Annotated in this window: 51 protein-coding genes (2 of these 51 only partly in view); 27 read left to right on the top strand and 24 right to left on the bottom strand. The window is 68.0% G+C overall.

What is annotated here, in order from left to right:
• Window positions 1-2,840, bottom strand: partial view of an RHS repeat-associated core domain-containing protein gene (locus AB0P21_RS08565; protein ID WP_363694910.1) — the 5' portion only. It extends 2,968 nt beyond the left edge of the window; 2,840 of the gene's 5,808 nt are visible here — the first part of the coding sequence; it begins with the start codon at window positions 2,838-2,840; its stop codon lies beyond the left edge, outside the window.
• 186 nt (window positions 2,841-3,026) lie between these two features.
• Between AB0P21_RS08565 and AB0P21_RS08560 the strand changes: the two genes are divergently transcribed.
• Window positions 3,027-3,779, top strand: a complete 753-nt coding sequence (locus tag AB0P21_RS08560; protein WP_363694908.1) for an SDR family oxidoreductase — start codon at window positions 3,027-3,029, stop codon at window positions 3,777-3,779.
• Window positions 3,779-4,504 (top strand): PIG-L family deacetylase, encoded by a 726-nt coding sequence (locus AB0P21_RS08555; RefSeq protein ID WP_363694907.1) that lies wholly within the window; start codon window positions 3,779-3,781, stop codon window positions 4,502-4,504. The genes AB0P21_RS08560 and AB0P21_RS08555 overlap by 1 nt, the downstream gene beginning before the upstream one ends.
• Here the strand turns inward: AB0P21_RS08555 and AB0P21_RS08550 are convergent.
• The 6 genes from AB0P21_RS08550 to AB0P21_RS08525 all read right to left on the bottom strand — a co-directional run bounded on the left by AB0P21_RS08550 (window position 4,497) and on the right by AB0P21_RS08525 (window position 12,057).
• A complete protein-coding gene (locus tag AB0P21_RS08550; RefSeq protein WP_363694905.1) occupies window positions 4,497-5,645 on the bottom strand; it encodes a mandelate racemase/muconate lactonizing enzyme family protein in 1,149 nt (382 codons plus the stop codon). The two genes, AB0P21_RS08555 and AB0P21_RS08550, sit on opposite strands and share 8 nt — an antisense overlap.
• A 16-nt stretch (window positions 5,646-5,661) precedes the next feature.
• On the bottom strand, window positions 5,662-8,385 hold the full coding sequence (locus AB0P21_RS08545; protein WP_363694904.1) for a DUF4082 domain-containing protein: 2,724 nt from the start codon (window positions 8,383-8,385) through the stop codon (window positions 5,662-5,664).
• Window positions 8,386-8,413: 28 nt separating this feature from the next.
• Window positions 8,414-9,364, bottom strand: coding sequence for a dihydrodipicolinate synthase family protein (locus AB0P21_RS08540; RefSeq protein WP_363694902.1), 951 nt, complete (start codon window positions 9,362-9,364; stop codon window positions 8,414-8,416).
• Between the two features lie 45 nt (window positions 9,365-9,409).
• Complete coding sequence (locus AB0P21_RS08535; RefSeq protein ID WP_363694901.1) at window positions 9,410-10,285, bottom strand: amidohydrolase family protein; 876 nt, start codon at window positions 10,283-10,285, stop codon at window positions 9,410-9,412.
• Window positions 10,286-10,374: 89 nt separating this feature from the next.
• The gene (locus tag AB0P21_RS08530) at window positions 10,375-11,187 is read right to left on the bottom strand and encodes an IclR family transcriptional regulator (protein WP_363694900.1); all 813 of its coding nucleotides are present in this window, start codon (window positions 11,185-11,187) and stop codon (window positions 10,375-10,377) included.
• Window positions 11,188-11,268: 81 nt separating this feature from the next.
• Window positions 11,269-12,057 (bottom strand): inositol monophosphatase family protein, encoded by a 789-nt coding sequence (locus tag AB0P21_RS08525; RefSeq protein ID WP_363694899.1) that lies wholly within the window; start codon window positions 12,055-12,057, stop codon window positions 11,269-11,271.
• A gap of 66 nt (window positions 12,058-12,123) precedes the next feature.
• On the opposite strand from AB0P21_RS08525, the gene AB0P21_RS08520 reads away from it, so the two are divergent.
• Together AB0P21_RS08520 and AB0P21_RS08515 are read left to right on the top strand one after the other, a co-directional pair.
• The gene (locus tag AB0P21_RS08520) at window positions 12,124-13,017 is read left to right on the top strand and encodes a LysR family transcriptional regulator (protein ID WP_363694898.1); all 894 of its coding nucleotides are present in this window, start codon (window positions 12,124-12,126) and stop codon (window positions 13,015-13,017) included.
• A gap of 48 nt (window positions 13,018-13,065) precedes the next feature.
• The gene (locus AB0P21_RS08515; protein WP_363694896.1) at window positions 13,066-14,280 is read left to right on the top strand and encodes a zeta toxin family protein; all 1,215 of its coding nucleotides are present in this window, start codon (window positions 13,066-13,068) and stop codon (window positions 14,278-14,280) included.
• A gap of 69 nt (window positions 14,281-14,349) precedes the next feature.
• Here the strand turns inward: AB0P21_RS08515 and AB0P21_RS08510 are convergent, their stop codons facing one another.
• Both AB0P21_RS08510 and AB0P21_RS08505 read right to left on the bottom strand, forming a co-directional pair.
• The gene (locus AB0P21_RS08510) at window positions 14,350-14,538 is read right to left on the bottom strand and encodes a hypothetical protein (RefSeq protein WP_363694895.1); all 189 of its coding nucleotides are present in this window, start codon (window positions 14,536-14,538) and stop codon (window positions 14,350-14,352) included.
• 70 nt (window positions 14,539-14,608) lie between these two features.
• Window positions 14,609-15,514: a MurR/RpiR family transcriptional regulator gene (locus AB0P21_RS08505; protein WP_363694894.1), complete on the bottom strand. Its 906-nt coding sequence runs from the start codon at window positions 15,512-15,514 to the stop codon at window positions 14,609-14,611.
• Window positions 15,515-15,709: 195 nt separating this feature from the next.
• On the opposite strand from AB0P21_RS08505, the gene AB0P21_RS08500 reads away from it, so the two are divergent.
• From AB0P21_RS08500 to AB0P21_RS08490, 3 genes are all read left to right on the top strand, one after another.
• Entirely contained in the window at window positions 15,710-16,915 is a 1,206-nt protein-coding gene (locus tag AB0P21_RS08500) for a carbohydrate-binding protein (RefSeq protein WP_363694892.1), read from the top strand.
• Window positions 16,916-17,033: 118 nt separating this feature from the next.
• The gene (locus AB0P21_RS08495; RefSeq protein WP_363694890.1) at window positions 17,034-17,981 is read left to right on the top strand and encodes a hypothetical protein; all 948 of its coding nucleotides are present in this window, start codon (window positions 17,034-17,036) and stop codon (window positions 17,979-17,981) included.
• A complete protein-coding gene (locus tag AB0P21_RS08490; protein ID WP_363694889.1) occupies window positions 17,978-19,759 on the top strand; it encodes a Dyp-type peroxidase in 1,782 nt (593 codons plus the stop codon). Before AB0P21_RS08495 ends, AB0P21_RS08490 begins: the two co-directional genes overlap by 4 nt.
• A 178-nt stretch (window positions 19,760-19,937) precedes the next feature.
• Here AB0P21_RS08490 and AB0P21_RS08485 read toward each other — a convergent pair whose 3' ends face one another.
• Window positions 19,938-20,354 carry an STAS domain-containing protein gene (locus tag AB0P21_RS08485; protein WP_363694888.1) on the bottom strand — a complete coding sequence of 139 codons (417 nt, stop codon included), beginning with the start codon at window positions 20,352-20,354 and terminating at the stop codon, window positions 19,938-19,940.
• A 909-nt stretch (window positions 20,355-21,263) separates the two neighbouring features.
• Complete coding sequence (locus AB0P21_RS08480; RefSeq protein WP_363694886.1) at window positions 21,264-21,833, bottom strand: helix-turn-helix domain-containing protein; 570 nt, start codon at window positions 21,831-21,833, stop codon at window positions 21,264-21,266.
• Window positions 21,834-21,926: 93 nt separating this feature from the next.
• Between AB0P21_RS08480 and AB0P21_RS08475 the strand changes: the two genes are divergently transcribed.
• From AB0P21_RS08475 to AB0P21_RS08450, 6 genes are all read left to right on the top strand, one after another.
• A complete protein-coding gene (locus AB0P21_RS08475; protein ID WP_363694885.1) occupies window positions 21,927-22,646 on the top strand; it encodes an alpha/beta hydrolase in 720 nt (239 codons plus the stop codon).
• Between the two features lie 92 nt (window positions 22,647-22,738).
• Window positions 22,739-23,281, top strand: coding sequence for a hypothetical protein (locus AB0P21_RS08470; RefSeq protein WP_363694884.1), 543 nt, complete (start codon window positions 22,739-22,741; stop codon window positions 23,279-23,281).
• A gap of 108 nt (window positions 23,282-23,389) precedes the next feature.
• Complete coding sequence (locus AB0P21_RS08465) at window positions 23,390-24,367, top strand: hypothetical protein (protein WP_363694883.1); 978 nt, start codon at window positions 23,390-23,392, stop codon at window positions 24,365-24,367.
• A gap of 10 nt (window positions 24,368-24,377) precedes the next feature.
• The gene (locus tag AB0P21_RS08460) at window positions 24,378-25,328 is read left to right on the top strand and encodes a hypothetical protein (RefSeq protein WP_363694881.1); all 951 of its coding nucleotides are present in this window, start codon (window positions 24,378-24,380) and stop codon (window positions 25,326-25,328) included.
• 108 nt (window positions 25,329-25,436) lie between these two features.
• A complete protein-coding gene (locus AB0P21_RS08455) occupies window positions 25,437-26,432 on the top strand; it encodes a Gfo/Idh/MocA family oxidoreductase (protein ID WP_363694879.1) in 996 nt (331 codons plus the stop codon).
• A complete protein-coding gene (locus AB0P21_RS08450) occupies window positions 26,432-27,424 on the top strand; it encodes a Gfo/Idh/MocA family oxidoreductase (RefSeq protein WP_363694877.1) in 993 nt (330 codons plus the stop codon). The genes AB0P21_RS08455 and AB0P21_RS08450 overlap by 1 nt, the downstream gene beginning before the upstream one ends.
• Here AB0P21_RS08450 and AB0P21_RS08445 read toward each other — a convergent pair.
• The 3 genes from AB0P21_RS08445 to AB0P21_RS08435 are packed head-to-tail and all read right to left on the bottom strand — an operon-like array spanning window position 27,417 to window position 29,781.
• On the bottom strand, window positions 27,417-27,815 hold the full coding sequence (locus tag AB0P21_RS08445) for an MAPEG family protein (RefSeq protein ID WP_363694875.1): 399 nt from the start codon (window positions 27,813-27,815) through the stop codon (window positions 27,417-27,419). The genes AB0P21_RS08450 and AB0P21_RS08445 overlap by 8 nt on opposite strands.
• Window positions 27,812-28,831, bottom strand: a complete 1,020-nt coding sequence (locus AB0P21_RS08440) for a glutathione synthase (protein WP_363694873.1) — start codon at window positions 28,829-28,831, stop codon at window positions 27,812-27,814. Before AB0P21_RS08440 ends, AB0P21_RS08445 begins: the two co-directional genes overlap by 4 nt.
• On the bottom strand, window positions 28,828-29,781 hold the full coding sequence (locus AB0P21_RS08435) for a glutamate-cysteine ligase family protein (RefSeq protein ID WP_363694871.1): 954 nt from the start codon (window positions 29,779-29,781) through the stop codon (window positions 28,828-28,830). Before AB0P21_RS08435 ends, AB0P21_RS08440 begins: the two co-directional genes overlap by 4 nt.
• A gap of 56 nt (window positions 29,782-29,837) precedes the next feature.
• Here AB0P21_RS08435 and AB0P21_RS08430 point away from each other — a divergent pair, with 56 nt between their 5' ends.
• The 3 genes from AB0P21_RS08430 (at window position 29,838) to AB0P21_RS08420 (ending at window position 32,298) form a co-directional block, all read left to right on the top strand.
• A complete protein-coding gene (locus tag AB0P21_RS08430; protein ID WP_363694870.1) occupies window positions 29,838-30,314 on the top strand; it encodes a MarR family winged helix-turn-helix transcriptional regulator in 477 nt (158 codons plus the stop codon).
• Between the two features lie 90 nt (window positions 30,315-30,404).
• On the top strand, window positions 30,405-30,992 hold the full coding sequence (locus AB0P21_RS08425; RefSeq protein WP_363694868.1) for an NAD-dependent epimerase/dehydratase family protein: 588 nt from the start codon (window positions 30,405-30,407) through the stop codon (window positions 30,990-30,992).
• 10 nt (window positions 30,993-31,002) lie between these two features.
• On the top strand, window positions 31,003-32,298 hold the full coding sequence (locus AB0P21_RS08420) for an MFS transporter (RefSeq protein ID WP_363694866.1): 1,296 nt from the start codon (window positions 31,003-31,005) through the stop codon (window positions 32,296-32,298).
• Here AB0P21_RS08420 and AB0P21_RS08415 read toward each other — a convergent pair.
• A complete protein-coding gene (locus AB0P21_RS08415; RefSeq protein WP_363694865.1) occupies window positions 32,193-33,014 on the bottom strand; it encodes a PHP domain-containing protein in 822 nt (273 codons plus the stop codon). The two genes, AB0P21_RS08420 and AB0P21_RS08415, sit on opposite strands and share 106 nt — an antisense overlap.
• Window positions 33,015-33,050: 36 nt before the next feature.
• Here AB0P21_RS08415 and AB0P21_RS08410 point away from each other — a divergent pair, with 36 nt between their 5' ends.
• The 5 genes from AB0P21_RS08410 to AB0P21_RS08390 are packed head-to-tail and all read left to right on the top strand — an operon-like array spanning window position 33,051 to window position 38,123.
• Complete coding sequence (locus AB0P21_RS08410) at window positions 33,051-33,953, top strand: aminoglycoside phosphotransferase family protein (protein ID WP_363694863.1); 903 nt, start codon at window positions 33,051-33,053, stop codon at window positions 33,951-33,953.
• Window positions 33,940-35,931: a GMC family oxidoreductase gene (locus AB0P21_RS08405; protein ID WP_363694861.1), complete on the top strand. Its 1,992-nt coding sequence runs from the start codon at window positions 33,940-33,942 to the stop codon at window positions 35,929-35,931. The genes AB0P21_RS08410 and AB0P21_RS08405 overlap by 14 nt, the downstream gene beginning before the upstream one ends.
• Window positions 35,932-35,946: 15 nt before the next feature.
• A complete protein-coding gene (locus tag AB0P21_RS08400; RefSeq protein WP_363694860.1) occupies window positions 35,947-36,828 on the top strand; it encodes an aminoglycoside phosphotransferase family protein in 882 nt (293 codons plus the stop codon).
• A gap of 17 nt (window positions 36,829-36,845) precedes the next feature.
• A complete protein-coding gene (locus tag AB0P21_RS08395; RefSeq protein WP_363694858.1) occupies window positions 36,846-37,478 on the top strand; it encodes a nitroreductase family protein in 633 nt (210 codons plus the stop codon).
• A 42-nt stretch (window positions 37,479-37,520) separates the two neighbouring features.
• Window positions 37,521-38,123 carry a helix-turn-helix transcriptional regulator gene (locus AB0P21_RS08390; RefSeq protein ID WP_363694857.1) on the top strand — a complete coding sequence of 201 codons (603 nt, stop codon included), beginning with the start codon at window positions 37,521-37,523 and terminating at the stop codon, window positions 38,121-38,123.
• Between the two features lie 286 nt (window positions 38,124-38,409).
• Here AB0P21_RS08390 and AB0P21_RS08385 read toward each other — a convergent pair whose 3' ends face one another.
• Window positions 38,410-40,425, bottom strand: a complete 2,016-nt coding sequence (locus AB0P21_RS08385) for an MDR family MFS transporter (RefSeq protein ID WP_363694855.1) — start codon at window positions 40,423-40,425, stop codon at window positions 38,410-38,412.
• Window positions 40,426-40,512: 87 nt separating this feature from the next.
• Between AB0P21_RS08385 and hemW the strand changes: the two genes are divergently transcribed.
• From hemW to AB0P21_RS08370, 3 genes are all read left to right on the top strand, one after another.
• On the top strand, window positions 40,513-41,724 hold the full coding sequence (gene hemW / locus AB0P21_RS08380; protein WP_363694853.1) for a radical SAM family heme chaperone HemW: 1,212 nt from the start codon (window positions 40,513-40,515) through the stop codon (window positions 41,722-41,724).
• A 217-nt stretch (window positions 41,725-41,941) separates the two neighbouring features.
• Window positions 41,942-43,267: an ABC transporter substrate-binding protein gene (locus tag AB0P21_RS08375; protein WP_363694851.1), complete on the top strand. Its 1,326-nt coding sequence runs from the start codon at window positions 41,942-41,944 to the stop codon at window positions 43,265-43,267.
• Between the two features lie 117 nt (window positions 43,268-43,384).
• Window positions 43,385-44,398: a LacI family DNA-binding transcriptional regulator gene (locus tag AB0P21_RS08370; RefSeq protein WP_363694850.1), complete on the top strand. Its 1,014-nt coding sequence runs from the start codon at window positions 43,385-43,387 to the stop codon at window positions 44,396-44,398.
• Here the strand turns inward: AB0P21_RS08370 and AB0P21_RS08365 are convergent.
• Together AB0P21_RS08365 and AB0P21_RS08360 are read right to left on the bottom strand one after the other, a co-directional pair.
• On the bottom strand, window positions 44,395-45,228 hold the full coding sequence (locus AB0P21_RS08365) for a hypothetical protein (RefSeq protein WP_363694849.1): 834 nt from the start codon (window positions 45,226-45,228) through the stop codon (window positions 44,395-44,397). The two genes, AB0P21_RS08370 and AB0P21_RS08365, sit on opposite strands and share 4 nt — an antisense overlap.
• Window positions 45,221-45,808 carry a hypothetical protein gene (locus tag AB0P21_RS08360; protein WP_363694847.1) on the bottom strand — a complete coding sequence of 196 codons (588 nt, stop codon included), beginning with the start codon at window positions 45,806-45,808 and terminating at the stop codon, window positions 45,221-45,223. The genes AB0P21_RS08365 and AB0P21_RS08360 overlap by 8 nt, the downstream gene beginning before the upstream one ends.
• A 119-nt stretch (window positions 45,809-45,927) precedes the next feature.
• On the opposite strand from AB0P21_RS08360, the gene AB0P21_RS08355 reads away from it, so the two are divergent.
• Window positions 45,928-48,549 carry a DUF3376 domain-containing protein gene (locus AB0P21_RS08355; protein WP_363694846.1) on the top strand — a complete coding sequence of 874 codons (2,622 nt, stop codon included), beginning with the start codon at window positions 45,928-45,930 and terminating at the stop codon, window positions 48,547-48,549.
• Here AB0P21_RS08355 and AB0P21_RS08350 read toward each other — a convergent pair.
• From AB0P21_RS08350 to AB0P21_RS08325, 6 genes are all read right to left on the bottom strand, one after another.
• Complete coding sequence (locus AB0P21_RS08350; protein ID WP_363694844.1) at window positions 48,524-49,348, bottom strand: DUF3097 domain-containing protein; 825 nt, start codon at window positions 49,346-49,348, stop codon at window positions 48,524-48,526. The two genes, AB0P21_RS08355 and AB0P21_RS08350, sit on opposite strands and share 26 nt — an antisense overlap.
• The gene (locus tag AB0P21_RS08345; protein ID WP_363694843.1) at window positions 49,341-50,957 is read right to left on the bottom strand and encodes a fatty acyl-AMP ligase; all 1,617 of its coding nucleotides are present in this window, start codon (window positions 50,955-50,957) and stop codon (window positions 49,341-49,343) included. The genes AB0P21_RS08350 and AB0P21_RS08345 overlap by 8 nt, the downstream gene beginning before the upstream one ends.
• On the bottom strand, window positions 50,954-52,717 hold the full coding sequence (locus AB0P21_RS08340; RefSeq protein WP_363694842.1) for an acyltransferase domain-containing protein: 1,764 nt from the start codon (window positions 52,715-52,717) through the stop codon (window positions 50,954-50,956). The genes AB0P21_RS08345 and AB0P21_RS08340 overlap by 4 nt, the downstream gene beginning before the upstream one ends.
• 54 nt (window positions 52,718-52,771) lie before the next feature.
• Window positions 52,772-54,322 (bottom strand): NCS1 family nucleobase:cation symporter-1, encoded by a 1,551-nt coding sequence (locus AB0P21_RS08335; RefSeq protein ID WP_363694841.1) that lies wholly within the window; start codon window positions 54,320-54,322, stop codon window positions 52,772-52,774.
• A gap of 105 nt (window positions 54,323-54,427) precedes the next feature.
• Window positions 54,428-55,216, bottom strand: coding sequence for an MBL fold metallo-hydrolase (locus AB0P21_RS08330; protein ID WP_363694839.1), 789 nt, complete (start codon window positions 55,214-55,216; stop codon window positions 54,428-54,430).
• Between the two features lie 34 nt (window positions 55,217-55,250).
• Window positions 55,251-55,649: an EF-Tu/IF-2/RF-3 family GTPase gene (locus tag AB0P21_RS08325; RefSeq protein WP_363694837.1), complete on the bottom strand. Its 399-nt coding sequence runs from the start codon at window positions 55,647-55,649 to the stop codon at window positions 55,251-55,253.
• A 116-nt stretch (window positions 55,650-55,765) separates the two neighbouring features.
• On the opposite strand from AB0P21_RS08325, the gene AB0P21_RS08320 reads away from it, so the two are divergent.
• Complete coding sequence (locus AB0P21_RS08320; RefSeq protein WP_363694835.1) at window positions 55,766-56,407, top strand: ThuA domain-containing protein; 642 nt, start codon at window positions 55,766-55,768, stop codon at window positions 56,405-56,407.
• A protein-coding gene (locus AB0P21_RS08315; protein WP_363694834.1) for a Gfo/Idh/MocA family oxidoreductase crosses the window boundary here: on the top strand, window positions 56,392-56,596 show its beginning. 899 nt of this gene lie beyond the right edge of the window; only the first 205 of its 1,104 coding nucleotides appear in the window; it begins with the start codon at window positions 56,392-56,394; its stop codon lies beyond the right edge, outside the window. The genes AB0P21_RS08320 and AB0P21_RS08315 overlap by 16 nt, the downstream gene beginning before the upstream one ends.

Below are 56,596 nucleotides of genomic sequence, written 5' to 3'. Positions count from 1 at the left end.
GCCCCGTCGTACCGGGTGCGCGTCTCGTTGAGCCGGGTGCCGCTCGCGCCGATTCCGGTCACGACTTTCTCGGCCGCGGGTTTGTTCACGATGTAGGCCGACGTGTTGGGTACGAAGGTTGTCAGCGTTGTGCGTTCGTCGCCGTTCCGGTCCTTGTCGCCGTGCTCGGCAAGGCTCACGACTTCGCCGTACGCGTTGTACTCCCGCGTCGTGTAGATCGTGCGCTGGCCGCCATCGGCGTACGTGGTCTCCAACTTGCCGGTCGGCAACACGATCCGCGGAACCGTGGTGCCGTTCGTCGTGTACTCCGTCACCGTCGAGTTCAGCAGTGCACCGTCGCCCGCGTGGACCTCGACCTTCTCCGGCTGGCCGATCGCCGCCAGGTCCTGCCGGAAGGTGGTGTCCGCGTAGGGACACTTGGCCTCACCGGTGGCGCAGGGCTTGGTGACCCGCTGGGTCCGGAACCCGAGGAACTTGCGGTCGGGGTGGTAGTACTGCCCGCCGGAGTAGCTGAACGACGTGGTCGCGGCGGCTCCGGGCCCGGAATCGTCGGTCACCTTCGACACGGTGCGGGTCAGTGGCGGGTTGTTCGTGTTCGCCCATGCCGACGACGGGGCGTAGGTGACGTTCGTGACCGCGCCCCACTCGTTGGTCCGCGAGGTCAGCACGTCGGTCGCGGCACCGCCCATGTACCAGACGTGCTGACCCTTGCTGAGGCCGAAGTTGGTCGAGTAGAGATGCATCATCTCGGTGCGCAGGTCGCCGTCGACGTCCACCGCCAGGAAGTCGGCGGTGCACTCACCGTCGGAGCAGCTGTAGCTCCCGATGGTGGGATCGCTGGCGCCGGCGGTGAACCCGGTCCCGGTCGAGAGCCAGATGTCCCGCCTGGTCTGGGTGCCGAGGAACCCCGGCGTGAGCGCGACCATGTCCATCCGCCGGTCGCCGTTGACGTCCATCACGAGCTGCTTCGACGCGGCGCTGCTCGTCAGGGCGTTGTCGGTGCCGCCGAGCACGTAGGAGTACCCGGTGGAGATCCAGGTCCGCCGGGTGTAGCTGGTGAACGACGGGGAGAGCTCGACCATGTCGGTCTTGTCGTCGTCGTTGACATCCATCATCAGCACCCTGCTGCCGGATCCGTCCGGGTCGGGCGTCACCCAGGTCAGACCGCCGTCGGTCGCACCCGAGACGAATCCGGTGCCGTTGGACAGCCAGATGTGCCGCTGGGCCGGCGTCAGGAAGACCGGCGGTGTCACCTCGACGAAGTCGTACTTCCCGTCGCCGTTGACATCGGCCGGGTAGAACTGCCGGGTGTCGCTGAAGCCGATACCGGTCGCGTCCGAGGCCTTGACCAGAGTGGTCCCGTTGGACAGCCAGGTGGCCCGGCAGTAGTTCACCGGGAAGATTCCGCACTGGTAGAGCTCGAGGACGTCGGTCCGGCCGTCCCCGTTGATGTCCATCGGGGTGAAGCGGGTGTTCACGTCGTTGCGCCCGGCCGACATCACGTCCGGCCCCTGGGTGAAGCTGGTGCCGTTCGAGATCCACAGGCGTTGCCGCATCCCCAGACCCCAGGCATGGATCTCCAGCAGGTCGCTCTTCCCGTCGCCGGTGAAGTCACCGGGCAGGAACCGCGTGTTCTCGGCGTTGGACATCGCCCCGTCGGTCGACACCAGCGCGAAGTCGGTGCCGTCGGAGAGCCACACCTTGCGCTGGTAGGACCCGAACACCGGCCACAGCTGCAGCATGTCGGTCTTGCCGTCGCCGTTGATGTCCATCGAGAAGTACTTCGTACCGGACCAGTTGCCGGAGAAGATCTTGTCCGGCCCGGAGACGAAGGCCGGCGCCCCGGCCTGGTACGTCGTCTTCACGGCAGGCATCGCCGTTCCGCCGGTCACCGTGCCGGTGGCGTCCAGGACGGCGTCCTTGCCGAACTGCTGCACCTCGGCGAGCAACGACCTCGCGGTGGCCGCGCTCGGGGTGTAGGTCAGCTTGTAGGCGCGGACCCGGTCGTCGCCGACCCGTACGTCGATGGTCTTGATCCGTCCGCGCACGGTCCGCAGGGCGCCGTTGCCCATCGCCTTGACGTCGGTGTCGGTGCGCTCGGCGTAGTGGAACTTGACCGTCGTGTTGTTGTAGGTGATCGAGTCGAGGTACTCCCAGCAACAGGCGTACAGGTTCGTCGCCCAGTTGTAGGTGACCGTATTGCCTTTGGTGTCGACGACCTGGACCACGCCCCAGCGGTACACGGAGTCGGTCGCGGTCGCCAGGACGGGTGCGTAGACCCACCTCGTGCCGTCCTTCGCGGTCACCGTCCAGCGGCTCGCTGCTCCCGTACCGGTGAGCGCGATCTTGGTGAACGTCTCGTTCTTGGCCGAGTGAGTGCCTCCCGACGTACAGCTGGGACTCACGCTGCCCTGGGCGCACGGCACCAGTTCCTGCTGGTCGAGGAAGAAGGCATCGGAGGCGTCGTAGCGGGGAGCACCGCTGCCGGGGCTTCCGCGCTCGATCTGGCTCGCTCCGCTCAGCGTCCAGCCGACACCCGCGAGCCCGTTGGCGGCCGCGGAGTCGTACGCGAGCGCGATCTTCGGAGTGATCTCATGGAACTGCGGGACCCGGATCGCGATCGAATCGGTGAACGCACCCGACCCGTCCACTCGCCAGGACGGATCCATCGCCTCCGACTCGGGGAAGTCCGCGACCGCGGCGAGCGGGGTGCGCTCGTCCTGGCCGGACGTGTTCCCGGTGGCGGCGTTCACCGCCCCCGGCGCGATCGCGACTCCGGCAACGAGCGCGATCACCACGGTGATCCAGCGCAGGGCAAGGGCAGGACGCTTCAGCTTCATGACAACTCCTAGCCGCGACGGACGAGGGGCGGAAGTGGGTGCCGTCGGAGGACGTGAGCCACTGTAGTAACTATCTGCCGCAATCAGATAGCGGTCACGTATAACCTTTTCGGAACTCAGGGTGAAGAGAGAGTGGCCCTCCGCAATCTTCTAGCAAGCCAGATACATCTCTGAAATGATGAAAATATGGCAGAGCTGGTCGCGGTGGTGTCCGGGGCAGGTGGCGGGATCGGCGGTGCTTGCGCGCGGGCGTTGGCCGACGGGTTCGGGAGCGTCGTCTGCGTCGATCGCGATGCTCAAGCCGCCGAGGGCACGGTCAGCGCGATCGAAGCGGCCGGAGGGCGAGCGTCCGTAGTACTGGCGGATGCGGGTGCGGAGGACTTCGGGCAGCAGGTGGCCGGCGCCATCGAGGGCGAGGTGGGCGTCGTGGTGCATGCCGTCGCGCACGAGGAACACATCTCCGCAGCCCAGCTGTCCAGAGAGTCGCTCCAGCGCAGTCTTGACCTCGGACCAGTCGCGGCGTTCGAGCTGTTCAGGGCCTGCCTGCCGCGGATGTCGGCCAGGGCTTCCTGCATCGCGATCGGATCGTTGCATGAGACAACGGCTTTCGCCGACTGCCTTGGCTACAACGCCGCCCACGGCGCCCTCGGCCAAGTAGTCAGGACGCTGGCGCACGAGTGGTCGGCCCAGCGAATCCGGGTGAACGCGGTCGTCCCCGGCTGGATCGCCACCCCAGGAGAGACAGCCCTGTACGGCGAGGAACACCTCGCCCGGGCAGGCGCGCTGCTCCCGTTCGGCCGATTCGGTACGCCGGACCAGGTCGCCGCCGCAGTCGCCTTCCTCGCATCGCCCGCCGCCGACTACATCTCCGGCGCATTCCTCAAGGTCGACGGCGCACTGTCCGCCTCGCTGGCGCGACTGCCTGGGGTAGAGCACTGATGCGGTACGTCGGCGTCTTCGCGCACCAGGACGACGAGATGAACTGTCTCGGCACGCTGCTCCGGCTGCGCGAGGGCGGGCACGAGGTTTCGTTCGTCACCGTGACGGATGGCGGGAAAGGCCTGCCCTACGATCCGGCGGCGACCCGGCAGGACGCTGCCGCGGTGCGGGCCGCGGAGATGCGCACGGTCGCCGAGGCCTTCGCAGGCGAGCATGTCTGCCTGGGCAGGGAGGACGGCTTCGTCATCGAGGACGCCGACCTCCGCCGCGAGCTGATCGCCGTACTACGAACCCTGCGGGCGGACGTCGTCTTCACCCACTGGACCGATGACTACAACCCCGACCACGTCCTGACCGCCAAGCTCGTCGCCGACGCCGCGCTGTTCACCAGCCTCGCTTCGTTCTGCCCTGCCGGTCCGGAGCCGCTGGCCGGGGTACCGCGGATCTGGCACGTGGATCCCGGCCCCGGCCACGGTTTCGAGGCCACCCACTTCGTTGAGCTCGGCAACAATCACGTCACCGCGAAGGCCGAGCTGATCCGGCTGCACCGAAGCCAGATGGACGTGATGCGAACCCTCGGTGGGACGGACTACGCAGACCTAGTCGCGGCGGCGAACCGGCTCACCGGGCAACGACTGCTGGTCTCGGCGGCCGAGGCGTTCCGCCCCTGCCTGTCCGAGCGCCGCATCCCATGGCCGTCGGACCTGCCCGGCCGGCTCAGCTGACCCGGTACTTGTCGACCACATCGAGGTCGATCGTGACACCCAGCCCTGGCGTGTCCGGTACGACGATCTGCCCGTCCACCATGGCGAGACTCGGTGCCAGGTCGCGGCTCACCGGCGCCGACGAAACGTTGAACTCAAGCATGACGGGATCCGGCAGCCAGGCAGCCGCCTGCAGGGTCGCCGCGGTCAGCAGCGGCGAGGTCCAGGCGTGCGGCACGACCATCCGGCCCTTCGCGAGCGCTGCCGTCGCGATGCTCTGGAACGCGGTGAACCCACCGCAGCGGGACAGATCCGGCTGAATCACGCCGACCCCGTCGTCGGCCAGCAACTCGTCGAACTCGGTCTGCCCGGACAACTGCTCACCCGAGGCGATCCGGACCGACGTACTGCGGCCGAGGCGCGCCAGGTCGGCGGGGCGGTCGGCCCGCAACGGCTCCTCGACCCAGTACGGGTCCAGCTCCGCCAGGCCGTCCAAGTTGCGCGCGATCGTGTCGAGGTCGCCCTCGAGGTGCCCGTCGACCATCAGCCGCACGTCGGGCCCGACCTCTTCCCGCGCGGCGGCCAGCAGCCGATGATCCAGTGCCGGGTCCTGACCATAAGGTCCCCAGCCGAACTTGATCGCCCGGAAGCCACGATTCAGGTAGCTGCGAGCGGCCTGTCGCATCTCCGCCGGCGTCGGCCGGAACAAGGTGCTCGCGTATGCCGTGATGCGGTCGCGGCGACGGCCGCCGAGCAACTCGTGCACCGGCTGATCGGTGAGCCGGCCGCACAGATCCCACACGGCCAGGTCGATCCCGCTCATCGCGTGCAGGACCGGACCGCGGCGGCCGTGGTACCAGGAGAACTCGTACATCCGTTGCCACAAAGCGGTTCGGTCCCAGATGCTCTGCCCGAGGACCGCCTCCCGCAGCCCGGTGCAGAACTCCGGGATGTGCGAGGCGGCCTCGACGATCGACCGCACCACCCAGGGGTGCGAGTCGACATCGGCGTACCCGTCCAGGCCCGCGTCGGTGCCGACGCGGACCAGACAGGTGTGTCGCGGGCCGGCCATTTCACCGTCCGGCAGCCGGCTGCCGTACTCGATACCGTTGTCGAGGATGATCACCTCGACCTCGGTGATCCGGACGTCGCTGCCGGCCATACCTGTCACTCCTTTGTCATACCTCTGAGAAGACCACGTCGGTGAAGTAGTTGCGGGCCTGGTAGGACTGCGTCGGGAAGGTGCCCTGGGCCACCGCGAAGAGTCCGTTCGGACCGGAGTCGGTGCTCAGGGCACCGTTGGTCCGGACCGTCGCGAGGCCGTTCTCGGTGGCGCTGAAGGCGCCGGTCGGTGAACTGTACGACGCGATGAAGTTCTCACCCGCCGCGATCGTCACCGGGGTCGCGAACGAGACCTCCTGCCAGCCGGAGGCCGATTCGCCGGCGAAGGTCGCGCTGGCCAGCTTGCTGCCGCCGGCCGACCACAGCGAGCCGACGTGGGTGCCGGTGTTGTGCGTGCCCTTGAAGAACCTGATGCCGTGCACCTTGCCTGCCTTCTGTGCGTGGAAACGGACGCCGAGCTCGAGCGACGTGGGCTCGGTCGCGCCGAAGACCGGCGCGTCCTTGACGTCCCAGAGCGAGTACGTGTCGGGCTGGAAGATCACATCGGCCCAGTAGTTGGTGTTGCGGTAGACCTCGGTCGGGAAGACGCCGGTGCCGTACGCCGAGACGCCGTTGCTGTCCGGCAGCGCGTGCAGTACGCCGTTGTCGATCCCGCGACCGGCGAAGAAGTCGTAGTTGAAGCCGTAGACGCCGTCCGCGGTGTTGTAGGACGCGACGTACGTCGTACCGGCGACCACCCGGACCGGCGTGGAGAACTTGACCTGTTGCCAGCCTGCCGCGGAGCCTTCGCCGAAGGTCGCCGTCGCGAGCAGTTCGCCACCGGCGGTCCACAGCGATCCGGTGTGCCGGCCGAAGTCGTTGGGGGACTTGTAGAACTTGATGCCCTGCACAACACCGCCGCGATCCACCCGGAACCTGACGCCCAGCTCGACCGGCCGGCCGTCGGAGTACCGCTCGACCGCGGGGCCTTCCTCGTCCGGCCACAGTGAGCGCGGGTAGGCCAGGCTCGGCCGGTCCGCGATCTTGAAGCTCCAGGTGCGCTGGATCTGGTTGCCGGCCGAGTCCCGCGCGAGCAGCCGGCCCTGGCACTGCTTGCCGTACTGCCACGGGTTGGTGGGCGTAAAGGTCGCGGTGTTGGTGGTGTCGTTGTACTCGAACCGCCCCGGGGTGCCGCCTTCGATACCGCCCTCCGCGAGCTGGACCGAGGAGGCCACCACCTCGTCGTAGAACTGCACCTTGAGCGGCCGGTGCGGCCAGACGCTCGTGGCTCCGTCGACCGGCGAGACCGAGTGCCGGCCGGCCGGGAAGTTCGGCGGCCGGCCGATGGTGGCGATCAGCGGCTCGAACTCGGCGTAGGTCGCGGCATGTCTCGGCGAGTCCCAGAGCACCTGCGCCAGCGCGCGGAACGGCTCCAGCAGCTGGTCGGATTGGTACTCCTCGGTCTCGACGTCGGGCAACGTCCAGAGGTGGAGCTTCGCGCCGAGCAGGCCGGCAGTGTTCGGGGCGACGACCTGGTTGCCGCTGAAGACGCCGGGGTTGAAGTCCCGGTAGATCCGGAGCGGATCCGGCCGGCGTTGGCCCGGGTCGTGGTACAGGAAGTCGCCGTTGGAGTTCGACAGTTTGTAGCCGCTGGCAAGTAGTTGCTGCGGGGTCTTGCGGCCGGGCCAGTGCACCCAGTGCTCGACGACGACGTTCGTGTTGACCGGCACTGTGCCGCTGGTCAGGAGGCCGTCGTTCCAGATTCGCAGTGTCTTGCCGCTGGCGCGGACGGTCTGGTTGAGGTCGTTGACGAACCCGTACAGCGCGTCCGCCGGCACGGCCTGCGGACCGAACCGCTGCTTCGCGTAGTTGCCGATCTGGGGGTACTGGTCGTAGCGGACCGGGAAGTCGCCGCCGAAGTCCACCAGGTACTCGTCGGCGCCGAGATGCCAGTACGGCGTGTCGAACTCCGGCAGCAGCGGCGACACGATGCCGCGGGCGAAGTCGTACGCCGCCGGCTTGCTCAGGTCCAGCGCCTCGGCCCGGTTGGGCAGGCCGAGATCCGGCCGGGCGGCGAGCAGCTTGGTCATGTGCCCGGGCATGTTCGACTGCGGCACGACGGTGACGTTGTACTTCGCCGCGTACTCGGCGATCTGCTTCATCTCCGGCAGCGGCGTGGTGTCGTAGCCGACGTACAGCCAGAGCATGTTCAGCTTCAGGTAGGACATCTCCTGGATCTGGCCCTGCCACCAGGTCGTGCTGTAGCGCTTCGGCGCGTTGGCGACCAGGAAACCACGCTCCGGGTACTTCGGGTGGTCGGTGGCCGTCCCGCCCGGGATCGTCGTTGCCTGCCGCAACCATTGCAGGATGGTCCGGGTGCCGAAGAAGACGCCGGACTTCGGGCCGCGGACCTCCAGCCAGGACGAGACCACCAGCTCGTAGGCCTCGGCGCCGCCCGCGACGGTGGCCTGGGTCAGCACGATGTCGCCGGCGACCGGCGCCGGGCTGGACTGCACCACGACGGTGACGGTCTTCTTGGTGAGCTTGCGCAGATCCTCGGCGAAGGTGTCGGCGGTGCCGCGGTACGCCGTCCCGCTGATCAGGATCCGGAGGGTGGCGGGCAGCTGGTACTGGCCGGTCCCGGCGACCCATTGGCGGATGGCGGGAATCGTCTGCGGTGGGAGAGCGGCCGAGCGCTGCGGGGCGGCGTCGGCGAGCACCGGGTCAGTCACCGCCCAGCTCAGGGCGACGGCGGAACCACCTGTCAGGGTGAGGAAACGTCGGCGGTCGATTTCGGGCATGCGAACTCCTGAAGGCGGGTCGGGAGGGTCAGCGCAGAACACGGAGCAGATCGGCGAACTCGAGCAGCAGCTGGTCGATCATCCGGAGCTCTTCGGCATCCAGCCGGTGCGCGGGTTCCCGGCAGTAGGCGCTGGCGAAGAAGCCGCGCCGGACCGAGATCAGCTTCTCGGCGGCGATGATGCGTTCGGTGTCGAGCATCCAGTAGGAGATGTACGGCAACAGTCTTCGGTGCAGCGCGCGACCACCCTGCTCGTCGCCGCTGTCCAGCCGGCGCCAGATCTCCTGGTAGACCTCGGTCATCGAGCAGCCGGGTTGAGTGCCGACCGCTCCCCGCCGTACGGCGTCCGGGAGTTGCACGCCGGCGTACCCCTCGACCGATGCGAGCGGCGGGTCGGCCGCGGCGAGCTCGGCGATCAGGGGCCCGGGTGGGCTGGACTCGACCTTCACCAGGCGAAGGTTGGGGTTGTCGAGGGCGAGCTGCCGTAGGGTCGGCGCGTCAAGGGCGGTGCCTGTCTCGGTCGGCGCGTACTGCAACACCATCGGGACCGGCGCGATCGCCTTCAGTACTGCGTCGATGTGCTGCACCAGACTCGGCCGGGAGGGATTGAGGAAGTGTGGCGGCAGCAGGTTGATCAGGTCGGCGCCGGCGGCAACTGCTTCGCGGGCGCGGTCGACAGCCAGCAGAGTCGCGTGGTCCTGGACCGCGATGATCGCCGCGACGTCCGCGCGGTCGGCGGTGTGGTCCAGCAGGATGCCGGTCAGGCCGCGCCGCTCGGTCTCGGTGAGTTTGTGGAACTCCGAGGCGAAGCCGGGGAACATCACACTGGTGACGCCGGTGCTGAGGACGTGCCGCACCAGGGTGGTGAAGCCGGGGTAGTCGACCGCGCCGTCGTCGGTGAACGGCACCTCGAGAACCGGTGACACACCTCGGACCAGGAGGGACGGATCAGCGTCGGTGCGGAGCTCGAGACTGGTCATGGGCGGCTGGTCTCCGGTTCGGTGGCAGGCGTCGGGACGGCGGGGTCAGGACGGGAGGGAGAGGCCGAGGGCGGTCAGCGCGTCGGCGTGGATGACGGACTCGATCGCCTCGTCGGGCACCCGGGGGAGCGCGGTACCGGCCAGCATCGAGTTGACGTCGCGCAGGCCGGCGATGGCCTCGGCGGTGGTGGCGATCGGGAAGTCGGAGCCGAGCAGCAGTTTGTGGGTCGCGCCCCACTCGACCGCGGTGATCAGCGACTCGTAGCGAACCCAGGGACGCAGGTAGATCGAGGAGACGTCCGCGTAGACATGTGGGTGCTTGCGGATCGTCATGACTGTCTCGCGCGCCCAGGGGTGACCCATGTGCGCCATCACGATGCGCAGTTCCGGGAAGCGCAGGGCGATCTCGTCGGTGACGAGGGGAAAGGTGTAGCGCAGCGGGGCCTGCCGGATCGGCGAGGCGCCGGCGTGGAAGAGGATCGGGAGGCCGTGCTGTTCGCAGTACTGGTAGAAGGCGAGGGCCTTCGGGTCGAGCGGGTCGAAGTTCTGGTAGTTGGGGCCGAGCTTCACGCCGACCAGGCCGAGGTCGCGGCTGCGGTCCGCCTCTTCGAGTGCTTTGGGGTCGAGCGGGTTGACCGAGAAGAAGCCGATCCGCCGGGTGGGATCGTTCTTGACGAACTCTGCCGTCGCGTCGTTGCAGCGCTCGGGCGGAGAGGGGATGCCGACTGCTGCCAGCGGGTCGTCGACAGCGATGTTGAACGCGATCGTGACGTCGGCCGCGGCGTTGGCTTCGTCGTACTCGGCCCAGGAGTTGGTGGTGACGACGGGCCGGTCGGTTCGCCAGGTGCCGAAGGTCAGGCGCTCGTCGGCCGGCACCGGGTCGCGATGGGTCGGCGTGTGCGTGTGGACGTCGACGATCACCCGGCCGCTCCCTGGGTTCTATTTTCGATATATGAGAAATGCTTTCGACATAGTGATGATAGAAGAGGGAAGGGCCGGGGAGCAAACAGTTAGACCAGGTCGGTGGGTAACGGCGCCGAGGCGCCGAGCCGCTGCGAGATCAGCTTGGCCAGCTCGCGGATCCCTGACTCGGTGCGGCTGGTCGCCGACGTGTCGAAGTCCTTGGCGAACCCGGTCAGCCCGACGGCGGCGGTGACATGTCCGCTCGCGTCGAAGATCGGCGCGGCGATACAGGCGATACCGGCCTGCTCTTCCTCGTCCTCGGTGGAGAAACCTTGCCGGCGGACGCGTGCGAGCTCGGCCTCGAACTCCTGCTCGTTGGCCGGTACGCCCTTCGGGCCCTCGCCGGGGGCCAGTTGGGTGAGCAGCGGTCGCAGTTCGTCGTCCGGGAGATAGGCAGCGATGGCCCGGCCGAGCGCGGTCAGGTTGAACGGCGCGACCTTGCCGGGGTACGTGTCGAACTGGATGAAGCCGGGCAGCGAGGCCTTCGCGACGTACACGATCGAGGCGCCGGTGAGGACGCCGAGATGCACGGGCATCCCGACCTGCTCGGCCAGGTCACGCATCTCCCGGGTGGCGACCGAGGAGAGATCGACCTTGCGGATCAGCTGGGTGGCGAGGCCGTAGAGCCGCAGCGTGGGCCGCCAGAAGTGGCTGCGCCCGACGATCTTGCGGGTCGCGTAGTCGCGCTGCTCGAGGGTGTAGACGATCGAGGCGCAGGTGGCGAGCGGAATGCCCGTCTCGCGGGCCAGAGCTGTCAGGGTCAGGTCCTCGTCGGATCCGACCAGGGTCTCCAGCACGGTCAACGCCCTGGCGACAGCCGGGGACGGATGCCGATCGCCGTCCGTCTCCTTGCCTGCCATCTGACTCCCTCACTCGCCGCCTTGCTTGCCCGGCGAGCCTATCTCTCAGGGGAGTCCCCGCTCCCCATCGTCACCAGGCAATCAAAGCGAAAGACTCGCGACAGCCTCGGCATGCACCCTCGGCGTCGTCGCCAAGAACCCCTCGCTGACCGGCGTCCATCCCCGCCCGTCCACATCAGAGATCGTCCCGCCGGCCTCCGCCACCAGCAACGCACCCGGCAGCAAATCAGCACGCGCACTGGCCAGCTGCCAATAGACATCGAGTCGTCCGGCAGCCAGGTTCACCAAGTGCAGCGTCGCCGGTACCGACGTGCGCACCACCAGCGCATCGCGGATCATCGCGGTGGTCGAAGCGCCGATCCGCTGCACGACCGATTCCTCTTCGTCCGGCCGGGCGTAGCTGGTCGCCGCCAGACTGAGGCCCAAACGCGCAGTCGCTGAGACCTGCAACGGCCGACCGTCGACTGCAGCACCCCCGCCCGCCAAAGCGGTGTAGGTCTCGCCAGTCAGCGGCACATGGACGGCGGTCAGCACCGCCTGGTTGTCGCGCACCAGCGTGGCGGTGACCGCCCACTCCGGCAGGCCGCGCAGGTAGTTGATGTTGCCCTCGACCGGATCCACGACCCACCACTCGCCGGGCGGCAGCTCTCCGCCTTCGAGCTCCTCCTCCACCCATCGGGCCTCCGGACGCAGTGCGGTCAGCCGGGGGCGCAGTACGGCGAGTGCCACGGCATCGTTCGCTGACAGCGCGGCCATCAACTCCTCGCGGGTTTCGTAGCGGACTGCTTGGCCGAAGCGCTTCAGCAGTGCCGATCCAGCAGCCCGTACGGCGGAAGCGGTCTCGGCGAGCAGGTCGAGGTTCTGAGTCATAGCTCGACCGTAAGCAGGGAGTGGATTAACGGCAAGTGCATGTTAGGCAAGGATAGAATGACTCCCATGCAACTGGATTTGAACCTGCTCTCCGCGCTCGACGCCCTGCTCGAAGAAGGCAGCGTGACGGCGGCGGCCGATCGCATGCACGTCACCGCTCCCGCGATGAGCCGGAGTCTTGGCCGGATCCGGCGGACGACAGGCGATCAGATCCTCGTCCGCACCGGCCGCACGATGACACCAACGCCGTACGCGATCGCCGTCCGGGAGCAGGTGCACGAGTTGGTCCAGCAAGTCCAGGGTGTCCTCGCGCCGAGTCGCGACCTCGACCTGACGACGCTCGATCGGACGTTCACCCTGCGCTGGCACGATTCTCTGGTCGCCGTCGCGGGTCCCGCGTTGCTGGCGGCCGTGCGCGAGCAGGCGCCCGGGGTGCGGTTGCGGTTCATCGCGGAGTCCAGCATCGACACCCCCGAGCTGCGTCGCGGCGAGGTCGACCTGGAGGCTAATGCGAGCCCAGCAGGCGCGGCCGATGTCCGGGCCGAGAAGGTGGCCGAGACGCGCCACGTCATCGTCGTACGCCGGGGGCATCCGCTGGCCCGCCGCAAGACCGTCACCGCCGAGCAGTACGCCGCAACCGACCAGATCACCGTTTCGCGTCGCGGCAATCTCGCCAATCCGCTCGACGATGCGCTCGCGAAGCTCGGGCTCACCCGGCGCGTGGTGGCGGCCGCGGCCACTGAGGCCGCCGCGTTCGCCTTCGTACGCCGTACCGATCTGCTCGTCACGGTGCCCGAAATCACCGCGCGCTCAGCTGCCGAGGACCTGGTACTGCTCCCGCTGCCTCTCGAGCTGCCGCCGGCCGCGGTGTACCTGTCGTGGCATCAGCGCTACGACACCGATCGCGCGCACCTCTGGCTGCGCGACCTCGCCCGCACGGCGCTGAGCAACCCAACGTAAAGCGGGAATCTCTGGTGCTCGGTGCGGGCAGTCGCTATCGTCCGCCGGGTGGTGAATGTCCTGGCTGGGTTGGGGTTGTCGGGTGGGTCCGCAGAGCAAGGAGTCGCGTACGAGGTTGCGATGGAAGGCGCCGGGCAGGCGATCGGGTTCTATGCCGAGCTGATCGCGCAGGCCGAAGCCGCCGGTGAGTCGACGGCGGTCGCCGGGTGGCGAAAGGCCCAGCAGGCCTGGGCGGTACGGCGTCGCGAGTTGGCGCCGGCGGATCTGGACGAGATCGCCGCGATCCATTCGGACGGCGAGGATCTGCTGGCCGAACCCGACGACGAACCGGCAGCGGCTCAGCCGGTAGTAGGCGAAGACCTCCTTGACGGTGCTGCGGCGCGCCCGGGGGTCTGGTCCGACGAGGAGAGCGACCGGATCTTCCGCGAGCGGATCGTCCCCGACGAGCTGACCGGGATCTCGCAGCTCCGGCCGGTGGTCGTCATCGTCGCCGGTCAGCCTGGTGACGGCAGCGCGGTGGTCGCCGCGCTCGCCCAGGATGCCCTCGACCGCCGCGGCGGCTCGGTGGTGGTCGGGCCCGATCGCTATCTGCCGCACCACCCGGACTTCCATCGAGTGATGAGCGACCAGCCGACGGATGGGCGGGAGCTGGCGAGTGCCGGTCGGCGCTGGGCGGCGAGCGCTGCGGCGTACGCGTGCTCGAAGCGTTTTGATGTGGTGCTGCAGGACGCGGACGACGTCGAGCACTCGGCGCGGCAGTTCAGAGCCGCCGGGTACCAGGTCGAGGTGGCGATCGTTGCCGTGCCGGAGGCGATCAGCCGGTTCGGCGTACTGGATCGGCATGTTCGTGCGCTGGAGGCCTACGGTTACGGCCGGCTGAGTGATCCAGCCCGCCACGACGTACTGCGAACAGCGGCGACGATCGACCACGAGCAGGCCGTCGAAGTGATCGCCGTACTGCGTCCGAACGGCGAGCTGCTCTACGGCAATCAGCGGACAGCCGACGGGTTGTGGCAACGCCGACCTGCCACCGTCGACGCGATCACTGCCGAGCGAGCCCGTCCTTGGACGGTGCTGGAGTCGCGGCTGTTCCTCGAAGCGGTCGCGACCTTCGAGCGGCGTGGCCGGTCGGCGCCGATCCCGTGGATCCGCGAGGAGGCGACCGATGGCGCCAGAGCAGTCACTGCCCTGGCGCGACCGCAGCTCCATCCGGACGCCGTGACGCTGCACATCGCGACCGCCGGAGTACCGGCACCGGACTAGTGCCGGCTCCGGACTGGCACCGTTGCCAGGCTGTGCCAATACCGGCGCCGGATCAGTGCTCGTTGTCGGCTAGACGCCGTGCTCGTTGCCCTGCTTGCGTTGACGTCCGGAGAAGTCCCGCACCACCCGGCCCTTGGGGTCGACCACCTTGTCGCCGACCAGTCCGCCACCGGACCCGGCGGCCTTCTTGGCCTGACGGCCCGACTGCCAGCCGCCCTTCTCCGGATCCTGCTTCGCCTTGCCCTTACCCCACGCCATCACGTCGTCCCTTCAGCAGTAGTGACGCCGGATGCTATTGCTGTCGGCAGGGACCGAACAAGGCCTCGCGTCAGGCTTTGCGGCGCGGCCGACGGTTGAGGCGATGGCCGTCGAGTGCCGACGCGGTGCGATCGAGTACTTCGACGACGGCCGGATGGGTGAGTTGCGCGATCCGCGCGTAGACGATGTCGACCAGCAGGAACTGGGCATGGCGATCCGCGGTCGCCTGTGCCTGTTGGTTTCCTGCAGGTGGAGCCGTGGTGAGCAACAGGTCGGCGCGACGGGCCAAGGGTGACTCGCGATCCTGGGTGATCACGACCGTCGTCGTACTGCGTGCTGCCGCGGCGGTGATCACCTCGACGGTCTCAGCGACGTGTCCGGAGAACGAGATGCCGACGAAGACATCGCGTTCGTCGGCCTGGCTCGCCGCGATCAACGCGCTGTGGACGTCGGGCCAGGTCCAGCACGCGATACCGATCCGGCGAACCCGGAGGCCGAACTCCTCGGCGGTGATCGCGCTGGTCCCGACGCCGAAGAAGTGGCAGTGGCGCGCGCCCACGATCGCCTCGGCGACCTGGTCCAGTACTTCGGGGTCGAGCCGCTCCGCGGTGTCCACCAAGGCCTGGGTGTTGGCCGACACCAGCACCTCGATCACCCGGTCGAGCGAGTCGTCGGGATGGAGCTGCTGACCGATGTCGGTGCTCCACCGGTTGGCGCCGGACCGGCCGACCTCCTCGGCGATCGCCACCCGCAGGTCGGCGTACCGGTGGAGGCCGCAGGCGCGGCTGAAGCGGGTCACGGTCCCGGGGGAGGTGCCGGTGCGCTCGGCCAGCTCGACGATCGTCAACCGGGAAGCGGCGGCCGGCTCGGTCAGGATGAAGTCGGCGATCGTCTTCAGCGCGCCGTGCAGTTCGTCGCCCGACTCGCTCAGCCAGCGCAGGACGCCGGCCGGCGGCGGGGGATCGGAGCTGGCCATCGCCCGATCATCTCACCTGAACCGCTGAAAATAATTCTCATGAATCTGGGTCTTGTGTCAGGAATTTGAAAAAGACGCTCACGAACTCTTGTCAACGCCCGCCCCGGCCCAGCATCGTGGAGTCACGGCGCCGTCCTTTCGATCGCCGTCGCCGTTCGCGGCGGCGGCCCGCCCCCAGAAGGAGCCGATCTCGTCATGCTCACGTCCCGGAAGGCCTCTGCTCGCAAGGCCGCCGCGATCCTCACCGCCGTGACGGCAGCAGCTGCCCTCACGACCTGGACCGCCACCTCGTCCACCGCCAACTCATCCGCCACCTCGTCGGCAGCCGCCGACTGCGGCATCCTGTTCGACGACTTCCACTACAACTCGATCGGCGATGCCGCCTTCCAGGCGCACGGCTGGAACGCACGCGGCGACGCCGGCGGGCCCGGCGTACCGGGTGCTTCCTGGCTGGCCAGCAACATCTCGTTCCTCAGCTCGGGCGGCGATCAGGTCGCGCAACTGCGGGCCTCCACCGACGGCACTTCGGCCGGTACGACGCACTCCGAGCTGCGGCAGACCCAGCAGCGGTTCCGGGACGGCACCTACGCGACCCGGGTGCATTTCACCGACGCGCCGGCCAGCGGGCCGGACGGCGACCACATCAACGAAACGGCCTTCACGATCACGCCGTTGCGGTACGACTACGACCCGCTCTACAGCGAGCTGGACTTCTCGGAGTACCTGCCGAACGGCGGGTGGGGCGAGACGACGTCGGTCAACTACCACACGAGCTGGTACTCGTACCGGGCCGAACCCTGGGACGGGCTGCGAGCGACGACCGCCACCCGTAGCTCCTTGGCGGGCTGGCACGATCTCGTCACGCAGGTCGCCGACGGGGACGTCAAGTACTACGTGGACGGCATCCTGCGGGCCGACCACACGGTCGACGACAAAGGCAACTCCGTCTATCCGCGGCAGGACATGACGCTGAACTACAACCTCTGGTTCATCGACCTGGCCGCGCACACCAACGGCACCAGCGTCTACCAGCAGCAGGTGGACTGGACGTACTACGCGAAGAACGAGGTCGTCTCGCCGGCCGACGCGGTCTCCCGGGTCGGCGCGCTGCGCGGTGCGAACACCGCCTTCCGCGACACTCTTGTTGCTGGAGGCAACTGCACTCCGCCGACGACGCCTCCCACGACGCCGCCGACCACCCCGCCCACTACTCCTCCGACCACGCCGCCGACGACTCCGCCCGCCAACTGCTCGTCGGCGCCCGCGTGGTCCTGGTCGACGGTGTATCTCGAAGGTCAGCGCAGCAGGCACAACGGCCGTCTCTGGCAGGCGAACTGGTGGACCCAGGGCTCCGAGCCGGGACTGACCGCGCAGTGGAAGGACCTCGGTCCTTGCAGCTGAGCTGAGCACTGACAGCTGAACCGAGAATCTCCGCTGGGCGACCGGTTGCAACAAGTTGCAGTCGGTCGCCCACCGGCGGCCTACCGAGAGTGACCGAGGTGGCATAGGGTTCTGGCCCATGAGCTTGGTGGGGAAGTTCGCAACGCCGGGGTCGATCCAGGACGTACCGGTCGGCTCGCCGTTGTACGAGCGCTGGCACACCACGATCGACCGTCTGATCGCGCCGTCGACCTCGCTCAGCGGCGACGGCGCCTACGTCGATCCGAGCGAGCGCGATCTCGATGTCACCGCGACCCGCGCGTACACCTGGACCGGCTTCTCGCGACCGCTGCTGATGAAGCACCGCGACGATCGCACCGCCGCGTTCGCCGCGGGGGAGCAGCGATCCACCCAGATCGAGTACCTCGAATGGCGGGTGGACCGCGACGCCGACGGGGTGATCGTGCGGGTGACCTTCACGACCGAGACACCGGAGTACTGGAAGTTGCTCGCCGCGGTCGACCGCGACCGGGTGGTGGAGCTGTACCAGGAGCTGGTCGATCCCGCGGTCCGGGCCGGCGACCTGTTCGGTGCCAACGGCAAGTACAACCCGTTGAACCGCTGGAACACCACCGACGGGATCGTGCACTACGTGATGCCGATCAACTCGATGAAGGATCTGCTCGGGGTCTCGCAGGAGGTCGAGAAGACCGGTACCGCGCTGGACGGCTACGACGCGTTGCCGTACGGCCGCGAGACCGGCGCCGATGCCCGGATCAACGTCGATCTCTGGTCGATCAACCGGAAGGGCTACGCCGTCGCCACCGAGGATCCGCCCGGCCCGCTGATGATCGACTGGGACGATTCGGGGTGGACCGATCTGGCTGGTGATCCGGTGGAGGACCACTGGACTGTTGTCCGAGGCAAGCGAGGTGCGGCGTTGCGGGTGGTTTACGAAGTACCGGCAGCTGCTGGGTATCGGGTTGGCGATATCCGGATCGGCGGGCGGCCTGTTGCTTTCGGCGGGCAGCTCGCGGAGCACGTGATCATGTCGGCTCATGGAGTGATCGATCGGAGTACCTCGTGAAAGGCGACGCGGCGGCCGCACTGGCCGCACTTGCGGAAACTCGGACGGCGTTGCTGTCAGGGATCGACCTGCCGCCGAGCAGTGGTGGCGCCGCGCCGGGCGGTACTGCGGCCCGTCTCGGCCGGGCGGCTTCGGCAACGATTGGCGCTGAGGGCTTGGTCCCCGAAGCGACTCGCGGTGGGCGGGCCCCGAAGGTGTTGCCGGACGAGCCTGTCTACGACGCCGAGGCTGCGGCTGATGTCCAGGGCAACATCGTCCCTGGTTTCAACAAGGATCATCAGCAGTTCCTGTTCCTGCGCTTCGACGAGATCGAGGACGCTCGCGAGTGGGTCGGCTGGCTGGCGCCCCGGATCACCGCGATGGACGAAGTACTGGATTTCCGGCGGGAGTTCCGCGCGCTGCGGCTGCGGCTCGGTGTGCGCGAACCCGGACTGAGCGCGACCTGGACCGCGGTCGCGTTTTCCTTCCGGGCGATCGCGGCGCTGGCCGGGGATGCCGATGCGCAGGCCTTCGGTGAAGAGAGCTTCCGGCAAGGCCTGGCCGAGCGATCGACGTACCTGGGCGATCCGACGGATCCCGCGCAGCGCGGTCACCGCGCCAACTGGGTCGTAGGCGGACCGGACAACGAAGCCGACGCGTTGGTGATCGTTGCCGCCGACAACATCAAGGACCTGGACACCGCGGTCGAGGAGATCCTGGAGGAGGCCGGCGCGCAAGGCATCACGCTGCTGCACGGCCAACGCGGCGACACGCTCCCTGGGAACCTGCAGGGTCACGAGCACTTCGGGTTCAAGGACGGCATCTCGCAGCCAGGCGTGCGCGGCCGGCGCGCGACCTCGCCGGACGACCACCTGACGCCGCGCTTCCTTGACGCGGACGATCCGCATGCCGACCTCTTCGCCAAGCCCGGCCAGCCGCTGGTGTGGCCCGGACAGTTCCTGCTCGGCGAGCCCCGGCAACATCATCAGGACCCGGCGATCCCGGCCCCGGCCTCCACCGCGTTTCCTGAGTGGGCGCGGCGCGGCTCGTACCTGGTGTGCCGACGGCTCGACCAGGATGTCGCCGGCTTCTGGGAAATGGCGGCGAGTGCTGCCTCTGCGATGGGGACGACTCCGGTGAGGTTGGCGTCGATGCTCGTCGGCCGCTGGCCGAGCGGCGCACCGCTGCTGCGCTCGCCTGACGCGGATGATGCCGCGCTTGCTGGTGATGAGTTCGCCAACAATCATTTCCTTTTCGATGACGACACTCGGCCCTCGGTGCTGGTTGATCTGCCTGGGTATCCGGGGGACGAGCATCGGCCGGCTACTGAGGATTTGCTTGGTCAGGTGTGTCCGTTTGCCGGGCATATCCGCAAGGTGAATCCGCGGGACAGCGGCACGGACTTCGGTGCGCCCGCTGATACCTTCCTGCGGCTGATGCTGCGGCGCGGCATCCCGTACGGCGAACCGCTCGCGGGTGTTGCCGAGCCGTCTGATGAGTTGGTGAACGCTGAGCGGGGATTGTTGTTCGCGGCGTACATGGGGTCGATCGAGGACCAGTTCGAGTTCGTCACGCGGAGGTGGGCGAACTCGCCGGTGCAGCCTCATGTCGGTGGGGTCGACCCGATCATCGGTCAGCGGGATGTGCGGGGTGAGCGTCGTCGTACGGTCGACCTGCCGGCTGATGATGGCTCAACGACGACGATCGAGCTGCCCAAGGATCTCGTCACTCCGACTGGCGGCGGCTACTTCTTCGCGCCACCCATCTCGGCACTCAGCGGTGTCCTCGCCGCTGAGTGAAGACCGCCCGCGACGCGCGCTGTGGTTTCCGCGCGCTTTGCGATGCGGGTGATCTGGGGCGAGGACTGCTGAAGTTTGCGTCGCGGCAGCGCCTCGCGGGGCGGGCCAACTCCATCTGGGCTGGGAGGTCTGCGATGGTGCGGGACTGGATGACCGTCGGCTGCCGATCGATTCTGAGCTAGTGGAGCGCTGGTTCGAAGCCGGGGACGACGGACTCCACCGGGGCGTCTTCGACCTGGAGTGGGGATGCGAGGCTCGCGACGGCGTCGTCCATCGTCTCGTACAAGGCGAACATCTTGTGCAGCTTGGTGATCTTGAAGATCTTCTCGAGTCGCGGGCCGGCAGCGACCAGCAGCAGGGCTCCGCCGAGGGTCGCTGCCTCGCGGTGCGCGCCGACCAAGACACCGAGTCCGGTGGAGTCTAGGAAGCCGACTTTGCTGAGGTCGACTAGTACCGGACGTGGACCGAGTACAGCCTTGAACTCCGCGGTCAGCGCCGCTGCACCTGCCGTCGCCAGATCGCCGACCACCTCTACCGTCAGGTAACTGCCGGCGTCGTGGGTGTGGATGCTTGTTTCGTCTCCATCGTCGAACACGACGGCGTCTCCCCGAGAGTACGGACCGATCCGCGGCTGCTTGCAGAACCACTCGGCCGTGCTTAGAGATACCACCGTTGTCCGTGCTTGATCAACAAGCGCGACCTACGGTGATGTCATCGTTTGCGGATCGGGATGGTTTTTTCCCCGCACCTGCTCCGCTCTCTGCTCCTTCGTCGCGTCGGCGTTCGCTGGCTCCCGCCCACCCTGGGCGCCGGCTCCTGCGTCGCCTGCTTGGTTCGTGTGAGGTGTGGCGTAGCGAGCGCGTGAGGGGTGGCTGGTGTGTGCGGCGCCGGTTCCTGCGTCGCCTGCTTGGTGGAGGCGGAGGGTGTGGCGCGGTGGTCGCGTGACGGGTGGTTGGGCTGGTGGTGCGGTTGATCGCGTGTTGGGTGCTTGACGCGGTGATGGACTCGCGATGCGGTTGGTCGCGTGCTGCGCCGGCTCCTGTGTCGCCTGCTTGGTGAAGGCGGAGGGTGTCGCGCGGTGCTCGCGTACTGGCTGCTTGACGTGGTGGTGGACTCGGGATGCGGTTGGCCGCGTGTGGCGGCGGCTCCTGCGTCGCCTGCTTGGTGAGTGCGGAGGTGCCGCGTAATAGCCGCGTGACGGATGGCTGAGGTAGTGGCGGGCAGGCATGTGTTGGGTGGTTGAGGTGTTGGATCGGCTGCCCGGGTGGTCGGTGCTTGACGTGGTGATGGACCCGCGATGCATCGGCTGCGCCCAGCCCGCCGGGGACGAGGATGAGCACCCCGGCACTACCACACCAAGCAGATCGGCTGATCCGCAACGCAGGCTTACTGGCGTCAGCATCCAGGCACAAGCGAGGTGGCGCCCAGCGCCACGAGCCCGTCGGCGGGCGGGCGTGAGTGGCACTCCCCGCCCGCTCACCTGTCAGCAGGCCCGCCCCAACCATCACCCCGTCTCCCGCAGACCCGCGATCAAGATCTCCACTAGTCGTCGTGCGTCGTAGCGGGCATTGCCACCTCCCGCGCAAAGGCCTCCGACCCCGCGCATCAGTTCGTACGCGTCGACATCAGCCCGGATCTCACCAGCGGCCGCCGCAGCTTCCAGTAGGGCCGAGCAGACCGGCAGCAAGTGGTCGAGGAAGTACGAATGCAGTGGGTCGAAGCACGGGTCGTCTGACTGCAGCACCCCGGCGAGTCCGTGCTTCGTGACCAGGAAGTCGACGAAGAGACTGATCCAGCGGCCAAGCGCGGCATGCGGACTTCCGCCGTTGGCCAGCAGCGCCGGGCCTGCCTCGGCGAGGGCGTCTACCTGGTGGCGGTAGACGGCGAGGATCAGGTCGGCTCGGGTTGGGAAGTGGCGGTAGATGGTGGCTGTGCCTACGCCGGCCTCGGCGGCGATGTCGCGGATCGGGGCTTCCACCCCGGAGGCGACGAATACCGTCGCGGCTGCCGTGAGCAGGGTCTCCTCGTTGCGCTGGGCGTCGGCCCGTTTGGGCTTGCGCGCTTCCGTGCTCACGAGCACCGTCCTTTACTAAACGGGACAGTGTCCCGTATGTTCGATTCGGGACAGCGTCCCGTTTATCCATCATGACAGATCCAGGGGTGAAATATGGCTACCTATGTCCTGGTCCACGGCGCCTGGCACAGCGGTCGGTGCTGGGATCGCGTTGTTCCGCTGTTGACGGCGGCGGGGCATCGAGTGGTTGCGCCGTCGCTGACCGGGCATGGGGACAAGGCTGACTTGCTCAGCCCTGAGGTCGGGCTCGACACGCATGTTGCTGATGTCGTCGGGGTGATCGTTGAGGAGGATCTCACTGATGTGGTGCTGGTTGGGCACAGCTATGCAGGGCTCGTCATATCGGGTGTGGTCAATGAGGTGCCGGGGCGGATCGCGGAGTTGGTCTATCTGGACGCGATGGTTCCGGAGGATGGTGAGACTGCGGTCGACGTGATGCCTGTGACGCAGTTGTTGATCGATGCCGCCGCCGGGGCAGGAAGTGATTGGCGGATCCCGCCGCCTCCACAGGCAGAGGGCAATGTCTTCGGTGTCACCGATTCGGCGGACATCGCCTGGTTGCGCGGGAGGCTGTCGGAGCAGTCGGTTCGGTGCCTTCAGCAACCGGTTCGGTTGGACAACCGGGCGGCGGACGCGGTTCCGCGGACGCACATCCACTGTGTCGTCGGCTTGCCGGAGGGGTACTCGCGGCGACCGGTACCGCCGACGCAGCCGAACGGTACTCCGGCGCAGGTGTGGGAGCTGCCGACAGGACACGACTGCATGATCACCATGCCGGTCGAGCTCTCGGAGTTGCTGCTCAAGCTGGGATAGGTCACCGGCGAGTTGCAGGTTGTTGCAATCCCGTGGCGCACGCCTGCGGCCCCGGCGGGCACTAGCGTTGAGGTATCGAGCCTGGGGGAAACGTGCGTCGGAGTCTGATCGCGGCTGTTGCGGCCGGAGTGTTGTCGGTGGGAGTCGTGGCAGCGGGCGGCTGGTACTACGGGGTGCGCCATGGTGACGGGCCGCTGGGCGAGAGCGGGCTTGGCAACCAACTCTGTTTGCCGGTCGGCGAGGCGAAGGACGTGACCGTCGGCTATGTGCGGATCGACAACAACGGGTCGTCGCCGGTCACGATCACCGGCGTCTCGTTGATCGGCGCCAGAGGGGTGGAGGACGCCGGCGCGCTGCTGCTGCCGGAGCAGCTCAGGGAGAAGTCGAACACCAAGGCCGGCTGGGCATACGGCAACGGACCCTGGGACCGCGAGGCGGGGCAACCGAACCTGGCGGTCGACGCCACGGTTCCCGCGAAGTCGAAGGGGAGGGCGCTGGTCGTTCATCTGCAGCGAGGCGATGTTCTCGGTGAGGGCTACCTGACCGGCGTCCGCGTCGAGTACCGCGCAGGGCTTCGCCGCTATGCCTATGAGGTAGGCCCGGAGACCACTCTTCGCCCGGGGAAGTGCTTCTAGTACTGCCGCCACGGACGGAACACCGGGCCGGAGGGTCCGCTCCGGCAACTTTCCCGCTGATCGGCGCATCATGACCAGTAGTGATGCTGTCTCACGACTGGGGTGAAGGTGTACGGCAAACAGAGAAGCTGGCGAGCGGCGACGGCCGGCGTCGTACTGGCGACCGCGATCGTGGTGCCGGGATCGGCCAACGGCGCGACGACCGCGCAGACCGCGACGAGCTCACAGACCGCGATGACCGTGAAGAATGCGACGACCGCCGCGTGCACGATGTCGCTGGGTGCGATCCGGGCCGACGGACGGGTCAGCGATCAGCTCGTGACCGCCACGACACCACCGACGGCCTCGGCGCCGAAGGTCGGGCCGCAGGTCTTCGACAAGTCCCTCGTACTACGGTCCGCCGGGTCGATGACAGTCGAGCCGATCAGTCCGGGCGGCGGCGAGACCAGGGAGGCGTGGCAGACGCAGGGCAACGACATCCTGCACACCTGGTACAAAGTCGATGCCAAGGGCAACTTGGTGGACAGCGGGGTGACCACCGACCTGGTGCACGGCGATTTCCGGTACTTCGAGACGTCGCGGTACCGCGAGGGCGTCAGCCCGCTCTATGCGCGCACCAACCAATACGCGCTGCGGGCCGACGGCATGCTGATGCGCTGGGCAATGGACGAGCACAACTGGCGGCTGACCCAGACGGGAGCGGCGCCTGGTTATGCGTCGTTCCGGACGATGGCGTTGATCAGCCAGACGCGGACCTACGACACCTTCCTCGGCAGCACCCGCGGGGGTGCGCTCTATACGGTTCGCATCCCGCTCGGTTCTCCGATGAAGCCGGTGGTGACGCTGGTGCGGGCGTCGGGTTGGCAGAACTTCGAGACTCTGGTCGCGGAGCGGTGTGGCTCGGCGGGGACTCTGCTGCTGGCTGTCGACAAGGAGACCAAGTCGGGCAGCGTGTACGCCGTGGGGCACGCGTCGGGCAGCACGACGGTGATGCAGTACCTCGGCAAGATCAGCAACCCAGGTGATGAGGCGAACTTCCGGTTGACCGCACGCCCGTGGATGACCCAGCCGCTCGCCGGCGAGTAGAGGAATGAAGATGACGCGCAAGAACCCTTGGCTCCATCGGCTGCTTTCCGTTGCCGCCGGCACCGCATTGATCTCTGGTCTGGCAGGTTCAGCAGTTGCAGCGCCTACCACCGGGCAGCAGGCGGCGGCTGCCTGTGCGGCGTACACGATGTCCTTCACCGCCGGTGGCGACCACCTTCAGCGGGACTTCCAGGCGACCAAGCCGCCCAGCAAGATCTTCGAGATCACCGGCGCGACCGGCGCCTTCCCGCAGACCCGGCTGAGCGGCGCGATGCTGGCCGAGCCGGTCGACTCCGGCACGCTGTTCTCCGGCTGGGCGGTGAGCGGCGACTCGATGTACGAGATCGGCTACGCGGCCGACCAGGAACGCAAGCTCGTCCCCGGCACGCTGCTGAAGAAGCGGGTCGGCGGCGGCTGGAACGCGTTCACCGAGTTCGAGACCGCGCGGTACTACGAATCGACCGCGCCGACGGCGTACCGGCGGATCAATCAGTACGCGCTGCGCTCCGACGGCACGCTGTTCCGCTGGACGGTGTCGGGGGACGCGTGGACCAAGCCGGTCAGCGCGCCGGGCTTCGCGTCGGTCCGCACGATGGCGTTGATCAGTCAGACCCGGACCTACGAGACCTTCGTCGCCACCACCAAAGGTGGGTCGCTCTACACGGTCCACCTGCCGACCGATGCGACGATGAAGCCGGTCGTGAAGCAGATCTCGGCGCCGCAGAACGGCTGGCAGTCGTACATCGACCTGATCGCCCAGCGCTGCGGCCAGTACGGCACGCTGCTGCTCGCGATCGACCGGAACGCGCGCAACGGCAAACTCTTCGCGGTCGGCCGGGCGAACGGGATGGCGACGGTGATCAACGACCTCGGCTGGATCGGCAACGACTCGTTCCCGGACCCGGTCAACTTCGGCTGGGTCAGCGGGCTGGGCGTCAACCCGCCGCCGAACGGGGAGTGAAAAGCGGGGTAGCCGCCTGGAAAGCGATCGCCGCTAGGGGCTGACGAGCGGCTTCCAACGTTGTAACGTGAAGCAGGATCGCGCAACCGATTCCGCTAGGAGTAGCCGGTGTCCACACCGCTCAAGGTCGCAGTCCTGGGTTTCTGGCACGTTCACGCGAAAGACTACGCAAAGCAGGCAGTAGAGCATCCCGGTACCGAACTGGTCGCCGTCTGGGACGACGACCCGGCGCTCGGGCAACCGGGGGCCGAGCACTTCGGCGTCGAGTACACCGACGATCTGGACGCGCTGCTGGCGCGCGACGATCTCGACGCCGTCACCATCACGACCGGCACCGACGTGCACCGCGACATCATGGTGAAGGCGGCCCAGGCGGGCAAGCACATCTTCACCGAGAAGGTGCTCGCGCCGACGGTCGCCGAGGCCGAGGAGATCATCGCGGCGGCCGACGCCAACAACGTCAAGCTGGTGGTGTCGCTTCCCCGGCTCGCACACGGTTACACGCAGGCGATCCGCGACGTGATCGCGAGTGGTGAGCTGGGCGAGCTCACCTACGGCAGGGTCCGGCTGTCCCACGATGGCGCCATTCCGCGCGATGGCAAGGAGGGCTGGCTGCCGCAGCGGTTCTTCGATCCGAAGGCGGCGATCGGGGGAGCGCTCACCGACCTCGGCTGCCACCCGATCTACCTGCTGCAACTGTTCCTCGGCGCCGCGCCCGAGACGCTCAACGCGACGTACCGGTCGGTGGCCGGGCGTGGGCTGGAGGACAACGCCGTGGTGACCGTCGGCTATCCCGACCAGCGGATCGGCGTGATCGAGGCCGGGTTCGCCAGCCCGAATCCCTTCACCATCGAGGTCTTCGGTACGAACGGCAGTCTCAGCTACACCGACGAAGGCAACGTACTGCGGGTCTCGGGCAAGCAGTTGCCCGTACCGGACCACAGCTTGGATCCGTTCGGCCAGTGGGTCGACCACATCACCAACGACACCCGAGCAGATGACAATCTCGCCCGCGCGGTCGAGCTGACCCGGTTGGTTGTCGCCGCCAACGAGTCCGCGGCCACGGGTCAAGTCGTCGCGTACGAAGGGAAGGAGATCGGCTGATGGCACAGCTCAAGGTCGGGCTCATCGGAGGCGGCGGGATCGCCTCGGCGCACATCAAGGGTTATCTCGCGCACGCCGACAAGATCGGCATCACCGCTGTCGCCGACGCGGTGGAGAAGGCGGCTGCCGACCGCGGCGCCGAGCTGGGCGCGACGCCGTACACGGACTATCTGCAGATGCTCGAGAACGAGGAGCTGGATGCCGTCGACATCTGTCTGCCGCATCACCTGCACCGGGACGCGATCGTCGCCGCAGCCCAAGCAGGCAAGCACATTCTCTGCGAGAAGCCGCTCTGTCTGACAGCGGAGGAGGCCGCGGATGTACGTGCGGCAGTGACGGCCGCCGGCGTGACGCTGATGTGTGCGCACAACCAGTTGTTCATGCCGGCCGTGGCCAAGGCGAAGGAGTTGCTGGACGCCGGGACGATCGGCACGGTGTACGAGGTACGGACCACCGACAGCTTCTACAACAACTTCGATCCGGCGAACATGGGCTGGCGGGCGAGCAGCAAGACCAGTGGTGGTGGCGAGCTGATCGACACCGGCTACCACCCGACGTACCTGCTGCTGCATCTGGCCGGCGGGCTGCCGGTCGAGGCGACCGCAATGCTGTCGACGCATCGGCTGAAGTTCATGGAGGGCGAGGATTCCGCCCAGGTGCTGATCAGGTTCGACAACGGTGTGGTCGGGCAGCTGGTGACCAGCTGGGCCTACCAGCCGGCCCCGAACACCGAGCGGTTCTCGGTGGTCGGGGAGCTGGGATCGCTGCGCAGTGACGGCAATTCGCTGACCACCCAGCTCCGTTCTGGTGAGACGGAGACGGTCGAGCTGGAGCCGGTCGACACCTTCGTCGCCGAGATCGGGCACTTCGCCGACTCGCTGCACGGCAAGACCCGGCCGCTGCACACCGAGGAGGAAGGTATCGCCGTCCTGGGCATCCTGCTGGCCGCCTACGAAGGCGCCCGGTCGAACACGATCGCGCCGATCAGATGAACACGATGGCCGAGACCCCGAGGGTGATGCCGACCAGATAGGTGCCGAGGGCACCCATGTCGCGGAGCGGGCCGTGCGCGGCGAGCGTCTTGGCAGTCAACATGCCGACGGCGTGCAGGGCCCGTACTGCGAACGCGGCGATCGCCAGCGCGTCGACCCACCAGCTGTCGGACAGTGCGGAGCAGACCAGCAGCAGAACGATCATGGTCGGGATGTACTCCGCTGCGTTGCCGTGCGCGCGGACCGCGATCAGCAGCCGGTCGGCGGGGTCGGTCGAGGCCTGGTCGCCGCCGTTCGCGCCGCGGATCGCGCGGTGCCGGGTGACGTTGGCGCCGAGCAGGAACAGCAGCACGCCCAGCAGCGCGATGCAGACGATCGTGATGGTGCTCATGTGAGGACTCCTTCGGGCTGACGAACTGAGGTTGGCTTTTCGGCTGACACTGGGGTTGGGGCGGGGACTGAGGTTGAGGCGAGGAGATGGCGGACGATGGTGTGGCTGAGATCGGTGCCGAGCAGCGCGTCGGTCTTGTGCATGCCGCCCGGGCACGTCACGTTGACCTCGATCAGCCGGCCACCGATCACGTCCAGCCCGGCCAACGCGATGCCGCGCCGACGCAGGTGAGGGCGCAGCGCGGCGACGATCGCGCGGTCATCGCCGTCGATCTCGGCGGGAGCGATCGGCGGGCCGATCCGGAAGTCGTCGGCGCACGGGCGACGGAGTACGGCGCCAAAGAGGTCGCCGTCGAGCAGGAACAGCCGTTTGTTGCCGTGTTCAACTGCTGGAAGGTACTGCTGGGCGATCACCTGGCGACGCCCACCCTGAGTAGCTGACTCCAGCAGCGAGAGTGCGGCATGGTCGTTGCCGACCAGCCAGACATCGAGACCGGCGAACCCGTCGACGGGTTTGACGACCGCAGTACCGACGGCTGCGACGAACTCGCGCAGTCCGGCGAGCTCGGCGCCCACGTACGTCGGTGGGCAGAGCTCAGGGAAGCGGAGCGCGATGAGCTTCTCGTGCAGCGCGCGGATCCCCTCGGGGTGGTTGACCACCCGAGTGCCAGCCAGGTCCAGCAGATAAGTCGTGTGTAGATAGCGCTCGTCGACCGGCGGATCGATGCGCAGTTGGACCAGGTCGAAGCGGGCGACCTCGACGACAGTGGTCTCGACCAGGTCGAACCAGACCGGATCAACAATCCAGCGATGGTCGAAACCGGACGGGTGGCGCGGCCGGAGCTCAAGCCGGCGGGCCCGGGCCAGCAGCTTGCCATTGGCAACAATGAGGTCGGCGGGTTCGCAGGACCAGACCTCGAGACCGAGATCCTGGCTCGCCGCCATCAGGCCGATGGTGGCGTCGACCTCGGCCTGCAGCCCGCTCAGCGGATCGGTGACGAAGAGGACCTCGTTCATGCAACTGGCTCCAAGTCGGGTAGGAATCGGCGGCCGCGGTCGGCCGGGGTGGGGTCGCCCATCGCTGCTGCCTGCCAGTGGTCGGCCAGCAGTGGGAGTTCGGGTTCGAGTTCTCGCAAGGTTCGGCGGCGCAGGTCGTCGTCGTACATGAGGTTTGCGAGAGCCGCCACGACGTGGCCGACTTCAGTTGGCTCTTGGGCGTCGAGGAAGCGGACTTCGAGATAGGTCCCGCGTGGGCGAACCGGCGGGAAGAGTGTGGTCAGGTGATCCGCCGGACCGCCGGTGACGAAGACCTCGGCGCCGGCGGCGAATTCGGCGTACGCGTTGATCGGATCGCCGCGCAGCAGTCGGTCGTCGAAGCCGGTCCGAGCCGGGTCGGCGCGTAGCCAGGTGGTGAGCCGGCCGTCGAAACCGGAGCTCCTCGAGAACAGCGCGGCCAGGAACGGGCCGGCGAGATTGAGTACGCGCCACTGCTCGAGACCGGCCGGGCCCGGCCACCAGTCCAGGCAGACCTGCGTGGACGCGGTCCGGCGCATCATCCGGCGCCCGGCTGGGCCGATCGAGTCGAAGTGGCGATGCATGGCGACGTATCGGGGAGTGGTCAGTTGCAACGGGACCTCGTGCTCGGGGCGTCGATCGCAGGGGAGCGCGTCGATCCGGATTCCTGCTGTGGCGAGGTGTTGTTGGAGGTCGTCGGTCAGGGTGTGGAGTGCGGCTGCTGGATCCGTGGCGCACGGCAGGCTGAGCTCGAGTTGGCCGCCGGGTTCGAAACCGACGTACGGCGCAGCGTGCGCGGAGCGGGCGGCCCGGCGTACTCGGTCGATCGGTACGGCGGCTCCGGTCGTGCTGTCGGCGACCAGGAACTCCTGCTCGATCGCGATCCGGGTGGTCCGGTGGCGGGCCTGGGGGAACAGGCCGGCGACCAGCGGGCGTAGCTCCTTGGTGTCCATGAGCCCTCCTGATACTGTAAGGATTCCTGTCGAAATATTGGAAGGGATCCTTACGGATGTCAAGGGGTCATCTGCCGCGGCCGGACCGCAAGCCGCTGATCGCGCTGATCGACCGGGCGAATCGGGTGATGCAGGCCGACATGGTGCGGAACGCGCATCTGCGCGGCTACACCGAGGTGAAGCCGGCGCACAACGCGGTCTTCGCGACCCTGGGTGAGGAGGGTGGGCGGGCCATCGACATGGCCGAGCGGGCGGGGATCACACGGCAGTCGATGGGTGAGGTGGTCCGCGACATGGTGAGTCTCGGGATCCTCGAGATGTGCCCGGATCCGGCTGATCGGCGGGCGAAACTCGTCACCTACACGGAGTACGGGCGGCTGGTCGCGGGGCGTGGGTTCGAGCGGCTGATCGAGCTGGAGCAGCGGTTCGACGAGGAGTTCGGGGTGGCGGAGTACGCGCTGGCTCGCGAGGTTCTGGACCGGATCGGCGGGCTGCTGGACAGGTACGCCGCCGAGGAGACCGAGGTCGGGTAGCCGGGGTTGACCGGCTGGTGGCCGAGGTCTATCGTCGAGATCAGAACCTGGACATCAAATATCCAGAATAACGAGATTGAGGAGAAAACCATGGCGAAGCGGATCTTCCTGGCCGGCGCTTCCGGAGTGATCGGGCAGCGGCTGATCCCGCTGCTGGTGCAGGACGGGCACGTGGTCGGTGGGATGACGCGCTCGGCCGGCAAGAAGGCGTTGCTGGAGCGGCTCGGCGCGGAGCCGATCGTGGTCGACGTGTTCGAGCGCGAGGCGCTGCTGCAGGCAGTGGCGGACTTCCGGCCCGACCTGATCGTCAATGAGCTGACCGACCTGCCGGACGACCTGGCTCAGATCGGTGATCACGCGGAGCTGAATGCGCGGATCCGCACCGAGGGCAACCAGAACCTGATCGACGCGGCCCGGGCGAGTGGATCACCGAAGTTGCTGGTGCAGAGCGTCGCCTGGCCGATGCCGGCCGGACCTCAGGCGGAGGCCATCGTGTCGCTGGAGAAGTCGGTGCTCGCCGAGGGAGGCGTGGTGCTGAGCTATGGACAGTTCTACGGGCCTGGCACCTACAACGAGCAGCAGATCCCCGCGGAGCCTCGGGTGCAGATCGACCGTGCTGCCGAGCTGACCGTCGCAGCACTCGACGCCGCCTCGGGCGTCGTCATCATCACTGACTGAGGAGTCCGTTGTGTCATCACCACAGATCTCCACCCGGCGTACGTTGCCGGCCGGTTTGGCCTTGGCGGGTGGGGCAATCACGTTCACCAGCATGTACCTCGCGGCCGGCGCCCTGACTCCGCTGCTGGTGGTCTACAAGGAGCAGTGGGACTTCGCGCCGTCCATGCTGACGTTGGCGTTCGCTGTCTACGCGATCGGCTTTCTCGCCGCGGTACTGACCGCGGGATCGTTGTCCGACTACCTCGGCCGGCGGCCGGTACTGATCGGCGCGCTGGTCGTCCAGGTTGCGTCGAACCTGCTGTTCCTGTTCGCCGCTGACGTCGGCTGGGTGATCGCGGGCCGGATCGTGCAGGGCGTTGCCAGTGGGGTGGCGACCTCGGCGTTCACCGCGGCGCTGGTCGAGGTCGCGCCGGCGAACCGGAAACGGCTCGGCACCATCCTCGGCAGCGTGGGGTTGACCGGCGGTCTCGGTGGCGGCTCGTTGCTCGCCGGGCTCGCGATCCAGCTGACGCCGTCGGCGAACACGGTCATCTTCGTGGTGCTCACTGTCGCCACCGTGCTGGGGATCTTCGCGATCGCGTTCTCGCCGGAGACCGCGCCGCGGGCAGCCGGGGCGTTGCGTTCGCTGGTCCCGCGGCTCGCCTTCCCATCGGCCACACGCAGGGAGTTCATCGCGGCTGCCCCGGTGGTCGCCGCGGTCTGGATGCTCGCGGGACTGTCCGGTGGGTTGGCGCCGAGCATGGTCCGGAGCGTCTTCCATATGGACAGCGGACTGCTCAACGGGTTCGCGGGATTCGTCGCGCCGGCGGTCTCGGCCGTGATCGGCTTGGCCTTCGCTAACGTCGCGCCGCGGCGGGCGATGACGATCGGGATCTACGCCTCCATTATCGGCGCGGTCGGCATTATCACCGGGGTCTTGGTCGGCAGTCTGGCGGTCGTGATCGTTGGGCAGGCCGTTGCGGGCGTTGGTTTCGGGGCGTCCTTCACGGCGGCGCTGCGGTTGATCTTTCCGCTCGCGGCGCCGCATCAGCGCGCAGGGGTGGTGGCCGGCATCTACCTTGTCTCGTACCTCGCGCTGGGGGTGCCGATCATTGTCGAGGGTCAGCTCGTCGGGCCGCTGGGCGAAGTACCGGCTGTCTTCTGGTACACCGCGGTCACGATTCTGCTGGCGGCGATCAGTCTGATTGCGCAGCTTCGCCTTCAGAACAGCCAGGGATCTCCCGGTCGGCGGTCAGGTCTGAAGCCCATGGACGACGCCAAGGTGGCGGCGTCGGCGAGCCCGGTGGCGAGGGCTGCAGGCAGGTGAGCGTCGCTGCCGAAGGTGACGCGCCGGCCGCCTTCTTCCGGCCACCAGCCGAGGATCGTCGGGTGCAGGGGGAGTCTGGTGTTGATCTCCAGCGCGCGTTCACCGTCGGCCAGGGCTCGCAGGGCGAGACGTAGTTCGTCCTCGAAGTCCTTCGGCTCGAAGGGCTTGGCGTCGTCGGGCCAGGAGCGGATCGGGTAGTCGATGTGGGCGAACACCTCGAACAGGTCCGACCCGTTCACCATGGCCGGAATCTCGCGGAGGTAGGAGCGGAAGACCTGGTCAGCGGGGTGGGCGGGGATCAGCTCCCACGGTTCGGCGTACTCGGTGCCGTCGAGCATGCAGTGCAGTGAGCCGAGCAGTCGATCAAAGGTGCCTTGGGCAAGCAAGTTGTCGAGCTCCGGTCCGTGGAGATGGGGTTGCCCGATCTCCAGGCCGGTGAGGATCCTGAGCTGCGGGTATTTCGCCCGGCACCTCTGCACCGACTCCAGGTAGCCCTGGGCATCGAGTTCGGGGGCGTGCATGATGCCGTCGGTGACGAAATCCGGGAACTTGCCGGCCAGGAAGCCTGCCCGGAACGGCGTGAAGTCGACATGTTCGGTGAACGCGACCGACGGTACGCCGAGCTCGACGGCGCGAGCGCAGGTCAGCTCCAGGTCGCCTTCGTCGGCATCCCAGGAGAACTCGCTGTGCACGTGGCCGTCGCCGGGGAGGTCCATGTCAGGCATTCTGCCCGAGGGGTAGGTTTTCTGGTCATGGACGAGATCGCGGTCGACGAAGCGCTGGTGCGGGGGATGCTGCGGGAGCAGCATCCGGATCTCGCTGAGCTGGCGATCCGCGAGGTGGTCGGCGGGTGGGACAACCAGATGTGGCGGCTGGGGTCGGAGTACGCAGTACGGATTCCGCGGACTCCGCGAGCGCCTTCGCTGCTGGAGAAGGAGTTGCGGTGGTTGCCGCTGCTGGCTGACCGGCTGCCGTTGCCGACTCCTGTGCCGTTGCGCGCCGGTCACGCGTCGGGGTTGTTTCCCAAGCCGTGGCATGTTGTCAGGTGGGTTGAGGGGGAGCCGGCGGATCGATCGCCGATCGAGCGGGTCGAGTCGGCTGAGGTGCTTGCTGGGTTTCTCAAGGCGCTGCATGTCGCGGCGCCTGCGGATGCGCCTGTGAGTCCGGAGCGCAGTGTTGGGTTGAGCGAGTTGGTTGATGGTTTTGAGCACGGACTGCGCGAGTTCGGTGATCATGGGGAACCTGCCGTTGCTGGTGCGGTTCGTGCGGTCTGGGATGCGGGTGTCGCTGCGCCGGGTTGGGAGGGGCCGCTGGTCTGGTTGCACACGGATCTGCATCCGGCGAATGTGCTGGTCACGGGTGGTTCGTTGTCCGGGGTGATCGACTTCGGCGACCTGTGCGCGGGCGATCCGGCGACGGATCTCGCCGCGGCGTGGTTGCTGTTGCCGGAGGGTGCGGCCGGGCGGTTCTTCGAGTCGTATGGCGCTGTGGACGACGCGATGATGCGGCGCGCGCTTGCCTGGGCGGCGTACCGGGCGCTGGGGTTGATCAGCATCGGGCTGGCCGGCGACCGAGGGCGGCGTGGCGGTAAGCCGACCTGGGGTCCGGCGGGCCGGGCAGCGCTGACGCGGGTGCTCGCTCATGCGGCTCACTGATCGTCAGCGCGGCCTGCTGGCGCGGTTGGCCGAGGCGGCGATCGCGGAGGGTGGTCAGTACTTCGATCCGGTGGCTTTCGTGGAACGCGTCCTCACCGAGGACCGCCCTGACTGGGGTGCCCGCATCGATCGCGCGTTGGAAGTTGTCGATGGTGAAATTGGTCTGGACGGGGTGCTGGCAGATGTCGATGGGGCTTGGCTCCTTCGCCTTCTGATGCAGGGGTACTACGCCTCACCGTCAACCTGGCCCTCGGTCGGCTGGCGGCCCGACGCGGCGGGTGGATGGGAGACGGTCGAGACCGCACTGGCATTGACCCCACGAGAAGCGCTGGCTGACAGCTACGACTGCGTGATCATCGGCTCCGGAGCCGGCGGCGGTACTGCGGCGCAAGTGCTGGCCGAGTCGGGGCGAACCGTGCTGGTCGTGGAGCTGGGCAACTATCCGTCAACCGCGTCGCTGGCAACCGACCACCTGCGCAATCCGCGTTCTGTGGTTGGCCTTCCGGCGCCGACCGACCCGGCTTCGAGTGGCCGACCGCGCGTGGTTTCCGGCGATGGCGAAGCGAGAGTCGTCCTGCCGCCGGACGGTGCCTGGGGCAACAACGCCTTCACGGTGGGCGGCGGGACTCGCGTCTACGGCGCGCAGGCCTGGCGATTTGTGCCGCTCGACTTCACGATGGCGAGCGCGTACGGAGTACCGGACGGGAGTGGGCTGGCCGACTGGCCGATCACGTACGCCGAGCTGGAGCCGTTCTACAGCTTGGCCGAGCAGCGGTTCGGGGTGAGTGGCGGCGGGGTGGATCCGTGGCATGAGCCGCGGTCGATTCCGTTGCCGATGCCACCATTACCCCGTACTGCGCCTACGCGGTTGCTGGCTGACGCCGCGGATCGCCTTGGCTGGGGGACCCTCGACGTACCGCTGCTGATCAACTCGGTCGAGTATCAGGGACGAGCGGGTTGCGTGCGGTGTGGGCAATGCGTCGGGTTCGCGTGCCCGGTGGACGCGAAGGCGGGGACCCACAACACAGCGCTGCCCGCCGCGCTGGCGACCGGGCTGTGCACACTCGTCACGGAAACCACGGCCTCCCGCTTAGTCACCGACGCTCGCGGTCGAGTCACCGGCGTCGAGTTGGTCGCGATGGACGGCGAACGCGTCTGGCGGCGTACCGTGAACTGCGGCGAAGTCGTGATCGCGGCCGGCGCCACCGAGACCCCACGCCTGCTGCTCAACAGCGCGCATCCCCTTGAACCACAGGGCATCGGCAACAATCACGACCAAGTCGGCCGCTATCTACAGGCCCACGTCTACGGCGGCGCCATCGGCCTCTTCCACAACGAGGTGGCCGACCTGATCGGCCCCGGCGTCTCCATCGCGACCTGCGATTTCCGGCACGGCAACGACGGCATCATCGGCGGCGGAATGCTCGCCAACGAGTTCGTACCGACCCCGGCCGCGACGTACGACTACCTGACAGCAGCCGGCCTGATCCCACGAGCAGGTGCCGCCAGCAACCAAGCCATGCGGCGCGAATCCCGCCGGATGCTACGCGTCGTCGGCCCGATCCAGGAGGTCACCTCCGCCGACTCCCGAGTCCGCCTCGACCCCGCGGTCACCGATCGCTTCGGCCTCCCGGTACTCCGCCTCGACGGTTCCATCCACCCCGAAGACCTGCGAGCCCAAGCTTTCCTGGGCGACAAGGCCCGTCAATGGCTCGAAGAAGCCGGCGCCCACCGGACCGTGGTCTCCAGGCTCGGTACGACGAATCGTCCTAGCGTCGGCCAACATCAAGCCGGCACCTGCCGGATGGGCGCGGACCCCGCCCACTCGGTCACGGATCCGTATGGCCGGCTTTGGTCGCACGACAATGTCTATGTCGCCGATGCTTCTCTGCACCCGACGAATGGCGGCGTCAACCCGGTCCTCACCGTTTTGGCGAACAGCCTGCGCATCGCCACCCGCATCTGCGAAGGCGGCTGATCGGTGGTCCGGGGTGTGGCGTGGGTCGTTCCGGAGTCGTTCGCGCGGGAGATCGCCTCGCGTGAAGGTCTGGCGGGTCTCGCGTGGATCGATGCCCTGCCGGACCTGATCGATCGCTTGCTGACCCAGTGGAGCCTGGTGCCGTCGGGTGCACCGATGCACGGCGCGGTCGGCATCGTCGTACCGGTACTTCGGGCCGATGGAGCTGCTGCCGTCTTGAAGGCCTCCTTCCCGCATCCCGGCAACCTCGCCGAACCGAAGGCGTTAGCCACGTGGGCAGGCCGTGGCGCGGTGCGTCTACTGGAGCACGACGCTCCGGCATTCGCGACGGTGCTGGAGAAGGCAGGCACGCACTCGTTGCGCGACGTGCCGGACCCCTTCGAACAAATGGCGATCGCAGGCGCCCTGAACCGCCGCCTGGCCGTGCCCGCCCCGGAGGGGTTCCCTTCACTGAAGGCTGTTGCCGACACCTGGGCAACGGAGATCGAGTCCAGGCAGCGGCGACTATCCGCCCCGCTGGCGGATCGACTCGTCGGGCGAGCTGTCGAGACCAGCCGCGAGCTGTCCCAACACCAGCCGAACTCATTGGTCCACGGCGACCTGAACTTCAGCAACGTCCTGAAAGCCGATCGAGAGCCCTGGCTGGCGATCGACCCGAAAGGCTGGGTCGGCGACCCCGCGTACGACGCCGTCAACCTGCTCCGCGACCGCTGGCACACGCTGACCGAACCGCTGGGCGACCTGCTGACTGCTTTCGCCGAGGCCGCTGAACTGGACCGGCACCAGGTGATCCGCTGGGTGCAAGCGTGCGCGGTCAAGGACACCCTCTGGAGCATCGAATTCGGCGAGTCATCTCTCCGAGCCGCCACCAACCGAGCCGTCGCCGACCTGGATTGAACCGTAGAGTCTGCTCGATGGAGTTCAGCGAGGTGATTCGCCGCCGACGGATGGTGCGAGAGTTCGCCGACCGACCGCTCGAGCCCGAACTCGTGGAGCGAATCCTGGCGAGTGCCCTCCGAGCCCCGTCAGCCGGCTTCGCACAAGGCTGGGGCTTCCTGGTTCTGACCGAACCGGAGGACCTGGCCAGATTCTGGCCGTTCGTCCCCAACCAGACCCGCCACACCCCGCGGATGCAGAACGCGCCACTGGTCGTCGTTCCGATGGCCCACAAGGCGAGCTATCTCGCCCGATACGCCGAGCCCGACAAGAGCTGGCAGGACCGCGCCGAGGCGAAATGGCCGGCGCCGTACTGGTACGTCGACACCGGAATGGCCACGTTGATGATGCTGCTCTCAGCCGTCGACGAGGGGCTGGGGGCGTTCCTCTTCTGGCTGATGCCCCAGGCCCGCGAAGGTCGCCCGGACTCCGAGATCCCAGCGCATATCGAGCGGTTCCGGACGGAGTTTGGCGTGCCTGAGGAGTATCAGCCGGTCGGTGCGATTGCTATTGGCTACCGCGCGGAGGATCTGCCGCCGCAGAAGGCCACGGTGGCAGACCGCAGGCGCCGACCCGAGGACGTCATCCACCGAGGCCAGTGGGGTCGCTGATCACTCCGCTGCCAGCTGTATCAAATTCGATACGCTGAGCAGGTGGAGGTTGCCGACTACGAGCGCGCGGAGATCGCGCAGGACATGCGATCAGCGGTGGCCGACGCCGGCCTGACGCAGGCGGCGTTCGCGCGATTGATCGGTACCTCGCGACCGCGGTTGTCCGCGTATATGAGCGGTCGGACGATCCCGTCGGCGGCGCTCTATCAGCGCGCTCTGCGGATTGCTCGAGGGCTGAAGAGCAGTCGCGCCCACGGCTGGATGACGCCGGATCGCACGATCGACCAGATCAACGCGGCCTTGGCCGACGGCGACGAGGACTGGGCCTTCAAGCTGGTGCTGCAGGCACGCGACCAACTGGCCTACCAGTTGCGTACCGACGACCCGACTGGTGATGCGTGGTTGCTGCGGAGTCGGGAGATCGCGGATCCGCGCTACGACACGTTGCTCGCAGTCCTGATAGGCCACGAGTTCGAGCAGCACGGCGGTCAGCGGGTTCCGCGGTGGACGGAGGGTCCTCGGCTGGCAGAGCCGTGGCTGCAGGCGAATGTTCGCCGAGGCGCTGACTGGACCAGGAAGCACACTCCGGAGTGGCTTGCTGCTCGGGGGATTTTCATCTCTGACCATGACCTGACGACGGCATAGAACGCTAGGCGTGCAAAGCAGGACCGACGAACTCGCGGTAGGCGCCAGCGGTGACAGCGGCAACCAGAGAGACGGGTGGGTGGGAGCTCGCGACCGAAGCACGCGACGAAGGAGCGCGCGTAGGTGCGGGCGCGGGGCAACCACGCGCTAGGCGTGCAAAGCAGGCTCGACAAACTCGCGGTAGGCGCCAGCGGTGACAGCCGCAACTTGAGAGACGGGTGGGTGGGAGCAAGCGACCGAAGCACGCGACGGAGGAGCGCGCGTAGGGAAGCGGAGCGCGGGGCAACTAGGCGGGGATCAGCGCAGCGTGTTTGCCGGTGGTGAGTGATTGGCCTCGGTCGATCATCTGCTCGGCCAGGCGGTCCACCGCAGCTGAGAAGGCAGGCGCGTTCTCGGGATCCCAATCGTCAAGGTGAGAAAGGATCCACACCCGGTAGGCACCAACAAAACGCTGGAACATCTCCAACCCAGTAGGCGTAAACCGATAGTGCCCAAGCGTCTCAGACAGATACCCATCAGCAACCAACCGCGCGGCGAGCGGCTCGAAGACCCCCGGCGGCACCTTCAGATCACCGGAGATCTCCTGCAAAGTAGCGGAGCCGTTCTCGGCACCCCCGCGGAAGACCCGCATGATCATCCAAGCCTGAGCAATCGACAGCGGGATCCCCGACTGAGCCAGCACCTCGGGCCCCGGATTCCCCTTGTGGTTCTGGATGACCAGCGAGATCAGCTTCTGCAACTCATGTTCGGAGTCAAACGAAGCCGGCGCCGCGAAGCTGTCGCCAACCCCCGAGTTACCACCCGCCGCCACCCGGGCAGTGTCGCGAAGCGGCACCTCCTTCAACAGCAAAGCAACCAGCAACCCAATCACAGCAACCGGTACTGCGGCCAAAAACACCACATGCAAAGCATCCGCGTACGCCGCCGTGATCGGCTCACGCACACCAGCAGGCAAAGACCGCACACCCTCAACAGACGTAGCCAGCCGCGGATCCACCCCAGCAGGCACCGCACCAGCCAACTTCTCAGGCAACGTCGACGCATAGAACGACCCAAAAACCGCCACCCCGAACGAACTCCCCATCGTCCGCAAGAAGCTCACCCCCGACGTGGCGACCCCAAGATCCGCATAGTCCACCGTGCTCTGCACCACGACCGTCGGCACCGGCATGCAAAGCCCGACCCCAAGACCGAGCACCACCATGAACCCCGCAGTCATCACGTACGACGTCTGATTCGTCATCAGCGACAGCAGATACAACCCAGCCGCGATCATCAGCGATCCGACGATCGGGAACAGCCGGTACCGCCCGGTCTTGCTGATGATCGTCCCGACCGTGATCGACGCGACCAGCAGCCCCATCACCAGCGGCAGCATCTGCAGCTCCGACTCAGTAGCAGAAGCACCGTGCACGAACTGCAGATAAGTCGGCAGGAAGGTCACCCCGCCCAGCATCGCGAACCCGATCACGAAGCTCAGCAACGCGCACACCGAGAACACCCCGGACTTGAACAACCGCATCGGCAGCAACGGCTCGGCCGCCCGCTGCTCGACCAGCACGAAGAGCCCGAGCCCGATCAGCGATCCGACCGCCATCACGATGATCGTCGGCGAGGTCCAGCCGTACTCGTTGCCGCCCCAGGTCGTCACCAGCGTCAGCCCGGTCGCGGACAGCCCGATCAGCAGGATGCCGAGATAGTCGATCGCCGGTTTCACCGCAGCCTTCACCGACGGCAGCGTGAAGCCTGCCACCACCAGCACCACGATGCCGAGCGGGATGTTCACGTAGAACGCCCACCGCCAGCTCAGCTGGTCGACGAACAGCCCGCCGAGCAGCGGTCCGGCGACGGTCGAGACGCCGAAGACCGAGCCGATGAAGCCCTGGTACTTACCCCGCTCGCTCAGCGGTACGACGTCCGCGATCACCGCCGTCGCGGTCACCATCAGCCCGCCGGCGCCGAGGCCCTGCACCGCCCGCGACCCGACCAGCCAGAGCATCGAGTCGGCCATTCCGCAGAGCGCGGACCCGGCCAGGAACAGCACGACGCTGATCAGGAACATCCGCTTGCGCCCGTACAAATCGCCGAACTTACCGACCAGTGCGGTCATGATCGTCTCGGCCAGCAGGTACGCCGTCACCACCCAGGACAGGTGGTTCGCGCCGCCGAGGTCGCTGACGATGGTCGGCAGCGCGGTCGCCACGATGGTCTGGTCGAGCGCCGCGAGCAGCATCCCGAGCATGATCGCGACCACCACCGCGTTCTGGGTGGCTTTTCCGACGGGACGGGCCTCGGTCTCCATGAGCTGAATGTAGCGACTCAAGCACGGAGCGCTACCACGGAATCACCGCGATCCGGTCTCAGATCTCCCGGCCCGTACGATGGTGACGTGCCATCGACACTGCCCGAGGGGGAGGTTGCGCCCCGGGACGGGTCGCTGCCGGAGTCCGCTGTCCGCGAGGCGGCCAGCCGTCCGTTCGGGTTCTACCTGCACGTCCCGTTCTGCGCCGCGCGCTGCGGGTACTGCGACTTCAACACCTACACCGCCAAGGAGCTCGGCGGCGGCGGTTCACAGGCCTCGTACGCCGAAACCGCGGTGGCCGAGGTCCGGCTGGCCCGCCAGGTGCTGGGCGACCTGGACCGGCCGGTGGACACGATCTTCTTCGGCGGCGGTACGCCGACCCTGCTGCCGGCCGCGGATCTCGGCAAGATGCTGGCCGCGGTGCGCGACGAGTTCGGCCTGGCCCCCGGCGCCGAGGTGACCACGGAGGCGAATCCGGAGTCGGTCGACCCGGAGTACCTGGCCGCGATCCGCGAGGCGGGATTCAATCGCGTGTCGTTCGGGATGCAGAGCGCGACGCCGCACGTCCTGCAGATCCTGGACCGCAAGCACACGCCCGGACGAGCCCTGGAAGCGGTCAAGGAGGCAACCGCTGCCGGTTTCGAGCACGTCAATCTCGACCTGATCTACGGCACCCCCGGCGAATCGCTGGAGGACTGGCGCACGTCACTGGAGTCGGCGCTCTCCGCCGAGCCCGACCACGTCAGCGCCTACGCCCTGATCGTCGAGGATGGCACCCAACTCGCCCGCCGCGTACGCCGCGGCGAACTGCCGATGCCGGACGACGACGACCTGGCCGACAAGTACGTCCTGGCCGACGAACTGCTGACCAGCGCCGGCCTTGGCTGGTACGAGGTCTCCAACTGGGCCCGTACGCCGGAAGCCCGCTGCCGCCACAACGAGCTCTACTGGCGCGGCGACACCTGGTGGGGGATCGGCCCCGGCGCGCACAGTCACGTCGGCGGCGTCCGCTGGTGGAACGTCAAGCACCCCACCGCGTACGCCGAACGGCTCGCCGCGGGCGCCAGTCCGGCGTACGCGCGGGAGATCCTGGACGCCGAGACGCGCCGGGTCGAGCGGGTGCTGCTGGAGATCCGGCTGGCCGCCGGGCTGCCGCTCGACGTCCTGGACGAGGCCGGGAAAAAGGCGGCGATCGATGCGATCGGCAACGATCTGCTGACCGAGACCCAGGGCAGCCTGGTGCTCACTCCGCGTGGTCGGCTGCTGGCCGACGCCGTGGTCCGCGACTTGTTGCCCTGACGGCCCGGTCTCAGGAAAAAGCCAGGAAAAACAGCGATCCGTCACCGGCGTGCTTCACTCGGTGACATTACCTGCTGGTATGTACTGACCAAGTCGGTCCGGTGTCTCAGAGTGATGCTGTGGTGCTTGACACACTCAGTTGAAACGCTCGAAACTCAAGCAACTTTCACAACCGAGAGCGCTCTCAACCCGTCCTCTGTATCAGGGAGCATTTCCCATGCGGCCCAGTGCCCGCCAACGCAGTGCCGTCCTGGCCCTCGCCTGCAGCCTCACTCTGCTCGCGACCGCCTGCGGTGGCAGTGACCAGCAGTCCTCCTCGGGGTCCGGCTCGGACGCCGACGGCCCGAGGATCGAGCTGACCATCGCGACGTTCAACGAGTTCGGCTACGACGACCTGTACCGCGAGTACGAGTCCGAGCACCCGAACATCAAGATCACGCCGCGGAAGGCCAAGACGGTCGACGAGCACATCAAGAACCTCGACACGAACCTGGCGGCCGGTTCCGGGCTGGCCGACATCGAGGCGATGGAGGTCAGCTGGATCTACAACTACCTGGCCAAGGCCGACAAGTTCGTCGACCTGCGTGACTTCGGCGCCAACGACCTGACCGGCCGCTGGCTGGACTGGAAGGTGGCCGGCGCGACCACCTCCGAGGGCAAGATCATCGGCTACGGCACCGACATCGGCCCGGAGGCGATCTGCTACCGCAAGGACCTGTTCGCCACGGCCGGCCTGCCGACCGACCGGGCCAAGGTCGCCGCGATGTTCCCGGACTGGGCGTCGTACTTCGCCACCGGCCGCAAGTTCAAGGCGAAGGTGCCGAACTCGGCCTGGTACGACTCGTCCGTGCTGACCTGGGAAGCGATGCGCAACCAGCTGATCCAGGCCTACTACTCCAACAACGACCGGTACCTCGGCGACGAGAACCAGCTGCTGAAGACCACCTGGGACCAGATCATCGACGGGTACGACGACGGGCTGTCGGCGAAGCTGCCGGCCTGGAGCGACCCGTGGACCAAGGCGTTCAAGACCGACGCGTTCGCGACCATCGCCTGCCCGGGCTGGCTGCTCGGCGTGATCCAGGACAACGCGGGCAGCTACGGCAAGGGCAAGTGGGACGTCGCCGACGTGTTCCCGGGCGGCGGCGGCAACTGGGGCGGCTCGTACCTGACCATCCCGGTGCAGTCGACCCAGCCGGCCGAGGCCGCCAAGCTGGCCGCCTGGCTGACCGCGCCGGAGCAGCAGATCAAGGTGTTCAAGAAGGTCGGTTCGTTCCCCTCCACCATCGACGCGTACGACGCGCCGCAGGTGAAGAGCCAGGTGAACCAGTACTTCAACAACGCGCCGGTCGGCAAGATCTTCATCGAGCGGGCCAAGAACGTGATCCTCAAACAGCACAAGGGTCCCCGCGACGGCGAGATCAACCACGTCTTCACGGTGGCGCTGGAGCGCGTCGACGCGGGCAAGCAGAAACCGGACGCCGCCTGGAAACAGGCCCTGCGGGAAGCCGACAAGGCAGCCAACATCCGCAAGGGCGGCTAGTACCCGCGAGCCCGCCGCCACGGGCACTCCTGGCGCGTACGGCGGTGTTTCCGGCGCACGGCCCCGATTGGTACTACGGTGGCAAGGTTCATAACCAGCCGGGGAGGTCCGTGTCGGATGCAGGGTCAGGGCAGTGGATCTCCCACGCTGGAGCAGGTTGCTGCGCTGGCAGGGGTTTCCCGCGCGACGGTCTCCCGGGTGGTGAACGGATCGCCCAAGGTGCTGCCGGAGACGGTGGCAGCGGTCGAGCGCGCGATCGGGGTGCTCGGCTACGTGCCCAACCGGGCTGCCCGCGCGCTGGTGACGCGCCGGACCGACTCGGTCGCACTGGTGGTGCCGGAGCCGGACAGCCGGGTGTTCTCCGACCCGTTCTTCGCCGGGATCCTGCGTGGGATCAGCATGACGCTCGCGCCGACCTCGTCGCAGCTGGTGCTGCTGATCGAGCCCGCGGAGGGTGACGACCAGCGGTTGCTGCGCTACCTGCGCGGCGGGCACGTGGACGGCGCGATCATCGTCAGCCACCACGGGCGCGACAACGTGCTGCAGGAACTGGCCCAGCTGCCGCTGCCGATCGTGTTCAGCGCGCGGCCGCTCGGCGTCGAGGTACCGGTCGCCAGTGTGGACGTGGACAACGTCGCCGGCGCGCGGACAGCGGTCGAGTACCTGCTGTCCATCGGGCGGCGCAAGCTCGGCACGGTCGCCGGACCGCTCGACATGACCGCGGGGCTGGACCGGCTCACCGGCTATCAGGAGGCCGTCAAGGCGGCCGGGATCGCCGAGGCGGTCGCGTACGGCGACTTCACCCCGGACGGCGGGGAGCAGGCCACTGTGCGGCTGCTGGACCTGCACCCGGAGCTGGACGGGATCTTCGTCGCCAACGACCTGATGGCGACGGCGACGCTGCGGGTGTTGTCGCAGCGTGGCAAGCGGGTGCCGGAGGACGTCGCGGTGGTTGGGTTCGACGACTCGGTGGTGGCGACGACGACCACGCCCAAGCTGACGACCGTGCGGCAGCCGGTCGAGAAGCTGGGGACGCGGTTGGCTGAGATCTTGCTGGCCAAGCTCGCGGGCGCCGATCTGACGAGCCCAGAAATCTTCGACACCGAGCTGATCGTTCGGGGATCCGCCTAGGGCGGGTCGTTCTGGAACTGGAACTGCACCCGGATCGAGCCGTCGAGTGGCAGCACCAGAGTCGTGTTCGACGCGTTCCACTCCTGCGGGACCAGGAACAGCCTGTTCTGCCCGACCACCAGGAGCCGCAGCCCGCGGTACCTGTAGTTGAAGGTCTGACCGGTCCCCGTCCGCAGCGCGGTCTCCTCGATCCCGGGTGAGCGCAGTTGCAGGCGTTCCTTGGTGTCGAGGATGACCACCGGGAACTGCCGCAGGTTCTCCGCGTCCGACTTGGCCAGCCCGCGACCGGAGTACTGCGCCGTGGTGGCCGTCGCCCAGAACGCGCAGGTCGTGGTGACGGCCGCAAGCAACCCGATCAGCACGTACTGCGGAGTGAGGCCGGCCGCCTTGCGATCGAAGTACGAGAGGTAGGCCAGGGCCGCCGCGGCCAGGCCGATCACGAACGGGACGATCAGCGCGTAGTACGGGACGTGGCGGAGCAGGGGATAGCCGATCAGCCCGACGATGCCGAGCAGTAGCAGCGCGACGGCGCCGATCTTGGCGCGGCGAATCGCCAGGACGGTCGGCTGGATCGCGTTGTGCAGCAGGAGTCCGGCGACCGCGAGCAGTGTCATCACGAGCAACGGGACGAGCAGCGGTTGCGGGCTGCGCATCACGTAGTCCTGGGTGTCCAGGCCGATCGTGTCGACGTCGACCCCGAAGTACTCGTACTGCGCGCGGGCCGAGACGTAGCCGAAGTAGAACAGCAAGCCGCTGATCAGGGTCACCGGCGCCACGATGCGGGCGGCGAAACTGATCCAGCGCTCGGCCTGGTTCTGCTCGTCAGCCACTCGGCGGGCCCGGTGCGAACGAGATCTGACTCCCCGGCACGTTGCCCGGCAACGCCTTGCAGTCGGCCTCGGTCGCGCACTCCGCGGAGACCGACAGGATCAGCGCGACCGGGTCGCCGGCGGTGAGTTGTTTCGCCCCGACGTAGCAGGGCTGGAAGCTGCCGGCCTGCCACTCGATGTCGCCGGTGCACAAGGGCGTCTTGTCACCGCAGGCGGTCTGGTCCAGTTCGAAGACGCCGCCTGGTTCGAGGTGCGGGGAGCCGACCTTGATCGAGGTGCCGTCCGGGATCGGGTTCTTGCCGAGCCAGTTCACCTCGGCGCACTGGTAGCCGGGCTGGGTGGTCTCGACGTTGCCGCCGATCGGCGCGGAGGCGATCTCGATCGACGGCTTCTGCTGGGTCGGCTGGCTGCTCTCCGGATCGGTCGGCTCGAGCGGTGGCTCGCTGGTCGGCGTCGGCTCCGTGGGTGTGGTCTCGGTCGGCACCAGCGTGACCGGATCGTCTCCGGCCGAATCGTTGCCAGCACAGCCGAACAACAGCATCGACACCACGATCGCGACCATCGGACGCCACTGGGCCATGGCTTCCACCCCCGCAATCAGGATGGCGGTATCCGCAATCGGCGACAACAGTTCGGGTGTCTCGCTCTGGGAAAGTTCGCCACCTCCTGGTATTTCTACCAACAGACAAGGGGGGATCCATGTCCGATCATGAGATCCGGATCGCGTTGGTGCTCAACGGCGGGGTGAGCCTGGCGGTCTGGATGGGTGGAGTCACGCACGAGCTGGACCTGATCCGGCGGGCGTCCGGGGCCGCCTCGGCGCCGAAGGCTCAGTCCTACGACGAAGAGCTCGCGGCCCGGTGGCGAGCGCTGTGCCGTCGAGGGGGTGAACGCAGGCGGGTGGTGGTCGACGTGATCGCCGGGACCAGTGCGGGCGGGCTGAACGGATCGTTGCTGGCGACAGCGATCGCCAACGGGTCGACGCTCGATCCGGACAGCGACAGCGACAGCAACGGTGACGGCGACAGCGATGGTGACGGCGGACCGTGGTTGCGGCAGCGATGGGTCGGCCTCGGATCGCTGGAGGTCGGCAAGCTGGTGCCGGCCGTCGGTGTGCCCTCGACCTCGGTGCTGGACGGCAAGTACTTCCTCAAGGAGCTGAAGAATCTGCTCGACGGGGTCGCGAAGGCGGGTAAGCCGTCGGCGGCCGAGCCGGTCACGTTGTTCGTCACCGCGTCGGGGCTCGGGGTGCAGCAGTTCGAGGCGAAGGACGCGGCGGGGCAGCGGTTCGCCGTACCGGATCATCGGTATCTGTTCTGCTTCACCAGCGAGAAGGCGGCCGTCTACGACGGGAAGCAGCGGGAGTTCTCGGTCAGCGCGAAGAACGGGCTGCGGGACACCGGACTGCTTGCCCGGGCGGCGCGCGCGTCGGCGTCGTTCCCGGCGGCGTTCGGCCCGGTGCTGGAGACGCCGAACATGGCGGCGTCGCCACCACGCGTCCAGCCCACGCAGGCGGAGTCCGGGACGTGGCTGGTGGATGGCGGTGTGCTCGACAACGCGCCGTTCGGGCCGGTTCTTGATGTGGTCGCCCGGCGCCCGGTCACGGGACGAGCCAGCCGCTACGTCCTGTACGTCGTACCGTCGGCCGGCATCGGCACTGCGGCCGAGACCCGGTTGGCCGATGCGACCGAGCCGGGCTGGCGAGTGGCCGCGATGTCGGCGGTGCAGTTCCCGCGGGAGGTGGATTTCCGCTCCGACGTGGAGCAGCTCGAGCGGTTGCTGCTGGAGGCGGACGCGTCCTGGTCCGACTCGCAGCGACTCTTTGATCGTTGCGTTGGGCAACAAGATGAGCGGTTGCGGCTGAAGCAGGCGGCCGGGCTGCTGCAACCGGCGTACGCGCGCGGGCGCGCGGCCGGTGGGGTGTGGGAGGCCGTCACGATCGCGACGCACGACCAGTCGACGGTGCTCGATGCGGCCACCGCGTTGTCGGAGGCGGAGATCGACGAGATCCTCGACACCGAGCACCCGTGGGTGCCTGAGCCGGATGGATCGATCGCGCCGCTGACCAGCGACAAGGCCGGGGATCCCTGCTGGGCTTGGGGGACGGGCGCCGCGGAGCGCGTAGTACGGCTGGTACTGCGGTCGCTGCGGACCCAGATCGACAAGGCGCCGCGGGAGCTGCGGGCCGATCTGGAGCGGCGGTTGAAGGCGACGAGCGACAGCCTGCTGAGGGTCCAGGCGGTGCGGGACGCGTTGTCCGAAGAGCTGGCCGAGGCGGATCTGGATCTTCAGCCTGCCGGGGGAGCGGAGGCCGTCGCGGTCGCGTTGAACGACATCTTCGAGGCGCTGCGGGTGCAGCGGGCTCTGGGTGACGAGTTCGCGGCGCTGATCGAGGTGGTCGGCGCGGAGGTGGTGGAGACCGCGCTGGAGGTGGAGATCGTCTCGCGCTGCACGTCGGCGCGGACGCCGCAGCAGCGCAGCGCGCCGTTCCAGTTCCTGCGGCTCGGACCGGACATCCCGCTCCGGCTGCTGGACGAACTGCCGGAAGGCTCGATCGCGAACGATCTGAAGGAGCGGATCCTCTACGGCTCGCAGGTTGGTCACTTCGGGGCCTTCGGGGCGGCGGACTGGCGGCGCTGGGACTGGCTGATGGGCCGGCTGCACTGCGTCGCGCATCTCGGCGCGATGCTCGGCGCCGACCCGGCCTGGATCCGCGAGACGCAGCAACTCGTGCTGGAGTCGGAGGAGTGGAAGCTGGACAAGGTCGCCGAGCGGGTGCAGCGGCTGGCCGAGGACTTCCCGGTCGATGCCGGGCTGGCGGCGCTGACGACGATGCGGGACGAGCTGAACACGAGCCGCGAGGGGATCGCGACGACCAAGGGGCTGGCCGACCGGATGGTCGATGTGTCGGGTGGGCTGAACCCGGCGGTCGGCGACTGGGTGAAGGCGATGGCGGGGCGGAAGAACAAGCCCGAGACCTGGTTGCTGCAGGTTGCGCGGTGGTTCACCGAACCGGCGCGGCACAGCTTGTGGCATCGGCTGGTGAAGAACGCCGAGCTGATCCCGGCTCAGCGGCCGTTGATCTTCCAGCGCTGGCTGCCGCCGGCGCTGCTGGGCGCCGCGGCGCTGTTGCTGGTGGTGGCCGGGGTGGTCGACCTGGCCGCAGTACGTATCGTCGCTGCGTTGCTCGCCGGAGTGGTGCTGACCGCCGGGGTGGCCGCCTTTGTCGGATCGTTGTTCATTCGCCGGGTCCGGCGGCGGATCCGCGGCTGGATCGAGGAGCGGGTGCCGGCGATCAGTCCTGGGTCACGAAATCGATGAGCTCCTCGACCCGGCCGAGCAGTTCGGGCTCCAGGTCGGCGTAGCTGCGCACCTTGGACTGGATGTGCTTCCAGGCGGCGGCGACGTCGGCCTGGTCGGTGGCCGGCCAGCCGAACGACTCCAGCACGCCTTTCTTCCAGTCCTGCCCGCGCGGGATCTTCGGCCAGGCGGCGATCCCGACCGAGGACGGCTTGATCGCCTCCCAGATGTCGATGTACGGGTGGCCGACGACGAGCACGTCCCGGTTGCTGATCTCGGCGGCGATCCTGGACTCCTTGGAGCCCTCGACCAGGTGGTCGACCAGGACGCCCAGCCGCCGGCCGGGACCGGGCCGGAACCGGCTGACGATCGCCGGTAGGTCGTCGATGCCCTCCATGTACTCGACCACGACGCTCTCGATCCGCAGGTCGTCACCCCAGACCCGCTCGACCAGCTCGGCGTCGTGCCGGCCCTCGACGTAGATCCGGCTGGCCCGCGCGACCTTGGCCCGCACGTTCGACACCGCGACCGACCCGGAGGCGGTGTGGGTCTTCTTGGCCGGCCCGGCCTTCTTCGGCGCGATCAGGTTGACGGGCTTGCCGTCCACCCAGAACCCCGGCCCGAGCGGATACGTCTTGATCTTGCCGTGCCGGTCCTCGAGATCGACCACGCCGTGCTCCCACCGCACGACGGCGCCGACGTACCCCGAGCTGGGCTCCTCGACCACGAGCCCCTTCTCGATCACCAGATCGACGGTCCGCCCGTTCTTGGGCTTGCGCCAGTCCTCCGACAACACGTCACGTCCATACCGATCAGCCACCCGCCAAACCTAACCCGTTCAGGTACCAATCGCGGGTTGAACTGCGGGCTGGTTTGCCGCTGGAGGTTCGGTGGATGGTGCCTGGGCGGGCGAGCAGGACGTGGTGGACGTGGAGGTCGTGGTGGCGGGTGACGGCGGCGCGGATGGTGTCGGTGGGGTCGTCGGGGGTGGTGTGCTCGACGATGACGATCAGGTGTTCGGAGTCGGGGGAGGGGACCGAGAAGACGGCGACCCGGTTGGGGCGCAGGGCCGGGTGGGACTCGTGGATGGTGGCTTCGATGTCCTGCGGGTGGTGGTTGCGGCCGTCGACGATGATCAGGTCCTTCAGGCGGCCGGTGACGTAGAGCTCGCCGTCGTACAGGGCGCCGAGGTCGCCGGTGCGGAGCCAGGGGCCGGAGCCGTCGGTGAGGGTGGCGGCGAAGACCTCGCTGGTGCGGGCGGGGTCGGACCAGTAGCCGCGCGTGACGTTGGGGCCGGCGATGCAGATCTCGCCGATGTGGCCTGGGGGTAGTGGGGTGCCGGTGGGGTCGGCGATGACTACGTGCTGGCCGCGGGGTGGGCCACAGGAGACCAGCTCGGTGGTCGGGCCGGTGGGCGGGCGCAGTACGCCGGTGGTGAGGGCTTGGCGGTCGAAGGGGGTGATGGTCGGTTCGGTGTCGATGATCGCGCTGGCGACGAAGACCACCGCCTCAGCCAGCCCGTACGCCGGTACGTGGCTGGCCGGGTCGAGTCCGCACCCGCGGAACGCCTCCGTGAAGGCGGTGATGGTGGCTGGGCGGATCGGCTCGGCGCCGTTGAGGAACGCCTTGAAGCGGCTCAGGTCCAGACCGTTGCGCTTAGGGATTCGCTGGACGCAGTAGTCGTAGGCGAAGTTGGGTCCCGCGGTGTAGACATCGAGCGACTCGTCGGCCAACTGGAACCAGCGCGCCGGGCGCATCAGGAACGCGACCGGATCGGTGAATGCCGACCGGTCCCCGTGCAGGATCGGTACGCCGAGAGTGAGGATCAGGCCCATGTCGTGGAACAACGGCAGCCAGCTGACCGTCATCGAGCGGCCTGGCTGGAAGGCGAATGCCTCGATCAGCTGACTCACGTTGGCGATCAGGTTGCGGTGCGAGACCATCACGCCGGCAGGTGAGCCGGTGGAGCCCGAGGTGTACTGCAGATAGGCGAGGTCGTCCGGATCGATGGGTTCCAGTTGCCAGTCGGTCGGTGCCAGTTGGTCGATCGCGATCACCGGACAGGCGATTCCCTCGACGGCTGCCGTGGTCGCGAGGGCACAGGTGGGTGCGCTGTCGGCCAGGACGCTGTCGAGTCGGGCGCGGTGGCCGGGCAGGTCGGGCGCGAACAACGGGACGGCGATCGTGCGGGCGTAGCAGGAGCCGAGGACGGCGACCAGGTAGTCGAGCCCCTGGGGAGCGAGGATCGCGACGCGGTCGCCTGGCTCGGCGTACTCGCGGATCGCGGCCGCGGTCGTGCGGGCGCGGGCGTCGACCTGTCCCCAGGTGAGCGTGGCCCGGGTGTCGGCCTGGTGGTCCACGTAGGTGTACGCCGGCTGGTCCGGCTTCTCCTGAGCCCAGCGGGTGACCAGGTCGACGATCGTGGTCACTGTGCAGGCCAGGGCGGAACCGGTACGTCGGTGACGCGGCCGGCCGGTGCGACGATCGGGTGGCCGAGGACTTCGAGCCTGGCGAGTTGGGTGTGGAAGGCGAGCGCGTCGGCGGTCAGTTCGAAGAAGAGTTGGTGGCCGTCCAGGGTGGCCCGGCTGATCGTCGTACTGAGGGCTTCGGGTTGTTTGAGGTTTGCCGCCCAGTACTCGGCGCTGAACGGGGTCGCGTCGGTCGCTGTCGCTGAGTAGAACGGGAGCCGTGGTACGCCGGGGGCTAGGTCTGCCAGGGTGGTGGTGAGTTGATCTGGGGTTCGCGCCTGGGCGGCGATCACGCGTGCGCCGTCGGTGGCAGTCAGGGCGCCGGCGAGGACGGCGGCTGCGACCTCGCCTGATCCGTCGGCCACGATCGCTGCGGGGATCACGCCGCACTGCTGCCAGGACAGGGCGAGGGCCAGCTGGACGGCGAAGGCGATCGGGAGCTCGTCGCCAGGCGGCACGGTTCCGGTCAGGACCGCGTCGCGCAGTGAGACGTTGGCTGCCCAGGTCATCAAGGGGGCCAGCTCGGCGATGGTGGTCGCGAAGCCGGGCACGCTCTCGGCGAGCTCCCACAATCCGCTCGGCTCGGCGCCAGCCGACCCGTCGGCCGGGCCGGCGACCTGCCCAGCGGCCGCACCAGCGAACTCGCCGGTGAAGACCCAGCTGGGATGCAGCGGCTCGGGAGTCGCCAAGGCGCTGGTGACGTTGGCGTGTTCGTTGCCTTGGGCAAGTGCTGTCAGGGCGGCGGTGAGGTCGGCGCGTTCGCGGCCGACAACGGCGGCGCGTACCGGCCCGCGGCCGATCCGCCGGGCCAGGGTGTGGGCGACGTCCGCGGAGCTGGTGGCCGGTGTCGCGCGCAGATGGGCGGCGAGCTGGCCGGCGTACTCGCGGACCCGGTCGATCGAGACATCGGACAGCAACAGCCGGGTGGGGCCGGCCGACGGGGTGCGCTCGGCGGGACGGATCCGGCGTACGACGGCTTCGGGGACTGCGATGGTCTCGCCGACGGGGAAGGGAACGAGTTCGCGAGTCATCCCGCGATCGGCGGTCAGGACCGCCTCGACGAAATCTCCGTCGGCGGTATCGGTCTCCGGATCGGTGCACAGGGCAAGCACTTGGTCGAGGTCGCGCGCGGCGTCCGCCAGGCGTTTGAAGACCACGACCTGGCAGCCCTGGTCGACCAGCGCGGGGAGGACGGCCAGAGCGAGGTCCGAGTCGCCTCGGTGGAGGCTGGCCATCGCCTGCGTGACCGGAGTACCGGTGGTCTCGACCGGGCCGCCCAGATGCAACAGCGGGGTCAGGGCGTCGGTGCCGAAGACGCCGGTGCGAGTGCCGGCCAAGGCGTTGGGCGAGATTCCGGCGTACTCGAGGGCTTCCCAGGCGACCTCCAGTACTGACCCGGTCGGGCGGGAGCTGAGGCCGATGACGGCGATCTCCTCGCCGGTCAGGAGGTCCGGCGGGGTGATCGGGATGCCGTCCGGCCAGGTGTCGCTGAGCAGGCCGCGAACCATCTGGTTGACGGTCGGGTAGCGCCAGATGCTGGCCGGCTCCAGCCGTCGGCCGAGCAGGTCCTCCAGTTCGGCAGTCGCCGCGACCGCGTCCCGGGAGGTGAGCCCGTACTGCTCGAGCAGCCGATCCGGGTCGACCTCCGCCTCGGGGAGCTCGCACGAGCGCGCGATCCGGTTGACCAGAAAGTTCCTGAGGTCCCGCTCAGCGATAGCCATGTCGCGACCGAAGATAGATCATCGGCCGCGGCAACGCTGTGACCGAAGCGCGGATCAGTAGGTCTCGACGGCGTGTGTCGGCGCCGGGTGCCGGATCGGGGAGACGATCGTGAGCAGCAGATAGACGACGAAGCCGGCGATCAGGCCGACCACCCAGGAGTAGTCGTAGAGCGGCTGCAGGAACGGGATCAGACCGTCGGCGGGGAACGGACCGGCGCCTGGGTTGGAGTAGGCGCCGCCGACCGCGAGGACGGACCCGATCAGCGTCGCGACGACGGCTCGCCAGTTCCAGCCTGCGGCGTACCAGTAGCGGCCGTTGGGCAGGTAGAGGTCCGCGAGGAACAGGTTGGTGCGGTCGATGAACCAGTAGCCCGCGATCAGCACGCCGGCCACCGACGCCAGCAGTCCGCCGTAGAACGACAGCCAGACGAAGATGTAGATCGACGGGTCCGAGATCAGCCGCCAGGGCTGGATCACGATCCCGATCACGCCGGTCAGCAGCCCGGCGGTGCGGAAGTTCAGCCAGCGGGGCAGCGCGTTCGCGAAGTCGTACGACGGACTGACCACGTTCGCGGCGACGTTGCACGACATCGTCGCCAGGATCGCCATCACCAGGCCGATCGTCACCACCACCGGGTTCTCGAACCGCCGGGTCAGCTCGACCGGGTCCCAGATCGCCGAGCCGTAGACGATCACCGTGCCGGACGTGGTGATGATCGAGACCAGCGCGATGAACGACATCGTGGTCGGCAGCCCGATGATCTGCCCGATCACCTGCTGGCGCTGGCCTTTGCCGAACCGGGTGAAGTCCGGCATGTTCAGCGACAGGGTGGCCCAGAACGCGATCATGCCCATCAGCGACGGCGCGAAGATCTTCCAGAAGTCGGCGTCCCAGCCGAGCTTCGACGGCTGCGACAGGATCGGGCCGAAGCCACCGGCCTTGACCAGGATCGCGATCATCAGCGCGAGGAAGGCGACCGTGACGAGCGGCGCCGCCCAGTTCTCGAACCGGCGCAGGCCCTCGATGCCACGCCAGATCAGCACCATCTGCAGGGCCCAGAAGAACGCGAAGCTCAGCCACATCGTCCACGGATGGCCGCCGATCGAGGACGAGCTGGTCCAGCCCGAGCCGGCCAGCTCGCCGACGATCACGTAGATCGCCTGACCGCCGATCCAGGTCTGGATGCCGAACCAGCCACAGGCGATGAACGCCCGGAGCAGCGCCGGGAAGTTCGCCCCGCGAACGCCGTAGAAGGCGCGTGCGAAGACCGGGAACGGGATCCCGTACTTCGTCCCCGCATGGCTGTTCAGCAGCAGTGGCACCAGCACGATCAGGTTGCCCAGGGTGATGGTCAGGAAGGCCTGCAGCCAGTTCATCCCGAGCGCGACCAGACCGGCCGCAAGCAGGTAGCTGGGGATGTTGTGCGCCATCCCCATCCACAGCGCCGCGTAGTTGTACGTCGACCAGCGCCGCTCGGGCAGCCGGGTCGGCGCCAGCTCCGCATTGCCGTACGGACTGTCGGCGATCACCGCCGGATCGGAGAGCTCGACCCGTCCGTCCGGGTGGGTGATCTGGTCAGGAGAAGCCGGTGCCGCATGCGCCATCGTCGCCACCTCGTCCGCAGTCGTGTGTCGGACCAACGTGCGGGATAGCGGACGTCCTGTCAACGCACAACAACACAGGGTCACCGTCGTCGCCGACGGTGGTCGCTACTCGTCCTTTTCGAGGCCAAGCAGCGGAAGAGTAGGACGCGGCGGCGCGCCCAAGGCGGCGTACCCACGGCGTACCGCCTGCTCGAGATGCGCCTGCGGCCACGGCCAGTCCTCGGCGTGCGCGAGGGCCCCCTCGAGGGACGTGCCGTTGTGGTGCAGCCCCGAGATGGTGTTGGCGACCGTGCCGATATCGCTGTTCTGGTCGCGGACGAACTCGGCGTCGACCACCGCGCCGTGCCCGGGGACGACCTTGGAGGTCGCGGTCAGCAGCCCGATCAGCCGGTCGACCGTGTCGGCCCATTGCAGCGGGAACGAGTCCTCGCCGTACGACGGCGGCGCCGACTCCTCGATCATGTCGCCGGCGAAGTACACGTCGACATCCGGTACGACGACCACCACGTCGCCGTCGGTGTGCCCGTTGCCGAGGTGCAGCACCTCGACCCGGCGGTCACCCAGCTCGATCACCTTGGCCACCGAGAAACTGATGTCGATGGCAACGGTCTCGGCGACCGCGGCGGCGGTGTTCTCCTGCGCGTAGCTCTTCGCCTCGGGGAACGCCGGGTTGCCGAAGACGTGGTCGAAGTGCGCGTGCGTGTTGACCACCCAGCGGACCGGCAGTTCGGTGACCTCGCGGATGTCGGCCAGCAGTTGCTGTCCCTGCTCCAGATCACCCCGGGTGTCGACCACCAGGGCGCCTTCGCTGCCGACGACGAGCCCGACATTGACGTCGTACTCCGGATACCGGCGGACCCACGTACGGTCGCCGAGTTCTTCCCACGCACTCATACCGCGACCCTAACCGTCGCCGTCGCCGCTGCTGTCAGTGGGAGATGACGTCGCCGCGCTGGACCTGGTCGCGGGAGATGCCTTCGAGCAGCAGCCCGACGTTGTCCCCGGCACCGGCTTCGGTGAGCTGCCGGCGAAACGCCTCGACCCCGGTGACGCGGCTGACGGCGATCTGTTGGCCGAGCCGCGTGATCTGCACCTGGTCACCCTGCCGCACCCGCCCGGAGGCGACCCGCCCGGTGATGACAGTGCCGCGGCCGGTGATGGAGAACACGTCCTCGACCGGCAGCGTGAACGGCCCGGCCGGTACGGCGTCCTGCACCCGCCCGTCCTGAACGCCGCCGTCCTGAACCCGGCTGTCCTGAACCCGACCGTCCTGCCCTCGCATCGTGTCCTGCACCCGCGGCTCCTGCTTCCAGAATTTCCATCCCATGCCGGCGACCCTAACCCGCTTATCCAGTCGTCGGGACGGGGGTTGAAGGCCCCTCCGGACCCGCCTAAGGTCGCAGAGCTGAACCGATTCATCCGATCTCTCGAAGGGCGGGCGGCGTGACAACACGGCGGGCACTGGTGGTCCGAGGCGGCTGGGACGGACACGTCCCGGTCGAGGCGACCGACCTGTTCATCCCCTTCCTGCGGGACCACGACTTCGAGGTGACGGTCTCCGACAGCACCGAGAGCTATCTCGACCTGGCCGGCGTCGACCTGGTGCTGCAGTGCGTCACGATGAGCGAGATCACCGCCGAACAGGTCAAGGGCCTCGAGTCCGCCGTTCGCTCCGGTACCGGGCTGGCCGGCTGGCACGGCGGGATCGTCGACTCGTTCCGCAGCAACACCGACTACAGCTTCATCACCGGCGGCCAGTTCGTCTCGCACCCGGGCAACGCCGTCGACCACCGGATCGACATCGTCTCCGACGACCCGATCGTCGAGGGGCTGACGGCGTTCGACCTGACCACCGAGCAGTACTACGTGCACGCCGACCCGACCAACACCGTGCTCGCCACCACCACCTTCGCCGCGCACCCGGACTTCCCGTGGATCAAGGGCGCGACGATGCCGGCCGTTTGGACCCGCGGCTGGGGCGAGGGCAAGGTCTTCGTCTGTACGCCGGGCCACAGCGTCGCCGACCTGGAGACGCCGCAGATCCGCACCATCATCGAGCGGGGGCTGCTGTGGGCGAGCAAGTGACCAACGTCGGCATCGTCGGCACCGGTGTCATCAGCGGCACGTACCTCGAACACCTGGCCAAGCTGCCCGGCGTCCAGGTGGTCGCCGTCGCCGATCTCGACCTGTCCAGGGCGCAGACGATCGCCGACCAGAATCCAGGCATCCGGGCGCTGACCTCCGACGACCTGTTCGCCGACCCCGAGGTCGACA

The sequence above is a fragment of the Kribbella sp. NPDC056861 genome (assembly GCF_040687575.1).
In the GTDB taxonomy this organism is placed as follows: domain Bacteria; phylum Actinomycetota; class Actinomycetes; order Propionibacteriales; family Kribbellaceae; genus Kribbella.
The sequence above is the reverse complement of the archived record's forward strand: the minus strand, read 5'-3'. Positions and strand labels throughout refer to the sequence as shown.

Excerpts from the sequence above, each read along its gene's own strand:
- AB0P21_RS08525 (WP_363694899.1), bottom strand. The coding sequence starts at position 12,057 with ATGACTCAGAACCTCGACCTGCTCGCCGAGACCGCTTCCGCCGTACGG.
- AB0P21_RS08430 (WP_363694870.1), top strand. The coding sequence starts at position 29,838 with ATGTCAAGGGGTCATCTGCCGCGGCCGGACCGCAAGCCGCTGATCGCG.
- AB0P21_RS08395 (WP_363694858.1), top strand. The coding sequence starts at position 36,846 with ATGGAGTTCAGCGAGGTGATTCGCCGCCGACGGATGGTGCGAGAGTTC.
- AB0P21_RS08495 (WP_363694890.1), top strand. The coding sequence starts at position 17,034 with ATGAGCTTGGTGGGGAAGTTCGCAACGCCGGGGTCGATCCAGGACGTA.
- AB0P21_RS08385 (WP_363694855.1), bottom strand. The coding sequence starts at position 40,425 with ATGGAGACCGAGGCCCGTCCCGTCGGAAAAGCCACCCAGAACGCGGTG.
- AB0P21_RS08550 (WP_363694905.1), bottom strand. The coding sequence starts at position 5,645 with ATGGCCGGCAGCGACGTCCGGATCACCGAGGTCGAGGTGATCATCCTC.
- AB0P21_RS08520 (WP_363694898.1), top strand. The coding sequence starts at position 12,124 with ATGCAACTGGATTTGAACCTGCTCTCCGCGCTCGACGCCCTGCTCGAA.
- AB0P21_RS08560 (WP_363694908.1), top strand. The coding sequence starts at position 3,027 with ATGGCAGAGCTGGTCGCGGTGGTGTCCGGGGCAGGTGGCGGGATCGGC.
- AB0P21_RS08375 (WP_363694851.1), top strand. The coding sequence starts at position 41,942 with ATGCGGCCCAGTGCCCGCCAACGCAGTGCCGTCCTGGCCCTCGCCTGC.
- AB0P21_RS08510 (WP_363694895.1), bottom strand. The coding sequence starts at position 14,538 with ATGGCGTGGGGTAAGGGCAAGGCGAAGCAGGATCCGGAGAAGGGCGGC.
- AB0P21_RS08500 (WP_363694892.1), top strand. The coding sequence starts at position 15,710 with ATGCTCACGTCCCGGAAGGCCTCTGCTCGCAAGGCCGCCGCGATCCTC.
- AB0P21_RS08445 (WP_363694875.1), bottom strand. The coding sequence starts at position 27,815 with ATGAGCACCATCACGATCGTCTGCATCGCGCTGCTGGGCGTGCTGCTG.
- AB0P21_RS08440 (WP_363694873.1), bottom strand. The coding sequence starts at position 28,831 with ATGAACGAGGTCCTCTTCGTCACCGATCCGCTGAGCGGGCTGCAGGCC.
- AB0P21_RS08450 (WP_363694877.1), top strand. The coding sequence starts at position 26,432 with ATGGCACAGCTCAAGGTCGGGCTCATCGGAGGCGGCGGGATCGCCTCG.
- AB0P21_RS08540 (WP_363694902.1), bottom strand. The coding sequence starts at position 9,364 with ATGACCAGTCTCGAGCTCCGCACCGACGCTGATCCGTCCCTCCTGGTC.
- AB0P21_RS08460 (WP_363694881.1), top strand. The coding sequence starts at position 24,378 with ATGACGCGCAAGAACCCTTGGCTCCATCGGCTGCTTTCCGTTGCCGCC.
- AB0P21_RS08360 (WP_363694847.1), bottom strand. The coding sequence starts at position 45,808 with ATGGCCCAGTGGCGTCCGATGGTCGCGATCGTGGTGTCGATGCTGTTG.
- AB0P21_RS08335 (WP_363694841.1), bottom strand. The coding sequence starts at position 54,322 with ATGGCGCATGCGGCACCGGCTTCTCCTGACCAGATCACCCACCCGGAC.
- AB0P21_RS08330 (WP_363694839.1), bottom strand. The coding sequence starts at position 55,216 with ATGAGTGCGTGGGAAGAACTCGGCGACCGTACGTGGGTCCGCCGGTAT.
- AB0P21_RS08325 (WP_363694837.1), bottom strand. The coding sequence starts at position 55,649 with ATGGGATGGAAATTCTGGAAGCAGGAGCCGCGGGTGCAGGACACGATG.
- AB0P21_RS08405 (WP_363694861.1), top strand. The coding sequence starts at position 33,940 with ATGCGGCTCACTGATCGTCAGCGCGGCCTGCTGGCGCGGTTGGCCGAG.
- AB0P21_RS08415 (WP_363694865.1), bottom strand. The coding sequence starts at position 33,014 with ATGGACCTCCCCGGCGACGGCCACGTGCACAGCGAGTTCTCCTGGGAT.
- AB0P21_RS08435 (WP_363694871.1), bottom strand. The coding sequence starts at position 29,781 with ATGGACACCAAGGAGCTACGCCCGCTGGTCGCCGGCCTGTTCCCCCAG.
- AB0P21_RS08340 (WP_363694842.1), bottom strand. The coding sequence starts at position 52,717 with ATGGCTATCGCTGAGCGGGACCTCAGGAACTTTCTGGTCAACCGGATC.
- AB0P21_RS08410 (WP_363694863.1), top strand. The coding sequence starts at position 33,051 with ATGGACGAGATCGCGGTCGACGAAGCGCTGGTGCGGGGGATGCTGCGG.
- AB0P21_RS08370 (WP_363694850.1), top strand. The coding sequence starts at position 43,385 with ATGCAGGGTCAGGGCAGTGGATCTCCCACGCTGGAGCAGGTTGCTGCG.
- AB0P21_RS08555 (WP_363694907.1), top strand. The coding sequence starts at position 3,779 with ATGCGGTACGTCGGCGTCTTCGCGCACCAGGACGACGAGATGAACTGT.
- AB0P21_RS08530 (WP_363694900.1), bottom strand. The coding sequence starts at position 11,187 with ATGGCAGGCAAGGAGACGGACGGCGATCGGCATCCGTCCCCGGCTGTC.
- AB0P21_RS08355 (WP_363694846.1), top strand. The coding sequence starts at position 45,928 with ATGTCCGATCATGAGATCCGGATCGCGTTGGTGCTCAACGGCGGGGTG.
- AB0P21_RS08545 (WP_363694904.1), bottom strand. The coding sequence starts at position 8,385 with ATGCCCGAAATCGACCGCCGACGTTTCCTCACCCTGACAGGTGGTTCC.
- AB0P21_RS08475 (WP_363694885.1), top strand. The coding sequence starts at position 21,927 with ATGGCTACCTATGTCCTGGTCCACGGCGCCTGGCACAGCGGTCGGTGC.
- AB0P21_RS08425 (WP_363694868.1), top strand. The coding sequence starts at position 30,405 with ATGGCGAAGCGGATCTTCCTGGCCGGCGCTTCCGGAGTGATCGGGCAG.
- AB0P21_RS08505 (WP_363694894.1), bottom strand. The coding sequence starts at position 15,514 with ATGGCCAGCTCCGATCCCCCGCCGCCGGCCGGCGTCCTGCGCTGGCTG.